Below are 47,772 nucleotides of genomic sequence, written 5' to 3' on the forward strand. Positions count from 1 at the left end.
GCGCGAGGCCGCCGGTGAGCTGGCCCACCGCCTCCATCTTCTGCGACTGGCGCAGCTTCTCCTCGGTCTGCATCAGCTCGTCGGTCCGTTCGGCCACGCGCTGCTCGAGGGTCTCGTTGAGGGCGCGCAGCGCCGCGATGGCCCGGTCGCGCTCGGCCTCGACGGCGCGGCGCTCCTCAACGTCGATGAGGACGCCGGGGAAGCTCAGCGGCGTGCCGTCCGGCGCGTGGTCCACGCGGCCGTTGGCCTCCAGCCAGTAGTACTTCCCGTCCGTCCGGCGCGTGCGGTACTGGTGGGCGTAGGCGCCTCCCCGGGCGATCGCCTCCCGGATCGCCTCGGCCAGCCCCGCCTGGTCGTCGGGGTGCACGGTCGCGACGATCTGGGCGAGCGGGATGCCCTCGCGCCCGAGCGCCGGGTCGAGGCCGAAGCTGCGCGCGAAGGCCTCGTCGACCGCGAACCGATCGGTGGGCAGGTCCCAGTGCCAGGTGCCGATGATCGCGCCGGCCGCCAGCGCGAGCTGGACGCGCTCCACGTTCTCGCGCGCGAGCGCCTCGCTGGCGCGCAGGCGCTCCTCCGCGACCCGCCGGGCGGTCACGTCGTTGAAGATGATCGCGATCTGGCGGTCGGCCGGCTCCCCGACGGGCACCGCGCGCACGTCGAACCAGCGCTTGAAGGCCTCCGCATAGCTCTCGAAATTCGCGGGCTCCCGGGTCTTGGCGACGCGCCCGTAGGTCTCGAACCAGAATCGTTCGAGGTCCGGCGCGAACTCCGTCACCCACTTGCCGCGCAGGTTGACGCCGGATTCCCGCTCGAAGGCCGGGTTGGCCTCGAGGAAGCGGTAATCGACCGGCCGGTCGTCGGCGTCGAACTTGACCTCGACGATGGCGAAGGCCGCCTCGATCGTGTCCAGGATCATCCTGAAGCGCTCCTCGCTGCGCGCCAGGGCATCGACGGCGCGCCGCTGCTCGGTGATGTCGCGCGCCACGCCCGAGAACCGGACCGGCCGGCCCCGGGCGTCGCGCTCAATCTCGCCCCGGCGGGCGATCCAGCGCAGGGCGCCGGTATCCGGCCGGCGGATGCGGTACTCGACGTCGCGGGGTGGCCGGCCGCTGCGGCGGGTCTCGGCCGTCGAGATCAAGTGCCGGTCCTCGGCGACGATCAGCCGCTCGAAATCGCCTGCCGGGTAGCTCTCTCGCACGGGCAGGCCGTAGAGACGGCAGAATTCCGGAGTGGGGTGGAGGAGGCCGTCCGCGATGCTGACGGTGAACAGGCCGACCCCGCCGGCCGCCTGCGCGCGCCGCAGGTTGGCCTCGGCCGTGCGGAGGGCTTCGCCGGCCGCGTGCTGCGCGGTGCGGTCGCGCAGGAACTTGACGTATCCCTGATGGGTTCCGGCCGGATCCTGCAGCCGCATCAGCTCGCCGGACGCCCACAAGGCCGTGCCGTCCTTGCGCAGATGCCAGCGCTCGTCGAGCGCCCGCCCCTCGCGAGCCGCCGTCAGCAGTTCTTGGGCCGGTATGCCCGCCTCCCGGTCCTCGGGCGTGAAGATCAGGTCCGTGGTGAGCCCCGCCACCTCCTCCGGCGACCAGCCGAGGATGCGCGCAGCACCCGCGTTCCAATCGACGATCCGGCCGGCGAGGTCGAGCAGGAGGATGGCGTAGTCGGTCGCGCTGTCGAACAGCGCGCGGTAGCGACCCTCGCTGACCTGCCCGGCCCGGCGCGCCTCGGCTTCGCTGGCCTGGGCCAGCCCCGCCGAGATCATGCCGGCGAACAGGCGCGCCGCCCGGAGGTCGAGCTCGGCGAACGCTCCGGCCCGGTCCGACTGGAGCTTGAGGACCCCGACCGTGTCGGATCCGCGCTTGATCGGCGCCATCACGCAGGCGCGCAGGCCCATGCGCGCGGCCAGGTCCTGGTTGACGCGGCCATCCGCCCGCACGTCGTCCAGGCGCAGGGCCTCGCCGCCGCGGAAGCAGGCGCCCGACAGGCTGCCGTCGAGCGGGACGCGCAAACCCTGCCGGTCCGTCAGGCGGCCACGGGTCGTGCGGTAGAGCAAGGTGTCGTCGTCCAGGAGTTCGATCACCCCGCCCTCGGCCTGCGGGACGGCGCGCATGGCCCCGGCCAGGAGCGCATCGAGGATGCGGTCGAGGTCGCCGCCGGCCGCCAGCACGTCGGCCTGTGTGGCGATCAGGGCGTTCTGCTGCGCGATGGTGGCCGCCTGCTCCGCCAGGGCCACGTCGCGGGCCGCGACGGCGCGGCGGATCTCCAGCTGGCTCATCACCTGCCGGGCCAGCGCCCGCAGCCCGCGGGCCTGTGAGGCGGTCAGGCCGTCCGGCCGCGGCGCGCCGTCGATCACGCACAGGCTGCCGAGCACATGGCCCTCGGGGCTGCGCAGCGGCGCGCCCGCGTAGAAGCGCAGGTGCGGATCCTCGACCACGAGGGGATTGGCCCGAGTCCGCGGATCCTGGGTCAGGTCGGGTATGACCAGCAGATCCGGTGCGGACAGGACGTGGACGCAGACCGACCGGTCGAGGTCGGTCTGGCAGTCCGGGAAACCCAGGCGGGCCTTGAACCACTGCCGACTGTCGGCAACCAGGCTGACCAGCGCCACCGGGGCGGCGCAGAGCTCGGCGGCGAGCTGGACGACGTCGTCGAATCCCTCCTCCGCCGGCGTATCGAGGATGCCGTAGGAAGCGAGGGCGTTCAGGCGTTCGGTGTCGTGGACGTCGGACAGGTCGGACGGGTGTGACATGCGGAATGGGATCTTCGACGGTTCCGGCTCATAGCGTGAAGCGAGCGGCCGCGTCAGCCTCTGCGCTCGCCCCGCGCGACCTCTCGCATCCGCCCGAAGCGCGCGGCTAACGGGGGCGACTTGCGGTTGCGGCCGCTCGCGCCTCGGCGACGAGATCGCCGAGGATCGCGAGCGCCCCGCGCGTGATCGCTGGTCCCGCCTTTGCCGGGCTACCCGCCGCGAAGGGCGGCTGCGGCGCATATTCCGCGACGAGCTGGGCCGTTCGCGCATAGTCGTCACCCCGCAGGCGGGCGGCGAGCGCGAGGGCGAAGTCGAGCCCGGCCGAGATGCCCGCCGCGGTGATCCGGTTTCGGTCGAACACCACGCGCTCATCGACCGGGACCGCGCCGAGGAGGGGCAGCACGGTGTCGCGCACGCACCAGTGCGAGGTCGCGCGGTATCCGTCGAGCAGCCCCGCGGCCCCGAGGATCAGCGAACCGGTACAGACGCCCGTGACCCAGCGCGCGCGACCCGCCCGGTCCCGCAGGAAGGCGAGCGTGGCGGCGTCGCGCATCTGGGCGGGGGTACCGTCACCGCCGGGCACGAACAGCACGTCGAGGTCGGCGGGACAGGCGGCAAAGCTCGTCGTGGCAAGCAGGCCGATGCCGGTGTCGCTCGGTACGGGGCCGGGAGTCCGGGCGACGAGATGGAGGCTGCCGGGTGCGAGGCCCGCGAGCAAGTCGTGCGGGCCGACCACGTCGAGGGCCGTCATGCCCGGATAGAGCAGCATGGCGATGCGCATCGGCCGCCCTGCGGCGAGCGGAGGGGGTGCGTCGCGGGCCTGCGCCCGACGGGGCAGAAGGCTCGCGGCCATGAGGGCGGCCGCACCGACCTCGCGGCGACTCACCATGATCGGTCTCCCTACGCCGCGACGGCGTCGAGGATGCGCGGGATCGCCGTGCGCATCCTGAAGAAGCCGCGCGTCGCGTGCGGCCAACTCGCCTCGTCCCAGGTTCGGCGCAGCCGCAGAACCCCGGCCGGCAGATTCGAGGCGCTCGGCCCGACCGGTGCCCAAGCACCAACCACCGGAAGGTCGCTGGACCAGCCGGCATCCGCCGGCATGGCCGGGCAGGCGAAGTGCGCCCCCGCTCGGGCCAGGGCGTCCGCCATCGCCGCCGCGTCGGCTGCCCGCACCGCCTCGCTCGCGCCCGGTGCGTGGGCCAGCAGCCCGCCGACGCATACGACGCGGGCGGGGTCGAGCGGCAGGCTCTCCGGGTGCAGGTCGTCGAGATGGATCAGCAAGGCGACCGAGCCGGCAGGAAGCGGGTCGGCCGGTGCCAGCGGCACTGTCGGGGCGATCTCGACCTCGCTCAGCGGGGCGGCCCGCTCATCGAGACCGACCGGATCGAAGCGGCCATCGGTGTGGCGGCGGATGTTCTCGGCACGGGCGAGGTAGTGCTTGCCACGCGTGTGCAGTCCCGCCACCCATCGCCAGGACAGGGTGTTCGAGGCCGGATCGCCATCGAGCAGGTGGCGCAGGAAGAAGTCGGCACCGAGCGCCCAGGGCAGGCGCAGGGTGAAGATCCAGATCGAGGCGAACCACATCCGCGCGTGGTTGTGCAGCCAGCCGGTCTCGACGAGTTCGCGCGCCCAGTCGTCGAAGCCCTCGATGCCCGTGCGTCCCGCCACCGCCCGCTCGTAGGCGCGGCGCAACCCGGACGCGGTGGCAAGCTGCTCCTCGCCCGCGGCGACGAGGCGGAGATAGTCGGCCCAGATCGCCGGGTGCGTCTCGAGATAGCCCTTGAAGTAGGTCCGCCAGAACACCTCCGAGATGAATTTCTCCGCGGCTCCGCCATGCGCCTCCCGGGCTCGGGCGACGATCTCCTGCTCGGTGGTCAGCCGGCGTCGCAGGTAGGGCGAGAGCGCCGATGTCGTCGTCTCCGCGTCCGGACCGGGTGCGATGTTGCGCTCGGCCGCGTAGTGTGGCCCGAGCCGGTCGGTGATGGCGGCGAGACGAGCGAGGCCGGCCTCGCGGGTCATGGGAAAGGCGCGATCCATGCCGCCCAGGTAGAGCGCTGCAGAGCCGGGCTCACGCCCTGCGACCTTGCGACCGTCCGCGGCGCATCGGCCGCGGGCTGATACCGGCAGGTCCGGACATCGACCTCGTAGGCGCAGGCCTGTCACCCGACGCGGTGCCGCAGGCAGTCGCGGTCGTGGAGGCCCCGTCGTCCGCAGGGCGTCAACGCGATTGTGATGCGGCGCCCCCGGCGATCGCGCAGAGGGCTCGCGCCGTGCGAGATTGCGAGACCAGTCCGTGTAGCGGGGCCCGGCGGACGACGACCCTGCCTGGGACGCCATCACCGATCACACGGCCGGCGGCTCGAAGGTGAAGAGCGCGATGACGCACGGCACCGTTCGGGCCGGCAAGGTCTCGGCGGAGGGCGGCGCGCGCACGCTCACCGTGAGCTACGGCAAGGACGGTGGTGCGAAGACGATCGTCGTGCCCTCGGATGCGCCGATCGTCGCCTTCGAGCCGGCCGGCAAGCAGGTGCTTGTCCCCGGCGCGAAGGTCTTCGCCGTGGTGGCCAAGGATGGCGGCAAGACCGACGGAAAGCTCGTCGCGGTGGGCAGGGACGGCTTGACGCCTCCCATGTGATCGGAGCCTCGAACGAGGCCGTTTCGGGGGGCTGGCGTTCGTCCGGACGCTCTCGCCTTCGACAGGCGCTGGGCGGCCATCGCGCCGCCCTTGCCGCCCGGACCCGCTGGCTGCGCCTGCGCCGATCGGACGGCGATCCTGAAGGGTCAGCGCATATCCGGGAGGATCGGCGGCGATGCGTCGGCGGCTCGGCGAACCGGGATCGCCCGCATCCCTGGACGGGGTTGGGAGCGGGTCGCCCGGTTCCGGGCGCGGCGCGAGAGCCCGCCCCATTCGGACGCTCTGGCCGAGCACGTCGCGGCGACTGGGCTTGTCGGCCGGCGACCCGTTCGATTTTTTAAGCATCGCCGGGACGCAAGGCTGAAACTTTCCCACCCCTGGCCTCCGTAGGGGCTCGCGACGCCCCCATAGGGCGCACCTCCAGGGAGACACCATGTCCACGACCCTTCTCCGCCTCGCTCTCGGCCTCGCTCTCGTGGCCGCCACCCCGGCTCTGGCCAAGAATCCGATGGTCGGCGGCGCGCCGATGTTCGCGAGCAAGACCATCGTCGAGAACGCGGTCAATTCGAAGGACCACACCACGCTGGTCGCCGCCGTGAAGGCCGCGGGCCTCGTCGACACGCTGTCGGGCCCCGGCCCTTTCACCGTGTTCGCGCCGACCAACGCGGCCTTCGGCAAGCTGCCGCCGGGCACGGTCGAGACGCTGGTCCAGCCGCAGAACAAGGCCCAGCTCACCGGCATCCTGACCTACCACGTGGTGCCGGGCACCTACACGTCGAAGGAGCTGATGAAGCTGGTCCGACAGGGCGGCGGCGAGGCCACGCTGAAGACCGCACAGGGCGAGCCGCTCACCGTGGCGATGGCGCGCGGCGGCAAGGGCCTGACCGTGACCGACACCAAGGGCAACACCGCCCGTGTCACCATCGCCAACGTGATGCAGTCGAACGGCGTGATCCACGTCATCAACGGCGTGCTGATGCCCTGATCCCCTCCGAGCGGGCTCCGGCAGACGTCGGAGCCCGCCTCACTCGCGCACGAGCTTGCCCGAATAGATGACCGGACCGGTCGGTACGCCGGTCGGCGAACCGCCCTTCGGCTCCACCGAGACCGCTAGGCTCATACCGTCCGCGTCCGCACGCAGGGCAGCCGGTATGGGCCGCCGGGCGACGCCCTCCGTGATGAGACCCAGGGAGCGCGGCGCGGCGCCTGCCCCCACGTACCAGAGCTCCAGGTTGCGGTCCGGCGGCGTCTCCGCGGCGAGGCTGCGGACCTGCACGGTGCCGCTGTCGAGATCGACCCGCACGATCAGAGCGGGCAGAGCGCCGCCGCGATCCACCACGGCGAGATACTGCCGCTCCGTGCCCGTGGGGCGCAGGCCGAGGGCCAGCCAGAGGGCCAGGCCGGCCGCGAGCGCGGTCGCCGCCCCCGCCGCGAGGCGCCAGTTTCGCACCTTGCGCTCCAGCCTCCGAATGCGCGCCCCACCATCGGCGGATACGGCTGCGGGCGCCTGCGCGATCCGCGCCTCGATCCCGTCCCACACGCCCGGGGCGGGTTCGACGGCCCGGGGCGCGGCCGCGAGCGGTGAGAGCCGCACCTCCCACGCTGCTACCGCTGCGCGCAGGGACGCGTCGCGCTCCAGCGCCTCGGCGAAGGCGGCGCGCTCCTCGGCGGTCAGGGTGCCGAGCACGTACTCACCCGCCGCCCCGTCCCGATCTTCGTCCCAGAAAGGCACGGCGCCCGTTCGTGTCTCGCCGCTCATGACGCCTCCAGGCAACCGCGCAGGCTGATGAGGCCACGACGCAGCCACGTCTTGATCGTATTGACCGGACGATCGTGCCGCGCCGCCAGCTCCTCGCGTGACCAGCCCTCGCAGTACGCCAGGAGGAGGCAGTCGCGTTGGCTGGGCTCGACGGCTTCGAGGCAATGCGCGAGGGCGTCTCGACGGGCGAGGTCTGCCTCGCCGTCGCGTGTGTCGGCGAGGCGCTCGAGCCAGTTCTCGTCGGCCTGTGTCAGACGCGCGGCCTTGTCCTGCCGGAGCCGATCGATCGCCTTGTGCCGGGCGATCGCACCGAGCCAGACGAGCGATGGGGCAGCCTGCGCATCATAGGTGGCTGCCCGCTGCCAGACGCGCACGAAGACCTCCTGCAGCGCATCCTCGGCCGCGCCCCGATCCCGCAGGATACGCAGGATGATCCCGAGAAGTTTCGGGGCGGTCGCGTCATAGAGTGCGCGCAGGGCTGTGCGGTCGCCCTCCGCCACGGCCCTGATCAGCCGCGCAAGATCTGCGTCGGCAGGCGCCTTCAAAGTCGGCACGGCTCCCCCACCCGCCCAGAGCGATCCCGCTTATCCTGCGGGCTCCAGCGCCTCAACCGGCACGCTACGCCCCTCTGTGCACGAACGGGAGACCCGAGTCCTGAATCTCTGTCCGGGGCCAGTCGTACGCACTGACCTCAGGTCCCGGCAGGCCGTAACGGGTGGCTACCGCGGTGTAGTCCGGTTCGTTCATGCTGTTCGGCACCGTCCGGACGTTGGAGAGGAAGCCGCCATACCGCTGGACGTGCGGGATACGTTCGGGCCGGCCAAGCAGCCCCCGAGCCGTCTCGCGATTCCGGGCGAAGGCCGCGTCGGCGGAGCGGGCCATGGTCTCGGCATTGCGCGCCTCGACCCGGGCGACAGCCTCCGCCCCATCGATCTCCACAAGCCAGAGATGCGGGTCATGCCAAGCGAAGCGAGTTGAAACCGGCGCGCTGCCGGATCCGACCGTGACCGAGTGCCGCCTACCGTCGCCCCGAGTGGAAGCGGTGACGCCAGCCCTCCTCCAGCCTGCGCTCCTCCGCGCTCTCCTCCGGGACGGGGTCCAGACGCAGCAGGATCATCGCGAAGCCGTTCGGCTGAAGATACACCTGCTCGTAGAGGGCCGGCGCGCGGAGGTCGCGCTTCACATCGATCCAGAGATCGGGAGAGGACGCGGCGATGTCGCTCGCGCTGTTCGGCCGATGCGGGCTGCCGTGATAGAGCGAGCCGGTCGAGACGGGGTCGCCGACCGCGCGGATGATCTCCGGGAAGGAGAGGCTGCGGTAGCACCGCTGCACCCGGCCTCTGCCCGTCACGACGATCGCGATCCGGGCGGGATGGTACTGTACGTAGACCCGAGCCGCCGTCTCCTTGCCGACCGCGAAGTCGCGCGCGAGCGCGAGAACGTGCTGCAGGTCGGGCTCGCGAAAGGCCGCCATCGCCCCCCGCAGCCGGTGCGGGGGCATCAGAAGCAGGGTGGCGAAGCGGTTGGCCTCGACCTCCCTTTGCTGCCGCCCGTCGCCCGCTCTGGCCGTGGTGCGCAGCATGTCCGCACTCGTGCACAGGAACCGGCCGGGTTGATCTGGGACGTGGTGCGCCATCAGGAAATGGCCGAGTTCGTGAGCGATGGTGAAGCGGCGACGCGGTTCGCCTCCGCGCTTGACGAGGATGGTGCCGTCTGACCGCTTCGCATCGGTCACGAGGCCACCCTCGAACCCGGGGGTGTCGAGATCCTCGATCTCGATGATGCCGAGGCGCGCGCACAAGTCCTGGATCGGCACGGGCACTGAGAGGTTCGGCTCGGCCTCGAAGATGCGTTTGACGAGCGCCTCCGGTGAGCGCGCGTCCGCGAGGTCCTTCCTGCTGATCGGCATTCGCGCAGCCCCTTCCGTCCCTGGACCCATCCATCAGGCCGCCACGCGCCCGCGATGCCGAGATCGGATCGTGGGGAGTCTTTGCGGGCGATGACCCGCCTTGCGTTCAGCAACGTGGTCCGGCCGACGTCCACGGCGTCTTCACCATCGCCCGGGTCCGCCAACCTGGTGTGCCGCCGCAGCGAGCACGCGCCTAACGCTTCTTACCCAACTCGGCGGCGATATCCTTCGTCATCCGGCCGACCTTCCGATGCGCTGCCGTAAGCTGGTCCTGCGTGACGCCCCATCGCTTCATCCAGAACTCGACAGCCTTGCGCTCCGACAGGTCAAGCCGGTCCTTATCGATGAAGCCACGCTTGTCCTTGAGGCCGGCCATGGGGATCCTGGTGGCTTGATGATGTGCGGTCTGGGATGGACCTGGCGGTTCCCCCGACGATGACGGTGGCGAAAGGATGCCGGGAACCGAGCTGATACGCCAAAGCGTCTAGCACGTCGGTGTCTGGATGCGTATGGCCGAGGCCACAAGCGCTAGGCCGAGCGGCCGGTCCCACGGAGCCGAGCCAGCGGCCCGAACCGATTCCCCCCACGCAATCGTCCACCGGGGTGCAGCGGCGCGCACTCCCAGCCGTCAGAACAAGTCCGCACGAGTCGTTCTTCTATAATGATAGAACGAGCGCATCATTCTGCATGAGCAAGCAGCTGCGCGAAAAACGAGCCTCAGGTGCTGCACTGCATTTGGTTTCGGCAAGCTGTCCGCTTGGAATAGGTCGGGAAGCATCGTCCATGCTTCATGATGCCGATCAAGTCAGCTGAAACCGGCGAAGCAGAGTCAGATTGCAGGAATCGCACGCTGCTTTGAAGTCCGGCAGGCGCTCCCTGGGTACAAGGGCATGATTCCAGGCGGCATTGTCGAACATCACCGCCCCGTCGTGGATCGCCATATCGGGCCGCAGGCGGAAATCCATGTAATCGACGCTGTGCAGGAACGCACCGATGGCGGCGCGCTTGGCCGGACCGACCACCTCCGCGAAGATGATAGGTCGGTCTCGCAGGATCGTGTCGCGCGCGCCCCGCAGGAACGCGTGCTCGTGCCCCTCGATGTCGACCTTGATCACCCCGATCTGATCGGTGATCCCGATGTCGTCCAGCCGTTCGACCCGCACCGCGCAGACCGAATGGGCCGGCTGGAAATCGGGCTCCAGCGACGCGCTCGTTTCGACGAGGCCGTGACCCGGGTCGGGCAGGTGGAGCGTCGCCGTTCCGGCCCTCTCGCTGAGCGCGACCTCGATCAGACGCACGCGCTCCGCCAATCCGTTGGCCAGGATGTTGCGCTTCAGAATCTCGACGACGGGCGGCAACGGTTCGAAGGCGATGATGGACCGATCGGGAGCGATCGCCCCGGCCATGACTGTGTAGACGCCCGTATTGGCTCCGACGTCGACGAAAATCCCCTCGGCACGAACCAGGGCCGCCATCATCAGCATCGGCAGGGGCGGCTCGTAGGAACCGCCGGCGATCTGCCGGGCCACGAGGTCCATGTCGTTCCGATTCTCGAGCTGAAACACGCGACCGGCGAAGCTAACCTCCACGAACGCCATGATCCCTGCTCGCCCGTCTGTGCTGCGCGTGAGGGCGACACGCGCGCCGCCGATCTCCGATCATCCTATTTGGGATCGGCTGGGGGAGCCATGGGCTCGGCCCACGAAGCTCCGCGAAGTCGGTCGCGTTCGAGGCGGGCGGCCTGCTGATAGCCCCAAAGTGTGCACTCGTCCCCTCGACGGTGCCGATCCACTGCTGCCATAGTGATCGGGTCAGGGTGTCCGATTTCTCGTAGCTCGGCGGCGTTTTGGTCAGTTTGTTTCCGACCCGTGCCCTCGCCAACCTGCGTCGTCTCGGCAGGAGCAAAGCCCGCATCGACGGCTTCGATCCGGTCTTCTACCGGCGATGCTACCCCGACCTGCACCGACTGACGAGCGACGAGGCCCTGGCCCTTCATTTCCAGCGTCATGGGTGCGTGGAGTCCCGCTTTCCGAACGCGGACGCCCTGATCGCCGCGCTGGAACGACGTCACGGCCCGCTGCCGGACGATTTCGTTCCGGTCCAGTACCGGCTCAATCATGCCGATCTGGTCGAGTTTTCTCTCCCCTGGCAACTCAAGGCCCATTACCTGCAATTCGGCCGTGCGGAGGGCCGCACCTATCGGTCGCTGGACCTGGCGCCGTACGAGCGGTCGTTCGAGCGCATGCGCGCCGCCCAGGCCCAGGATCTTGGCTGTTCTGAAGGGACACCTGCAACCGACACGTTCGCCGAACGCCTGTCGATCGCGGGCGTGCTGCCGGGGGCTTGGCTCGAATGCTTCGTCCTCCACGAATTCAACATCCTCAACGCGTCGTGGCTGGCGCGGCAGCCGGTCTCCCGAATCGATGGCCTGTGCGTGTTTCTCGAGCAGGGTATCGAGCGCCTCGCGCCGATTGCCCTCGGCAGGCGCTTCGACCCCGCGTTCTATCGCGGCCATGTCGGCGCGCGTGCGACCGCGAGCGATACAGACCTGTATCGACAGTGGCTCGGACTCGGTATTGCCGAGGGACTACCCGGCTGCGAGGGTGAGGCGCTTCTCGCGCTCCTGCGGGAGGAGGCTTTCCCGGATTGCTTCGACGAAGCAGCCTACCGGGCCAAGCTGCCACGAACCGTTGAGAAGCCCGGATCCGGGCGCTTCGCCGCGCTCGCGCAGTTCGTCACGAAGACGTTTCAGCTTCCCGCCCTTGAGAGCGTCCGTCGCCAGTGCTCCGCACGCCTTCTGGAGCAGATCGGCGAGTACCACATCCTGCGGGGCGACAACGTCATTGCCCACGACGCGCTGAACCGAGCGATCGCGGCCAAGCCGGGGATCGGGCGCTTCCATCATCGCCGCGGCGACGCGTTGCGGGCCTTGGGGCGCGCGCGCGAGGCAACCGCGGACTATCTGGTGGCCGCCGAAGCGCCGGATGCCATCGTCTGGAGCCACATTCACGCGGCAGAAGGGCTCGCGGCCGAGCGCGACGGGCTGGAGGCCGCGTTCGATCGCCTGCGACGCTCCGCGCCGCACTGGTGCGGTTCGCCGCACTGGCGCGCCGCAGGTCATCGGGTGATTGCGCGTGCCTTCGAGGCGGCGAGCGCGCGGGCGCACACGCTCTATGCGGCACATCGGCGTATCGAGGCAGATTCAGCGCTGACGGCGTGTCTGGATGAGATCGCCGCGCTGTTGCCGGTCGTCGATCCGCTGCCCGCCCCCCTGCCGCCCGCCTCGTCCGCCCGCATCGTCCTCGTCGCCAACCGGGACCTTCCGCAATGCGATCATTACCGCGTGGTCCAGAAGATCGAGCAGCTGGAGCACCTCGGCTGGCACGTTGAGGTGTTCCGCCAGGGCGAGGCAGGCCGGTGCCGTCCGGCGATCGATGCGGCATCGGCCGTGATCTTCTATCGCGTGGCAGCCCTCCCCGAGGTCGTTCACGCCATCCTGTACGCACGCGCACTCGGCGTCCCGACCCTCTACGAGATCGATGACCTGCTGTTCGAGCCCGCCTTCTACCCGGATCCGTTCGACAGCTTCGAGGGTCAGATCACCCCCGCCGAGTACGCCGGGCTGCAGTACGGCGTGCCGCTATTCCGCTACGCGATGCACCTGTGCGAGACCGGCCTCGCCTCGACGCCTGCCCTGGCGGAAGCCATGCAGCCGCTCGTGCGATCGGGCGTCTGTTACGTCCTGCGCAACGGGCTCGACAGCCGCAACGAGCCGTTCATCGCGCGCGGTCCAATGCCGGCCGCCACCGATACGGTCACGCTGTTCTACGGGTCTGGGACGAAAGCGCACAACCGGGATTTCAATGATCTCGTCGCCTCGGCTCTGATCGAGATCTTCGAGAAACATGCAGGCGTCCGGCTGGTCGTCGCCGGCTACCTCAAGCTCGATGAGCGCTTCCGGACCTATGCTCACCGGATCCACCAGCTCGGCTTCGATCCGAATGTGAGGGCCTACTGGGAGGTGCTCTCGAGCGCCGACATCAACATCGCGGTGCTCGCGATCAATCCGATGACGGATGCCAAGAGCGAGATCAAATGGCTTGAGGCGGCCATGTGCGGCCTGCCGTCGGTCGTGACGCCGACGCGCACCTACCGCGAGATGCTCGTCGACGGCGAGGATGTCCTCTTTGCCACGACCCCGGACGAGTGGGCGACGGCGCTTGGGCGCCTGATCTCGGACGCGCGCTTGCGCCGACGGATCGGCCTCGGCGCCCATGCCAAGGCGCGGAATGCCTACACCTTGAACGCCGCGAGCGCGGTCCTCGCTCAGGCTCTACCGCCGCTCCCGCCCAAGGCCCCGGTGGGTCGCAGCAGCGCTCCGGTCCAGCGCACCCGGAAGGCGGGCCGACCGCGCCTCCTCTTCGTGCACGTGTACTTCCCACCGCAGACGATCGGCGGTGCGACGCGCGTGCTGCGCGACAACGTCGATCACCTCATCGCGGTCGGAGCCGACAGATTCGAGATCGCGATCGCTGCGACCGACCTCGATGCGGAGCCGGCCTATCGGACACGGATCGACAACTACCGCGGGCTGCCTGTCTATCGGATCGCGGTCCCGGCCGAAATGCACATGGACTGGCGCCCATTCGATCCCGAAATGGAGGGACCCTTCGAGGCGCTGATCGACCGCTTCGAACCCGACTTCGTGCATTTCCACTGCGTGCAGCGCCTGACGGGGTCCGTCGTGGAAGCCGTGCGGGCGCGCGGCGTGCCCTACCTGATCACCCTGCATGACGCTTGGTGGATCTCCGACTTCCAGTTCCTGACCGATGCCGACGGCATCCTTCAGATGCCGTCCGACGACGCGCTTGCCGACGCAACGGATCGCAAGCTCAGCCCCATCAACTCGATCGCGCGGCGGCGGCGGCTCGGTCGTTTGCTGGATGGGGCGACCGCCCTCCTTGCCGTGTCGGATGCCTTCGCCGAGGTGTACCGCCGTGCAGGCCACCCACAGACGCTCGCCGTGCCGAACGGCGTGTCATCCTTTACGCCCCGGTCGCGCGTCTTCGGACGCGACGGGTGCGTGCGCCTGGGCCATGTTGGAGGCCGTACAGCGCACAAAGGCGCCTCGTTGCTGGAGGTAGCCCTGCGCACGGGTGCTTATGAGAATCTCGACCTGACCCTTGTCGATCACAGCTATCCTCCCGACTACACGAGTGCGGAGGTCTGGGGAGCAACCCCTGTCCGGATCATTGGCCGCCTGCCACAGGACCGCATCGCCGACCTCTACGCCGAACTCGATGTGCTGGTGGCGCCTTCCATTTGGCCGGAGAGTTTCGGACTCGTCACCCGCGAAGCCCGCGCCGCGGGTCTTTGGGTGGTGGCCAGCGATCGTGGCGCGATCGGCCAGGACATTCGCCAAGGCGTCGATGGCTTCCGGATCAATGTCGAGTCGCTGCAGGATCTGCGCGAGGTGCTCTCCCGGTTGAACACCGAGCCCCATCATTTCTCGCGCAGTCCGCCGGACGCTCAATCGATGCGGACGGCCTCAGACCAGGGGTCTGATTTGATTGCCCTGTACAGCGACTTGATCGCGCGTCGCGCTGGATGACGCTCCAGGCTCGGTCAAGCTCAACGGACGAGTAGCAGTTTTCACTGATGATGTCTCCATCCTACTATCCGGATATTCAATCAATTAAATGATCGAAGGCGTAAAATGCACTGATATACCTCATATCATTCAGTGAAATACAGCATAAAGGTAGAAATTTGCCTACACGGGCGAATGGCCCTGCGCTACAATCCTTTCTATCGCAAGGAACTGGACGCGGCGCATCATGAAAGGACTGTATGGAGGCGCACAAACTTGAGGCTCTGAAGAAAACGAACGCCGAACTGCTGCTCGCGCTGCGGGGCCCTCTGAGGCACGCTGAGAACCCAGGGGGCAGCCATGAGACCCCCCGAACTGGCGTACAAGTTCGGCTGGGTAGAGTGCTACAACTGCCTGCAAACCTGGGATGCGAGCGATCCACCGGTCGCCGCCGCTGTCCAGTTTGAGCGGTCACTTACCACCAGCGTGGATATCGGCGCGCCCCTCCTCTGGAGCCATGACCCGTTGGGCGGCTGAGCGAAAAGAGAATGCCGAAGAGGCCAAAAATCAAAACGCCCAATGTACACAACGACCTACAAGTCCGCTTGGCGGGCCGCGTCCGATAGTGATGATCACTACGTTTTCGCTATAGCACTATGAAATCGCTCGCCGCCCCATGTTGCGCGCGAGATCGAACGAATTGCGCAGCGTGTGGCTTTGATTGTATGGGGACCACCTCAAGTCGGACGACGCGAAATTCAACATGACTTTCGTATTTTCGATATGGCATTTCGCGTTCGCGGTTGCTGGCGTGCGAGGGTACGTGCTTTCCCATGCAGCCATGACTTTTCAAACCGCGACGCAATGCATGTTCGGACGCAGCGCGGCTTCGGCGATCGCGGCCGCGTCAGCGGCATCATTCTTCTGCCGCTTCACAAAGGGCTTCACGTAGATCGGCGGAACCAGCCGCACGTGGCGTCCAAGGCCTTGAGCGACGCGGCCCCAATAATGGCTCGTTGCGCAGGCCTCCATCGCCACGATGCAAGGCGGCTGCGCGCTCAACAGTTGGATCAGCTTCGCGCGGGACACCGTCCGGTTGAACAGAACCGCCCCGCCCCGATCCGTGCCGCAGACCTGGAAACTCCGCTTGGCCAGGTCGATCGCAAGGACATGAACATCTGGCATGTGCCCCTCCCTTGAAAGCGCCACCACGGCGCTGCCCGGACACAATACGAGCCCGCAGGAGGGGGCATCCACCCCATCAGTTCACGCCCTCCAGGCTCGGAACATCCCCTGTAACCTTACGTAAAAAAGGTGAGCCAGGACACCCACTTACCCATACATGTTATCGGCAGTGATGAGGACGGCATCCGATGCAGGATGCCGTCCTCTTTGTCTGGGGGATGGCTCAGAAATTGACCCGCAGATTGCCCTTGAGCGTGTTGCTCTGCGCATCGGAGCCGAGCACGCCGTCATAGGCGAAGCCGGCGCTGACCGCGTCGTTGAAGGCATAGCTGAGGCCCACATTGAGCGCCAGCGCATCGCGGGCGATGGGCGTGCCGGAGACCAGGAACGGGGTGGAGCCGTTCAGCCACATCACCGACGTCGTGTCCACGTCGCCGAAGGCATGCTGCCAGCCCAGCTTGAGGCTGGGGGTGAAGAGGCCGTTGCCCACCACCATGTCGGTGCTTAGCCGCGCGCCCAGGGTGGTAAGCGTGGTGCTCATGGACTGCGCCGAGCCTGAGAGTGCGGCGGCGCCGCCGGTTTCGGAGAAGGCGTCGAAGTTCTGGTTCACATAGGCCACCGCCGCGAACGGCGACACCTGAGCCGGTCCGAAAGCGAACGGACGCGAGACTTCGCCGAACACCTGGGCGGTGTTGCCGTTGTAGCTGCTACCCAGGCCGTTGGAGAAGGTGCCGAAGGCGACGTTGCGAGACGCCATAGAGCGCCAGGTCGGTGTGGCTGTTGTCGGCCTTGGAGTTGAGGCTGTCCACATGGCCATCGGACTGGCCGAAGCCGGCGGCGATGCCGAGGCGGGTGGTGTCGAACACCTTGACGTCGGCACCGGCGATGAAGCCGCTCTGGGTCCAGCCCAGGGAGGCGAGGCCGTCGCCGGAGGCATTGCCCCAGCCGCCGTAGCCGGTGGCCCACACGGCGACGTTCAGGCTCGACGAGAGCTTGGCGGTGGCCTTGTCGGGCTTGGGCCCGGTGGCGTCGTCCAGGCGCTCGTTGATGGCGGCGCGCACCTGGCGGGCGTCATCGAAGGTCTGGGCGGCGGTGGAGGCATAGACCTCGCCGGTCATCTGGCTGAGGGCGGCGGCCAATGCCGTCGGGGCCAGGCTGTAGAGGCTGTTGAACAGCCCGGCATTGGCTCCGGTCAGAGCAATGCCGGCCACCGGGCGAATGCTGTCCACCGCGCTGCCGAGCGCGCTGGCATTGGCGGTGGTGGCCAGGCCGTTGGCCGCCAGGTTGCCGTACCACAGCGGGGTGACCACCAGCGCCAGGCTGGTGGGGCCGTAGAGGGCATCGAAGCGGGTGGAGGCGGGCAGGCCGCTCGCCGGCTGGGCCAGGCCGGCGAAGGAGCCGGAGAGGCCGGCGCTGCTCTGGATCACCGTGAAGCTGGTGCCCAGCGGCGGGGTGTAGCTGTTGGTTGCGCTGCCGGTGATGCCGCGCAGGGTGGGCGCCAGGGTTCCGGCCACGGTGACTGTGCCGTTGGTGCCGGTGGTGACGAGGCGGGAATAATTGCCCGCGCCGGTTCCGGTGCCGGTGCCGTCGATGTCGGTCTGGAAGGTGGAGGTGCTGGCGAGCGTCACCGGCCCGTTGACGGTGAGGGTGCCGGGCGAGTTGCCCGGCGCCAGCCGCCCGGCCACCACCAGCGGGCCGGAGAGGGTGCCGGAGCCGCGCAGGGTGCCCGAGGTGCCGATGGCCAGCGTCGAGGAGAAGGCGCCGTTCACCGACAGCAGGCCGCCGGTGACGGTGGTGAGGCCGGTATAGGAGTTGTTGCCGGTGAGGGTGAGGGTGCCGGCACCGGCCTTGGTGAGGCTGGTGCGGCTGGCGCCATCGACGATCTGTCCGGCATAGCTGGCGGAGCTGCCGTCTGTGCCTACCGTGAGCTGGCCATTGCCAATAACGGCGGTGGCTGTGGTGCCGGTGAGCGATCCGACCGTCAGGGCGGTGCCGCCGAGATCGATGGCGCCGTTATTGCTTAGGCGGGTGATGCCTGTGGTGCTGCCGGTGAGGGCGACGGCTGCGCCGGAGGCATTGCTCACCGTTCCGGCGAGCACGCCGGCGGCCTGGACAAAGCCGGTATTGCTGAGCCCGCCGGCAATGGTGCCGGTGGTGATCAGGGTGCCGGCATTGGTGACGCCGCCGGCCAGGGTTCCTGCGTTGGTGAGGGTGGTTCCTGCCAAGGTGACGACCGGGGCGATGAGGCTCGCGGTTTCGGTAAGCTGGAGGCCGCCGCCGGCGAGGGTCGCCTGGCCGGTGAAGCTGTGGGTGGCGGTGAAAACCAGGGTTCCTGCCCCGAGCTTGGCGAGGCCGCCGGTGCCGGAAAGGGACTGGTTCAGGGTGAAGGTATTGTCCAGGCTGGCAATATCGAAGCCGCCGCCGCCGTTGCCCCAGGTGATGGCCCGGCCGGTGGTGGTGAAGCTGGTGCCGGTGACCTGGAGGATGCCGCCGTCAAAGGTAAGGCCCCCCGCCGCCGCGCCGAGGTTGGCGTCACGGGCCACCGACAGAATACCCCCAGCGAATGTGGTGCCGCCGGAATAGCTATTGGTTCCGGTGAGCGTGAGAATGCCGTCTCCGGCCTTAATCAGGCTGCCGCGGGTAGGGACATCGGCGAAAGCCGCGACGCGCGTGGTCTCCACCTGAATCTCGGTCTGCCACTCGGGGGTGAGTGTCGGATCATGGGCGGCCTTGCGGGCTGCCCATGCGGCCGCCGCTGCGTCATTCTCCTGCTTGCGCTGGATGAGGGCGTCCTCGGAGATGTTGTTGGACCAGGTATCGCGGGTGCCGGCCGGGAGGTTCGCGGCGACTGAGCCAAGAAATTGCCCTGGGCCATTCATGGCCTTATTGAGATCGATCACGCCCCAACCCCAGACGGCGTTGGGAGCATTGGGATTGGCATCCGCCACGCCGGCGACCACGTTGCGGTGATAGGCCGTGGTGAGCAGGACATCGCGGGCCTGCTGGTTGGTCATATAGGGAAATCGCTCCATGATCAGGGCCAGCGCGCCAGTGGCATGGGGCGCGGCCATGGAGGTGCCGTTCACTGTTGTGTAGCCGGTCTGCTTGTTTGGATTGATAGCCCATTCACCGAGATTCCATCGAGCGCCTGGCGCATAGGTAGGAACCGTACTGTTGATAGCGCTGCCTGGTGCGACAACGTACCAATATTTGGCGACGCCGGCTCGATTTGAATAGCTCGCGAGGACAAGATCTCCGGGATTTAGGCCGCCATTGCCCCCCTTAGCAGCTGCGCCTACGGCAAGCCAATTGCTCTCAAGATCCGGTCTGAAATAAGGTAGCGAAGATCTAACGTTTGGGTTGCTGTATCCGGTGTTTCCCGCCGCAAATACCTGAATAATATTGTATTGTTTTGTGGTCTCGGAAAGCGCGTCGACGTAGCTGAGCTTGCCAGAAAATTTAGAATAAGCTGTGCGTAAGCCTTGGATGGTGTTGTAATTGTCTCCAGTAGGCGGGCTGCCCCAAGAGGAATTAATCACACGTGCGCCGGCCGCCGCTAGGCTACCATAAGCGTTTTTGAAGTAGGCATAATCAACGTTCGTTCCGTATCGTGCCGAGTCGTTCGTTTGTGTGTTGGTGACGTAGACATTGGCATTGAACGCCACGCCTTGCATGCCGACGCCGTCTCGGGAGGCCCCGATCGTCCCTGTGACGTGTGTCCCGTGTGGATCGTTGTAGATGGGGCTGTACGTTCCCGGAGCGGTATAAGAATCACCCGCCTTGAAGAAGCTTGGTTGTGGCGACTGATTCTGCGGCTTTCCGGACCCGTCCATAAAATAGAAGCCGTCCGATCCGAAGGTCCCGGTGATGGTGAGCGGCTTGACGCGGCCATCGGCGAATTCCGGGTGGGCACTATAGACACCTGAATCAACAACACCCACCGTCACACCCAGGCCGGTGTAGCCCGCCGCATAGGCGTTGGCGGCGTGCATGGCTTCCAAGCCCCAATCGGCCTTGTATTCCGGCGTGCGCCAACTCGCGGGATCGGCGGTGGACAGACTCTGCGCCAAGGCGTTATGCGACACCGACGCGCCGAGCGCGGCCAGCCCTAGGGTCCAGACTCATAACCAGTAGCTGACGGTTGCCGCGATGCTGACTGCTGCAAGGAAGTTGATGGCGAGGCGGTCATATCGTGTGGCGATGCGCCGGAAGTCTTTCAGGCGGCAGAACATGCGCTCGATGGCGTTTCGGTCGCGGTAGAGCACGGGAGAGAAGCAGTTCTTCCAGAGCCTGTTGGAGCGGGGCGGAATGTTCGGCATGGCGCCCATGCCCTCGACCTGTCGGCGGATCGCATCGCTATCGTAGCCCTTGTCACCATGGAGGATGCGGGCACTGGACATCTGGCGCAGCAGAACCGCTCCAGCGGTGCAATCTGCGACCTGTCCGCCGGTCAGCAGGAATGCGACCGGTCGGCAGTGGCGGTCTGTCAGCGCATGGATTTTGGTCGTGCGCCCGCCCCGCGAGCGGCCGATCGCCTGACTGCTCTCCCCCCTTTTCCACCAGAAGCGGAGCGATGAGCTTTGACCGCAGAACTGTCGATCAGCACCTGGGCGGGAGGACCTCCTGCGCTGGCGAGAGCATGGAAGAGGTCTGTCCAGATCCCCTTGGCAGCCCATCGGACAAAGCGGTTGTAGAGCGTCTTGCGCGGCCCATATTCGGGCGGCGCGTCGATCCATCGGCCGCCCGATTTCAGGACATGCACGATGCCGCTGATCACCCGCCGGTCATCGACACGCGGCTTGCCGCGCGTGTCCCTGGGCAGATACGGCTCAAGCCGCGCAAACTGCGCATCCGTGAGCCAGAAACGGTCTCCGCTCATCATCAGATCCTCCACGGACTGATGAATCACAACATGCTGCGAAGGCCAATTATTTTATGGGTCCGAGCCCTAGGCCGGTGTGCCGCAGCAGCGAGGCGATAGATGTCCGCCGGCCCCTGCGATCCGTTGGGATTGATCGAACAAGCCTTTTCACGCGCATTCCACTCACCGCTTGATAGGAAACAGGATCGGCCATCCGTGACGGAGTGGACCGAATGCTCGAAATTCAGGTCAGCTTGCCGGTCACCCGCGACTTGGGCGTGGGAGGGTCTATGATGGCAGAAAGGGGACGCGACGATTGCCTTCGGCGCCAGACATGGCACATCAGTCGCGCAGGAATCTTGATGCGCACACGTGCAGCCAATCGCTCTCTTGGGTGCTTTTTTGTTGAGCTATCGCTCAGTTTGAGTGCTGGTGCCAGGGATGTGAAAGCCCTGGTCGGCGGCTGCCGGTAACATGGCATCGCCTGTCGCTCGCCGCTGGTGGAGAGCGAGCGCAGCCCAGCATGTCAGGCATTGTATCTCTATCCCTTTGTCACTCATTGGCTCGGAGAGCCATCGAGCATGGCGGCAATGGAAAAATTCGTCACCTAATTAGTCTAGGTTACGGTTCATAAAATCTGCTTGTCCAGAAAATTTAAGCAACTTTCAGAAACTATCTCTGGATATATTGGGTTGCGGTCGGATCGATATTATAATCAATTGGTGTAAGGCCTCGACACCTCACGCTAGGCCGTGTGGACGGATTGCGGTGGGTTTAGGCAGAGGGGATTCCCTTCTGCCCCTTTCGGTGATTCATAGCGGGTCGGCTTTTGGCGAGATCGACCATGCTGACGCGGATGACGGACGAGGATTGGGCGCTGGCGCTGGAGGTGTTCCGCGCCTGCCGTTCACGGCGCGGCGACAAGGGTCGCGACGATCGCAAGTTCCTCGAAGCCATGCACTATTTCACTGTGCACAACATCACCTGGCGGGCACTGCCTGCCGAGTTCGGCGCGTGGAATAGCGTCTGGAAACGGTTCTGGCGGCTACGTCAGGCCGGCGTGTTCGAGCTTTACTTCGAAACCCTGGCCTCGCTGAGCCGCACGGCCCATCTGGTCCAGATGTTCGATTCCACCGTGGTGCGCGCCCACGTCTCCGCCGCCGGAGCAAAAGGGGGCAGGACGGCCAAGCCCTCGGCCGTTCGCGCGGCGGCTTCTCCACCAAGATCCACCTCAAGAGCGACTTCGACGGCCTGCCGATCGCCTTCCACCTGACCGGCGGGGAAGCCGGCGACAGTCCGCTCTTCAAGCTGCTGCTGGATCTGGGTCCCGATGTCACGCCGCGCGCGGCGCTCGCCGACAAGGGCTATGACGCCAAGGCCAACCGGGCCATCGCCCGGGCGCGCGGCATCGCGTCCGCCATCCCTTTCAAATCCAACGCGAAGGAGCGCCCAGCCTTCTTCCCGAAGGCGCTTTACAGGGGGCGCGCCCGCATCGAGCAGTGCTTCGGAAAGCTCAAGCGCTTCAAGCGCGTCGCCCTGCGCTGCGAGAAGACCGAATGCGGCTTCGCCGCCATCGTCGCTCTCGCCTTCAGCTTCATCCTCATCCTCATCCTCATCCTCATCCTCATCCTCATCCTCATCCTCATCAAAATCCGTCCACACAACCTAATATGGCGCAGTGGCACTCCACAAACCGATTACACATGAATTGCGCAAGATGGTCAATTAATTTCCAATTCGGTGCCAATTATAAACGATAAGATATAGTATTATTATATGAAGATCTGGCCATTAATATGGCAGCGATCGGCAGTGTGTCGTGGAACTTATAGTCTATCGTGGTCAGGTATATGTTTTTTTCTCCACCGCCGCCGCGCAGAACTTGAAGTCCGGCACGCGGGTGGTGGGATCCAGTCGGTTCACCGTCAGTTCGTTCGCAGCCGCCTCGAAGAAGGACATGGCCATCCACACGACGCCCGGCCGCACCGCCCGATCGGGCATAGCGGCGAGATGCACCATCCCGCGGCGCGTGCGTACCTCCACTTCCCCTCCGACGGTCACGCCCAGCCGGGCGAGGTCGTCAGGATGCATGTGGGCCTGCGGCTCCGGGCTCAGGGCCTCCAGCACCGGCGAGCGGCGGGTCATGGTGCCCGTGTGCCAGTGTTCGCGCAGGCGGCCGGTCATCAGGATGAAGGGATAGTCGGCGTCCGTCATCTCGTCCGCACCACTCGCGTCGAGAGGCACGATGGCGGCCTTGGCCCCGCGGGGAAAATCATCGCCGAACAGGCTCTCGCCGGCGCCGGCTGGGCGCAAGGGGTAGCGCGCATGGTCGTCTTGGACCATCATCCGCCAGCTGAAGCCGGCAAGGGTGGGCAGTTCCTGCGCCATGTCCTCGAACAGGCTCTCCACAGTCAGATTTGCCCACGATAGGCCGAGGCGCGCGCCGATGTCGCGAATGATGCGCCAGTCCGGTCGCGCGCCGCCGGGCAGGGGCAGCGCCGGTGCGATGCGTTGCACCAGTCGGTCGGTATTGGTCACGGTACCCGCCCGCTCCGCCAGCGCCGCTGCGGGCAGGATCACATCGGCGAAGGCCGCGGTCTCGGTGGGGAAGATATCCTGCACCACCAGATGCTCCAGGCAGGCCAGCCCGGCGCGGGTGACGGCGAGGTCCGGGTTGGCCATGGCCGGGTTGCCACCCACCACATAGAGCCCGCGCACCGCCCCTCGACGGGCCGCATCGAACATTTCCACCACCGTGTGACCTGCCTGCGCAAGCGGCCGGTAGCCGGGGAGATAGTTGGGCAACAGGCCGGCGTCGCAGGAGCCCTGCACGTTGTTCTGCCCGCGCAGGGGATGGAGGCCCGCGCCGGGACGACCCACCTGCCCGCACACGAGAGCGAGGGCGATGACGGCCCGGATGTTGTCCGCGCCGAAGGCGTGCTGCGAGGCACCCATGCCCCAGAAGGTCATGGCCGCGCGCGTCCCGGCGAACAGGCGGGCGGCGGCCACGATGTCCTGCGCCGGAACGCCCGTGAGGCCGGCCGCCATCTCCGGCGTGAAAGGTGCGACCCGCGCGCGCAGCGCCTCGAAGCCCTCCAGCCGCCCAGAGACGAAATCCCGGTCGTGGAGCCCCTCCTCAATCACCACGCGCGTCATGGCGGAGAGCAGGGCCACATCCGTCCCCGGGGCCGTCCTGAGGTGATGGGTGGCGAACCGCGACAGGGCCTGAATGCCGGGATCCACCAGGATGAGCTTCGTCCCACGCCGAAAGGCATTCTTCATGAAGGAGGCGGCCACCGGATGGTTGCTGTCCGGGTTGCTGCCCACCATCAGCACCACCTCGGCGCAGGCGATCTCCTCGATGGGGGCGGTCACGGCGGCGAAGCCGGTGGCCTCCGCCAGCGGCGGCACCGAGGCGCACAAGCGTGTGCAGTGGTCAACATGGGGGGTGCCCAAGCCCATGCGTGCGAGTTTCTGCAGGAGATAGGCATCTTCGTTCGAACCCTTTGCCGACCCTAGCACCGCCAGAGATCCGGGGCCGTGCGCCGCGCGCAACCGGGCGAAGCCACGAGCGGCGGTGTCCAGCGCCTCGTCCCAGTCAACGGGACGGAACAGGTCCAGCACCGCGGCGCCGCGCAGGGCGAGGGCCGGATCCTTGGGCGCATCCGCCCGGCGCACCAGGGGCACGGTGAGGCGATCCGGATGCCTCAGGTAGGAAAAGCCGAAGCGGCCCTTGACACACAACCGACCGCGGTTCGCCGGGCCGTCGGCACCTTCCGCCCACGCCACCTCGTCGTCGACCATATGCAGGGTGACCCGGCAGCCGACGCTGCAGAAGGGGCAGACCGTTTCGCCCTTGGCCGTCACCGCGGTCCGTCCACCGGCCCGCTCCAGCGCCTTGGGCGCCAGCGCGCCGGTGGGGCAGAGCTGGGCGCATTCCCCGCAGGAGGCGCAGTTGCTCTCCCCCATGGCCATCCCGGCATCGAATGTCACGTGGATGCCGTCGCCTCGCCCGGCGAGGGCGATGACCCCATTCACCTGCACGTCACGGCATCCCGCCCGGCACTTGCCGCAGCGGATGCACGCCTCCGGGTCGAGGACAATGGCGGGGTGGCTGGCATCCGCGGGACGGCCTGCCGCCCGGTGGCCGAAGCGATCGGGATCGGCTCCGGTGCGCGCGACGAGATCGAGGAACGGCGTGTCGGGGTGGCGCGCCTTCGCCGCGGCGCTCATCTCGGAGGCGAGCAGGCTGACCGCGAGCCGCCGCACCCGCGCGGCGCGCGGCGTGTCGGTGCGCACGGCGAGTCCGGTCCGGACCCTGTGGCGGCAGGCAGGAACCAACTCGGCTTCGCCCTCCACCTCCACCAGGCAGGTGCGACAGCTGCCCATGGGCGCGAAGCCATCGCGCGTAGAAGCGCACAGGTGAGGTAGGTCGAGTCCGGCGGCGGTGGCCGCCTGCAGCAGGCTCTGCCCGTCCTGCGCGGCAACGGGCTGGCCGTCGATGGTGAAGTTGATGAGGCTCATGCGCTAACACCGCGGCCGGGGATGGACAGCCGCCCGAGGAAGCGGCCCGCATTGCGCCCGAGCGCGCACAGGGAGGCTTCGCCCATGACCGCTGCGAGGTCTTCGAGAAGATGCTGATCCAGCGGGCCCGGCGCAGCCAGGGCGCGCGAGGCGTGCGCGGTGCCGATGCGGCAGGGCCCACACTGGCCACAGCTCTCCCGTGCCAGATAGGCCGCCATGCGGGCGGCAATGGCGCGCGGCTCGTCTGTCGCGCCGAACACGATCGCCCCGCCCGTGCCGAGGCGCAGCCCTTCGTCCAGCAGATCGGCAAGCGGCCTGTAGCAGTCTGCGGCGCTCACCAGCGCCCCCGCCGATCCGCCGATCACCATGCCGCCGAGGGCATGGCCGTCCTGCATTCCACCGGCGATCTCCACCAGGTCGGCGAGGCGCAACAGACCGCGCATCGGCTTCGGCCCCGGTGCGCACACCCGGCCCGAGACGCTGAACAGCCGAACCTCGGGATCCAGGAGGGCCGAGGCAGGCGAGCCCAGCGTGCCGCCCCACGCTGCAGTGACGCGATAGAAGGTCTCCACGTTGTGCAGCAAGGTGGGCCGGCCGAGATAGCCGCAGGCGGTGGGAAAGGGCGGGCGCTCGACAGGGCGGGCCGGGCGTCCCTCGAGGCTCGCGATGAGCGCCGTTTCCTCGCCGCAGATGAAAGCACCACCGCTGCGCCGCAGCTCCAGGGCGAGGCCCTCCGCGAGGCCGGCCCCCGCCACCTCCATCAGCGCTTGACGCAGGATGGCGTGGATGGGGACGTAGTCGTCGCGCACGTAGAGGAACACCTGGTCCGCGCCTATCACCCGCGCGGCCACCAGGGCCGCCTCGATCACGCCGTGCGGGTCGTTCTCCAGGATGAAGCGGTCCTTGAAGATGGCAAGCTCGCCCTCGTCGCCGTTCACGATGACCACCGGCGTGCCGCCGGCAGCGATCACCTGCCGCCACTTCTCCGCCACCGGGAAGCCGACGCCCGCCCGCCCCACCGCCTGGTGCACCGACAGCCGCTCCAACATCTGCGCCGCCGCGCCGGGATCGGCCATGATGCGGCCGAGCTGCCCGTAGCCCCCTGCCGCCCGGTAGGCCGCGAAGGAGCGCGGAACGGGTTCGGGGCGGGGCCCGTCACAACGGTTGCGGCACACTCCGGCGCCGAGCGCGCCGTGCAGCAGGCCGCACACCAGATCGCCGCAGCCGTCGGCGGCATAGGGCGTGGTGGCGGCGTAGTTCACCGCCGGAAATGCGGTGGCCACCTCGTATGCCTCGGAGGGGAACAGGCGCAGGCGCTCGGCCAGCGCCAGAAGCCCGGCCTGAGAGATGCCGATCCCGCCCTTGGCGTCGCGGACCTCCAGCAGGATTTCCAGAAGCCGGCCGCGATCATCGCCGCGGGCAAGCACGGTGGCGATCGCGGCCCATTCTGCGGTGTCAGCGGGCGTCGCGGTCTCAGGAACGGGCGGCACGATACAGGTCCTCCCGCAGGCCGGGGGTGAAGGCGGCCGCCGGGCCGTCGAAGAACAGGCGCCCCTGGCGCAGGGCGATGATGCGGTCGGCGTAGCGCACGGCGAGATCCACCTGATGCAGGCTGCACAACACCGAGAAGCCGCGCTCCCGCGCCGCCCGCTGCAGGATCTGCAGCACGTTCTCGGAGGATTCCGGATCGAGGCTGGATATGGGCTCGTCGGCGAGGATCAGTTCCGCCTGCTGGGCGAAGGCGCGGGCGATGGCGACCCGCTGCTGCTGCCCGCCGGAAAGACGCTCCGCGCGCTGATAGGCTTGGTCCATGAGGCCCACGCTGTCGAGGCAGGCGAGCGCCAATTGCCGGTCCCGCGCGCGGAAGCGGCGCAGCAGCACCCGCCACAGGGGCGTCGTCGCGAGCCGGGCCGCCAGCACGTTGTCGATGGCGCTGAAGCGCTTTACCAGATTGAACTGCTGAAACACGAACCCCACCTCCCGGCGCAGCGCCTCAAGGGCAGCGGGCTTCAGGGCAGTCACCTCGGTGCCGCGGATGGTGACGCTTCCGGCATCCGGCTCCACCAGGCGGGTCAGGCAGCGGAACAGGGTGGACTTGCCGCACCCGGAGGGGCCGAGCAGCACCACGAACTGGCCGGCAGGCACGGTGCAGGAGACGCGATCCAGCACCACGCGACCGTCGAACGCCTTGCTCAGGTCGCGCACGACGATTGCGGCACCCTCCTCCTCGCCCAGGGAACGGTCGTGCGGCAGATGCGCAGGGGCGATGCTCTTCATCGGTCAACTCCCATGGGCCGCTCAGGCGCGGCTTTCGCCTTCGAAAAGGCGCGTCGGCGTGCCGGCGCGGGTGGCGGCGGTCTCGGGGCTCAGCACGAGACGGCGCAAGTGGGCGCTCAGGGTGTCGATGGCGATCACCATGGCGAGGATGACGCCCAGCACGGTGGCCAACTTAGGAAAGTCGAGCAGGTCGATGGAGTCCTTCAGCGTCTGGCCGATGCCGCCGGCACCGACGATGCCCAGCACCGTGGAGGCGCGCACGTTGAACTCCCAGATGTAGAGGGTGACGGCGACGATGTTCGGCCACACGTCCGGCAGGAGGGCGTAGCGGAACGCGCGCACCGGGCCGGCACCGGTGAGCTCCAACGCCTCCACCGGGCCGCGATCGGCCGGCTCGATCACCTCAGTGAGCAGCTTGCCGAGGGCGCCCACCATGTTGAACATGACGGCCAGCACGCCAGTGAAAGGGCCGAACCCCACCGCCGCCACGAAGATGAGGGCGAATACCAGGATCTCGGTGCCGCGCAGCACCCCGAACACCGCCCGCACCAAACGATAGACCAGAAGATTCGGCGTGGTGTTGCGCGCGGCAAGCGGCACCAGTGGGATGCACACGAGAAGGGCGCCGATGGTGCCCACCGTGGCCATGGCGAGGGTCTGGAATGCGTCGCGCAGCACCCGGTCGATATCCCGTACGTCCGGCGGAAACATCTGCTGGAACCAGGAGGCGATCTTCGGCAGCCCGTCCACGAGCTTCGCCAGGTCCACCTTCGCCGCCGCGAAGCACATCCCGAGGAACAGGGTCACGGCGAGGAAGACGAGCCCCCGCCGCAGATTGTGCCACGTTAGTAGCGACCGGGCCGGCTCGACGTAGCGTGTCTCCTCGAAGCTTGCGATGGTCATGGACGGTCTCCCCTGGCTCGGCGCGCTATGAAACGGACGCCCGGCTTCATGCCGGGCGCGACGTGGCCGGTGCCCGAAGGCACCGGCCCGCGCGGATCAGGACTTCAGCTTGCCGGTGACGCGGCCGGCTTCCTCTATGATGCCGTAATCGGCATGGGTGGCTGGCACGAAGCCGTTGTAGCCGCTGCCCATGAGCGCCTGCGCCTTGTCCTCCGGGAGGGAGACGAGAATGTCGCGGATCTTCGTCTTCAACGCCGGGTCGAAGCCCTTGGGCACACAGATTGCGTCATTGGGCAGTTCCTGGGAGGTCCAGTAGACGACCACCTTGGCCGGATCCATCTCGCCGGCCTCGATCATGCCGTTGCGGCCGCGGTCCATGTCGGAACCGAGGTCGATGAGGCCCTGCTGGATCATGGACACGTTGTTGCCGAAGGTGGCCCCCTCGCGCAGTTGGAAGAAGTCGCGCGGATCGATGCCGCTCTTCACCAGGAAGGCGTAGGGGATGAGCCAGCCGGAGGTGTTGCCCTGGTCGCTTAGGGACAGCTTCATGCCCCTGGCATCCTTTGGAAACTCCTTGATGGGGAGATCCGGCCGCCCCTCGATGATGGCGTGGTAGAACGGCTTGCCGCGATACTTGGCGGTGGCGATCACCTCGGTGCCGGCGTGCTGGTTGGCCAGCACGTAGCCCCACGGGCCGAGCCAGCCCACATCCACGTGGCCGTTGCTCATGGCCACCGAGATGGCAGCCCAGCTCTCCGGGCTGACCAACTCGTAGGTGGCGCCGAGTTCGCCCGCCAGATAGCGGAACACCGGTTCAAATTCCTTGATGGTGATGGCGGGAGTTGGCCGCAGGGGGGCGATGGCGAAGCGCAGGTGGAGCTTGCCGTCGCGCATCTGCTGGCCGTGCGCGGCACCGGAAACGAGGGGAAGCGAGAGCGCGGAGGCGGCAAGCGCCCCGAAGCGACGACGCGTGATCATGTCGACCTCATGGGTTTATGGCGTGCGCGCCGAGACGGCCCGCCGGCGGGGCTGCCGCACGATGCAACTCCGTGGGCGCCTTCTTGGCGGCAGATAGATTACATATCTCAATGAAAAATAGACAACAATTGCATTTCATTTTGATGACGCTGGCGGCGAAGAGGGCGCGCGGATGCGATTTTATCCATATGTTTCCGACACAATATGAATGAGCTCACCAACGTGCGGGAAATGCCAATTAAATATGAAGTTGCAACATACATTCGTTTAATGCATACATTCCGGTGCAAGGGATGGAGCGGCTGTGGCCGCACAAGGGCGGGGGCATGCGCATGCTGAATCTGTCTCAGGTTCAGACCTTTCTGGCGGTCATCGATGAGGGCGGCATCCAGTCGGCAGCGGAGCGCCTTGCCTGCTCGCAGCCGGCCGTCTCGCAGCAGTTGCGCAAGCTCGAGGAGTTCGTCGGCGTGCCCCTCGTGGTGCGCAACCGCAGCCGCGCGGTCCCCACCCGTGACGGCGAGTTGTTCCTGCCGAAGGCCCGCTCCCTCATAGCCAGCGCCGACCGTGCCCGCGCCGTCGTCTCCGATCGCCGCCTGGTGGTGCATGCCAGCGGCAACGTAGGAGTCTATCTTGCGCCGCGCCTCATCGCCGTGTTCGAGCGCGACCTGGATCGGCCCGGCACGGTGGACCTCGTCATCACCACCAACCGCCATGCGGTGGACGCCCTCATCGCCGGCGAGGCGGACATCGCTCTCACCGAATGGAGCGAGGACCACCCGGCCGTGGAATGGCAGGGCTGGCGCCGAGAGAAGTTGGTGGTGATTGCCGGCCCCGACCATCCGCTCGCGAAGGAGCGCTGCATTCCGCGCCAGGCACTGCTCGACCATCCCATCATCGGCGGCGAGCCCGGCACCGGCACCGGCCGGGCGCTCGCCGGCATGTTCGGGCCCGATGCTGGGCGCCTGCGCGTGGCACGCCAACTCGGCAGCACCGCCGCCGTGAAGGAGGCGGTCAAGGCCGGGCTCGGCCTTTCCGTGGTGTTCGCCTATTCCGTGGCCGAGGAGGTGAAGGCCGGCACGCTCACCATGCTGGAACTGGAGGAGGCCGACATCTTCAAGACCTTGTTCATCGGCCTCGGCCGCGAAAGCCCGCAATCCTCCATGGCCCGGCGCTTCGCCACCTTCTGCCTCGCCTCCGCTTGATCCCACTCCTGCCGCAAGAGACATCCATGGCTCGCAAGACCCTCGTCACCAACTGGGTCCACCCCGAGGTGCTAGATCTGCTTTCCACCCGCGGTGCGGTAGAGGCCAACACCACCCGCGAGCCGTGGCCGCGCGCGGAACTCCTGCGCCGCGCGCGCGACGCCGACGCCATCCTGGCCTTCATGACGGACCACGTGGATGGCGCCTTCCTCGAAGCCTGCCCGGATCTGAAGGTCGTCGCCTGCGCCCTGAAGGGAGCAGACAATTTCGACATGGAGGCGTGCCGGGCGCGCGGCGTCGACGTGACCATCGTGCCCGACCTGCTCACCGCGCCCACCGCAGAACTCGCCGTCGGCCTCATGATCGCCCTCGGCCGCAATCTGCTCGCCGGCGACCGGCTGATCCGCCAGCACCCGTTCGCCGGCTGGCGGCCGGTACTCTACGGCATGGGGCTCGATGGGGCGGAGGTGGGCATCGTGGGCATGGGTGCCGTGGGCCAGGCCATCGCCCACCGCGTGCGGCCATTCCGCTGCCGCATCTCCTATTGCGACGCGCACCCGCTTTCTCCCGCCGCGGAGGATGCGCAGGGGCTCCTGCGGCGCGATCTGGCAGAGTTGCTGGCACGCAGTGACTATCTGGTGTTGGCGCTGCCATTGAACGCGGAGTCGCGCCACCTGATCGATGCGGCGGCGATCGCGGCCATGAAGCCGGGCGCGCTCCTCATCAACCCCGCCCGCGGATCGCTGGTGGACGAGGCGGCGGTCGCCAACGCCCTAGAGGCGAACCATCTCGGCGGGTATGCGGCCGACGTGTTCGAGACGGAGGACTGGGCCCGGCCTGATCGGCCCGCCGGCGTCGAGCCGCGACTGCTCTCTCATGCCCGCACGGTTCTGACCCCCCACATTGGCTCGGCGGTCGACAGCGTGCGGCGGGACATCGCCCTCGCCGCCGCTCGCAACATCCTGCGCCATCTGGACGGATTGCAGCGGGAGCCACCTTCGCACGATCGCTCTGCCGCCTGACACGGCCCGTCGGTGGCCATCAAGCAATACCAGCGCGACAGCAGCCTTCAAAGCATCATCATGACCAATGCGGAAATTGCGATCGCATCTTCAATCACCTCTTCAGCCGGGCCTTGCGCGAGGTGCGCGAAACCTCGAGCCCGTGATGTGCGTCGCCGTTGCGCGGCGTTGCCGCGCGATGACGGGTGGCGCTGCGATATGTGATGTCTCCGCGCCGCCCGCCATCGGTCATACCCTGCCATGCCGATCCTGCGCGGTGATGGGATTCATGCCGTAGCTTCATGCTCGAACGCCTGCTTTCCCTTGTCGGCCCAGAGCGCCAACGCCTTGTCGCGTTCATCGCTTTGGAGCTTGTCGGCCGCCCAGAGCAGGGCGCCGTAGATGATGGCGCGATCATCGCAGGTCAGGTCCACGATCCCGGCTTTGACGACGAGACCGCCGAGTTCGATCAGATGCCGCGTGCGTTGGCGGCGTTCGACCTGCCAGGTTCGCATATCATGCCGCGCTCGTGCTGCCTGATGCCGGTTGCGCACCGTCCGGTTGCGGTTGAGCGCCGCCCGCGTCGCGGTCAGATGCCGATGCAGATCGCCGCGCCCGGCTTTGAAAGAACGCGGCCCCGCGCTTGGCCCACGCCTCCCTCTTTCCGGCGTCCTTGGTTTCGGCCAGCACGATCAGCGCGCCCGCCAGTTCGTCGACGGTGAGCGCGTCGGCTCCGGTCAAGATCACCAGTTCGCCGAGTTGCTGCACCTTGCGCGTTTTAAGTTCCCGCGCCTTGTCCTCCAGCGCCTTCAGTTCAGCGCCATAGTCCCGTGGTTTCCGCATCGTCGTCTCCATAAGCAATGGATGGAGCGATGATAGTTTCGTGTCGGCCGGAATGCTGTAAGGTTGCCGGGACGGCCTGGAACGGCGCGGACCGTCCCGAGAAATTCATTTCGAGGGCGCGCTTATACGTCGTTCCGACGTGCGCTTGGGAGCAGTATCTGGTCGGTCGCCATGGCGATCTACCATTTCTCCGTTCAGGTCATCGGACGCGCGGCGGGCCGCAGCGTGGTGGCTGCCGCCGCCTACCGCTCGGCCTCGCGGTTGCGCGACGACCGGCTGGGCCGCGATCAGGACTTTTCCGCCAAGCGCGGCGTCGTCCATTCCGAGGTCATGCTGCCGGAGAACGCACCGGAGGAATGGAACGACCGCGAAAAGCTTTGGAACGATGTCGAGGCGTTCGAGAAAAGGAAGGACGCCCAGCTTTGCCGCGAGGTGGAGTTCGCCCTTCCGCGTGAGATGACGGAGCGCCAAGGCGTCGAACTGGCCCGCGATTTTGCCCAAGCCGAATTTGTCGATCAGGGCATGATCGCCGATGTGAACGTGCATTGGGATATCGGCGAAGACGGAATGCCGAAACCCCATGCCCATGTCATGCTGACCATGCGCAGCGTGGACGACAACGGGTTCGGCCAGAAGGTGCGGGAGTGGAACCGCACCGAGCTGGTCGAACGTTGGCGCGAACGCTGGGCCGATCACGTCAACGAGCGTCTTGCCGAACTCGACATCGACGCGCGGATCGACCACCGCAGCCTTGAGGCGCAGGGCATCGGTCTTGAGCCGCAGACCAAGATCGGCGCACCGGCGCAGCGCATCGAGGCTACCGGGATCGAGGCCGACCGCGCCGAGGATCACCGGCGCATCGCCCGCGAGAACGGCGCGCGCATCATCCAGAACCCGAACATCGCCCTGGACGCGATCACCCAGCAGCAATCGACCTTTACACGGCGCGACATGGCGATGTTCGCGCACCGGCACAGCGATGGCATCGACCAGTTCAACGAGGTCATGGGCGCGATGCGCGGCGCGCCCGATCTTGTCGAACTCGGCAAGGACGATGTTGGGCAGGACCGCTTCACCAGCCGCGGCATGATCGAGGCCGAACAGCGCCTGCATCGCGCCACCGCGATGATGGCCGAGCGCGAACGCCATGAGGTGAATGACAGGGGCCGAGAAGCCGCGTTGGCGCGCGCGGCGGATCGCGGGCTGACCCTTTCCGGCGAGCAGACCGAGGCGCTGGCGCATGTCACGGACGGGCGCGACCTTGGGATTGTCGTCGGCTATGCCGGGACGGGGAAGAGCGCGATGCTGGGTGTGGCGCGCGAAGCCTGGGAAGCGGCGGGCTATGAGGTTCGCGGCGCGGCGCTCTCCGGCATCGCCGCCGAGAGTCTGGAAGGCGGATCGGGCATCGCCTCGCGCACCATCGCCAGCCTGGAGCATCGCTGGTCGCAGGGCCGCGACATGCTCACCAGCCGCGACGTGCTTGTCATCGACGAGGCCGGGATGGTCGGCACGCGGCAGTTGGAGCGCGTGCTGTCCCATGCCGCCGAGGCCGGCGCGAAGGTGGTGCTGGTCGGCGATCCGGAACAGCTTCAATCCATCGAGGCGGGCGCGGCGTTCCGCTCGATCCACGAACGCCACGGCGGCGCGGAGATCAGCGAGGTTCGCCGCCAGCATGAGGACTGGCAGCGTGAGGCGACCCGCGACCTCGCCAGCGGCCGGACGGGCGAAGCCCTGAACGCCTACCGCGCCCGCGACATGGTGCATGAGGCTGGAACGCGGGAAGAAGCGCGGCGTGACCTGATCGACCGCTGGGACCGTGACCGGCAGGCCAGCCCAGACGCAACCCGTATCATCCTCACCCACACCAATGCTGACGTGCGGGAATTGAACGAGGCGGCCCGCGAACGGGTGCGCGATGCAGGCGAGCTTGGCGCGGATGTGCATATCGCCGCCGAACGCGGCGTGCGGAATTTCGCCACCGGCGACCGCATTATGTTCCTGCAAAACGAGCGCAGCCTTGGCGTGAAGAACGGCACGCTCGGCACCATTGAGCAGGTCAGCGGGCAGAGCATGACCGTCCGCGCCGACGATGGGCGCAATGTCACGTTCGACCTGAAGGGCTACAACAAGATCGACCACGGCTATGCCGCCACGATCCACAAGGCGCAGGGCATGACCGTGGACCGCGCCCATGTGCTGGCGACGCCCGGCATGGACCGCCATGGCAGCTATGTCGCCCTGTCAAGACACCGCGACGGCATGGACCTGCATTACGGCCACGACGACTTCGCCAGCCGGGACCGGCTTATCAACACCCTGTCGCGCGACCGCGCCAAGGACATGGCAGCGGATTACCAGCGGATCGACCCGGCCCAGGATTACGCCGAGCGGCGCGGCATCACCTTCCGCGAGCACGTCGAGCGTGTTGTGGAGATCGCCCGCCGAGTTCCCGAGAAGGTGCGCGGCATCTTCGACGACTTGCGCCTGCCCGCCGCAGACGGACAGGGGCCGGAAAGGAAGGTGGAGGAAGACCCGGAGGCGGCGTTACGCCGGGCGCGTGGGCGGGCGCTCGTCCGTCATGCCCGCGCCGTCGATGCGATCTTCGCGGCGCAGGATCAGGGCGGCGAGGCCAGACCTGATCAGGTCAGGGAATTGCAGGAGGCGCGCCAGCGGTTCGAGGAGGTGCGCCCCCACGGCTCGCATGACGCCGAAGCGGCCTACAAGAAAAACCCGCAGCTTGCGGCGGAGGCGGCGTCAGGTGACGCCCGGCGCGCGATCCACGCCCTGCAACTGGAAACCGAGTTGCGCACCGATCCCGGCCTGCGAGCCGACCGTTTCGTGGAGCGCTGGCAGAAACTCCACCGGGCCAGCGACCAACGCTATGCGGCGGGCGACTATGCAGGTCACAGGGCGGCGCGGGCGGCGATGGGGAACATGGCGCAGAGCCTCGAACGCGACCCGCAGATGGAATCCCTGCTCGCCAACCGCAAACGCGAACTCGGCATCTCATTCGATTCGGGAATGGGCGTCGCCCGTGACCTCACCCTCACGTTCGGGCTTGGCCGGGGCCGGGGTCTCGGGCTGTAAACCGTCCTATTTACCGCCCCCTCTGCGCCACGGCCCTACGACGGCTAAATCCCTATTGCACAACAATAAACCCTTGCCTTTGCCTCTCCTGGCAGTCCCACGAAAAGCCAGCAGGAGGCAGCCCAGCCATGCGCCAGCCAGATCGTATCATCCGCATGAACACCGTCCGCGACCGCACCGGCCTGTCCCGGTCCACCATCTACCGCAAGATCGCCGAGGGTACGTTCCCGCCCCAGATCAAGATCAGCATCAACGGCGCGGGCTGGCGGGAATCCGACATCGACCGTTGGGTCGCCAACCCCGTGGCGTGGCGGCCCGGAAGCGGGCGCGGCCGCGATGGCGTCTGATCGCGGAGCGCGCTCCCGCGCCCGGCGCGTCAGGCCGCCCACAGCGTCGGAGCAGCTTGAGGCGCTGCTGGGATACCATGTTCCCATGGGCCGACCGCCCAAACACGACCTGTCCATCTGGACCGTCACCGACGATTGGCCGCGCCCCGTTCCGGTCACAGAGGCTGAGATCGAGGTGTTCGAGCAATGGTTCGGCGACCTGTTCGATGAACTATTCTGTTCCGGCGGCTGATGCTTCAGGCGTCGAAATCGACGTTGAAATCTGCCCTCCGACAGACTACTTGTAGTCACAAGTGTCTACATATGTGAGGGCGCAACATGCTGACCATCAACCTCAGAGACGCCAAGGCTGGATTTTCGAGCCTGGTCGATGAAGCCGTCAAAGGAGAAATCGTGACCATCACCCGTCATGGCAAACCCGTTGCGGCCCTGGTCTCGGTTGAGGCGGCGGAGATCGCGCGCAAAGCGCTCGAACGTAAACGGGCGGGCCTTGTCAGTTATCTCAGGACGTTCCCAGGCGGAGAGTTCCCGCGCAACCGCAAACCATCGCGGGATGTCGAGCTTTGAGCGGCTTCCTTCTCGACACCAACGTCGTCTCCATGCTCGCGCCGTCGAAGGCGGAAGCATCCACTGACTTCCTCACCTGGCTGGACCGTATGGACGCCGATGGTCGGCTATTTCTGTCGGTCGTTTCTATCCACGAGATCGAGAAGGGAATCGCGCTCCTCGACCACAAGGGGGCGACGACGAAAGCCGCGAGCCTGCAAGCATGGCTCAGTGGTCTCGTCTCCACATACGATGACAAGATCATTGGCTTCGACGCGCAGGCCGCCGCAATCGGCGGGCGGCTGGAGGCGAAGGCGCTTGCGGCCGGTCACGACCCCGGAATGGCCGATGCCGTGATTGCCGGTATCGCCGCAGCGCATGAACTCGTCATCGTCACCCGAAACACGAAGCATTTCCTTCCGTTCGGCGTCGCCGTGTTGTCGCCTGACGAGGCGGCTGCACAAGGAGGCCCGGCATGACCGCTTCCACAATCCCTCTGCGTGCCGCCCTTTATCTTCGGGTTTCGACGGCGCGGCAGGCCGAGCATGACGTTTCCATCCCCGACCAGAAGCGGCAGGGCGAAGCCTACTGCGCCTCACGCGGCTATCAGCTTGTCGAAACCTATGTGGAGCCAGGCGCATCCGCCACCAACGACCGCCGCCCCGAGTTCCAGCGCATGATCGAGGCGGGGACCAGCAAGCCCGCGCCATTCGATGTCGTCGTAGTCCATTCGTTCAGCCGCTTCTTCCGCGATCACTTCGAACTGGAGTTCTATGTCCGCAAGCTGGCGAAGAACGGCGTCAAGCTGGTTTCGATCACTCAGGAAATGGGGGACGACCCCATGCACGTCATGATGCGCCAGATCATGGCTTTGTTCGATGAATACCAGTCGAAGGAAAACGCCAAGCACGTCATGCGCGCCTTAAAGGAGAACGCCCGGCAAGGCTTCTGGAACGGCGCGCTCCCACCTATCGGCTACCGGGTTGTCGCCGCCGAGCAGCGCGGGGCCAAGGTCAAGAAGAAGCTCGAAATCGATCCGCTGCACGCCGACACGGTACGGCTGATCTATCGGCTTGCGCTGGAAGGTGACGGCACCACCGGCCAGATGGGCGTCAAGAACATCGTCTCCTATCTCAACAGCCGCCGCATCTTCACCCGCGACGGCGGGCGCTGGGGCATCGGTCAGGTTCACCGCATCCTGACCCGTCGCACCTATATGGGCGAGCATGAGTTCAACAAGCGCAGCAAGACCAAGGAACTGAAACCCGTCAGCGAGATCGTCACGGTTCCGGTGCCGCCGATCATCGACCGCGAGACGTTCGACACCGTGCAGGCGCTCTTGAAGGCCCGCAACCCCAAGCTCATCCCTTCCGCCGTTATCAGCGGCCCGACCATGCTCACCGGCCTGATCCACTGCGCCAAGTGCGGCGGCGCCATGACCATCCGCACCGGCAAGGGCGGGCGTTATCGTTACTATGCCTGCTCCATGAAGGCGCGGCAGGGACCGACCGCCTGCGAGGGCATGGCTGTGCCGATGGACAAGCTGGACAATCTTGTCGCCGATCACCTTGAAAGCCAGCTTCTCCAGCCCGAGCGGTTGGAAGCCATCCTCGCCAGTGTTCTCGACCGCAGGCAGGAGCAATCCCAGCGCCGCCGCGAGCACATCGCCGAACTGAACAAGCGTGCTACCGAATCGGAACTGCGCCTGAAACGCCTCTACGATGCCATTGAGGCGGGCGTGGCCGACATCGACGATCCGGCGCTCAAGGACCGCATCGACGGCCTCAAGGCCATCCGCGATCAGGCCAAGGCCGACGCCGAGCGCGCCCAGGCCATGCTCGACAGCTCCGGCTCCAAGGCCGTCACCCCGCAAATGGTCCGCACCTTCGCCAAGACAGCCCGCCAGCGCATCCGCCTCGAAGGCGGCGGCTACCGCCGCGACCACCTGCGCGCGCTAGCCCAGCGTGTCGAGGTCGCGGACGGCGAGGTTCGGATCATGGGATCGAAGACCCAGCTGCTTCAGGCGCTGGTGTCGGGCGGCGGCGTAAGCGCAGTGCCCACTCAGGGACTGAAGTGGCGGAAGGGGTGGGATTCGAACCCACGGTGGAGTTGCCCCCACGGCGGTTTTCAAGACCGCTGCCTTAAACCGCTCGGCCACCCTTCCACAGGGGCTCGGGCCCTGTCGGCGCGCTCTGCGCGGCGAGCCGTTCGTGTCTAGGGTGTTCGTGCGCTCAGCGTCAACCGGGTCGCGACCGGAAGCGTCAGCAGCGCAGGCGCAGCAGCGCATCGAGCGGCAGGTCCGTCCCGAAGACGAGGGCGCGCCAGGCGGGCGCCGACGCCAGCACGAGACCGAGGATCAGGAGAAGCCACGCGAGCGCCGGCATCCGGGGCCGGTCCGCGCGTTCGCCAGGAGGCGCGGGGTCCGTCATCAGGCGGGCGCCGGGCGGCCGCGCCGGGCGGTCAGCCACGTGCCCGCGGCGACCATCGCGAGGCCCCAGGCGAGAAAGCCGAGATCCCAGACGAGCCAGCGGTCCCGGGGGGCCAGCTCGTTGACGTGGTGCACGCCCAGGATCTGGTGATCGATCAGCCCCTCGACGAGGTTGAACAGGCCCCAGCCGACGAGGACGGCGCCGGCGAAGCGCGGGGTCGACCACGTCACGTGCGGCAGGCGGGCGGCGCGCCAGAACAGGAACAGGCCGAGCACGACGAACACGTAGGTGGCCGAGTGGAAGAGGCCGTCCCACAGCGTGTTCAGGCGGATGTTGTCGATCGTGTCGGCGGGGTACCAGCTGCTCAGCATGTGATGCCATTGCAGCACCTGATGCAGCACGATCCCGTCGAAGAACCCGCCGAGGCCCAGCCCGAACAGAAGGCCGGCGCCGAGCGGGAACGGGATCGGCCGCGCCCGCTCGGCCATCCGCTCAATGCGACCGGTCGGAGCGGTCGGGCGCGTGGCCCTGGCCGCTGTGGCGGTGGTGCCGGTCGCGCTCGCCCCCACCCCCGGAGACGTGCGAGCGGGTGTCGTTCGTCGGAGAGCCGGGCGTCGGCCCGGAGCGCTCCTCGGCGCGGGGCTTCGACGCGTCCTGGTGGCTGCTGCCCGGACCGCCCTGGTGGCGGTCGGCCGCAGGCGTCTTGCTCGATGTGCTCATCGGTCCTGCTGATATCCCTGGTTGGTGGTGTTGACCTTCGTGTTGCCGGCCTGCCCGACCTTGTCGGGGTCGCGCGTCTGGCCGGCTCCCTTCGGGCCGGTTTCGGTCGGCGCCGCGGCGGCGCTGCCGGGGCCTTTGTCGGAGCGGTTCGCGGGCGGAACGGGGGGCGGTTTCGTAGTCATCGGATCTCCGCTGTCTCGGGTCTGGACGGCGCGCCGGGCGCCGGGTCCCGGATGGGACGAGTCTCGGGCGGCGGGCCGGGATCGTTCGATGAGCCAACGCCGGGCCGGAAGTCGGGTTCATCGCGGCTCGAACGTTTCCGCACGACCAGATCCGTCCGGCCCTCAAGACCAAGCCAAGATTATCCACGCCGACGACCTGTCGAATCCGCCGCTCGCGATCCTGGATCCTGGCAGAATGTTCCGGGACGGCGGCCGGATAAATTCGCAGCGGCTCCGCTTGCTCTGTCGGCCCGCGCGGCCATCTTCGTTCGCCTGATGTCGCCGGTCCGGCGGCGCGACGAAGAACGGAGGACGATCATGGCGAACGCCAGCAAGAACAGCATCGGCCCGGGCGCCCAGGGCAAGCAGTCCGGCACCGGCGCGATGACCGACCTGCCGGAGGGAATCCTCCCCGAGAACATGGTGTTGAGCAACCGCGACAAGAGCCGCCACGGCGACGAGCGCGGCCTGGACGGCAAGCACGTGCAGACCGAGCAGTACCAGGACCACGCGGGCAACCGCCTGGACGCGCCGGGAGCCGAGGGGCCCGGCGAGAGGCTGGGCGCCGCCGAGCGTACAGCCGGCGGCCGCCCGGGCAACACCAGCGGGCTCGCCGAGCCGATGACCGATCTCTCCGGCGACGAGAGCAGCCTGAAGCGGCGCCAGCACGGCTGAGCGCCGCCGCGGCGCGCGACGCGGAACAAACGGCCGTGCCGCGCGCCTGATCAGGACGACAGGAGCGGCGACCCCGGACCGGGATCCGGGCGCCCGGAGGACAGGACCGCATGGACATCTGGCAGCGCATCGAGAACGATCACGCGAACATCGCGCAGCTGATCCACGAGACGCCGAACGCGCTGAACGGTCCGGGCGTGGTGCGCAGCCGCGAACGGCTGCTCGGCGACCTGATCGATGCGCTCGACCGGCACGGTGCGGCGCTCGCGGCCGGACTCTACCCGCCGCTGCGACGCGAGGCGCGCACCGCGCGGCTGGTGGACGAACTCGCGCACGAGCAGGCCGCCTTCATGCGCGACCTCCGGGCGCTCGCGCGGCGCCGCGGCGGCTCCGGGTGGCTCAACCGCTTCGAGGACGTGACCTACGCGGTCGATCAGTGCCTGCACCGCCACGTGCACGAGCTGGTGCCCGCGGCCCGCGCCCTGCTCTCGGCGGAGGCGGCCGAGCGGGCAGGCCACGCCTACGTCCGGGCCAAGATCCAGGCCTTGCGCGGCGACGGCGCGCTCCTGGGTGGCGCCCTTGGCGGCGGCGCGGCGACGGGGGCCGCGGTCGCCGCGGTCGCCGGCCTCGCCCTGCTCGCATGGCGGCTCGCCGGCTCGCGGCGGCGGTCGGCGGGCGGCGACCGGTCCGAGGGCGGTAACGCAGGTCGGCAGACCCGCCCGGTCGGCGTCGGCTCTGGTCGGCCCGGCCCGGACCGGGGGACGCGGTCGGCTTCGGGCGAGCGGCGCGGCGGTGAAGAGCTCCGCGCGCGCCAGGAACGCCTCCTCGACGAGGCGATCGAGGAAACCTTTCCGGCGAGCGACCCGATCGCGCCGAAGAGGATCACGCGGTAGCGCGCCCGGCACGGGACGGCGACGTTCTTTCTACAGGACGCGCGAGGGAGGCAAGTTTCGTCTCCCTCGCGGGGGCCTGGAAGAACGTTCTTCCGGAGGCCGACACAAGACAGGGACGCGGGCACCGTCCCGCGCCGCGGTGGCGATGGTGGACAGCAGGATCGCCTCCCCGTCCCGGCCCGCCGGACGGGTTGACTTCGTTCTGTAAAACGAACACCTGATGGGCTTCAGCCCCGGTCGCGTTCCGCGCACCGGCTCTCTGGAGGCCATCGTGACCGATCTGCGCGCCCACCGTCCCGCCGCGCCCGCCCGCCGGATGCGCCGCCTCGCCTGCGCGCTGGCGCTCGCCGTCCTGGTGCCGTCCGGCGCCGCGCGGGCGCAGTCCGAGCTTCTCAACGTCTCGTACGACCCGACGCGCGAACTCTACCGCGACGTGAACGCGGCCTTCGCCGAGGAGTGGAAGGCCAAGACCGGCGAGACCCTGACGGTCCGTGCCTCGCACGGCGGCTCGGGCTCGCAGGCCCGCACGGTGATCGACGGCGTGCCGGCCGACGTTGTGACGCTCGGCATCCCCTCCGACATCGACGCGATCGCCCGGATCTCGAAGAAGATCGATCCGAACTGGCGCAGCAAGCTGCCGAACGAGGGCCTGCCCTATACCTCGACGGTGGTCTTCCTCGTCCGCAAGGGCAACCCGAAGGCCGTGAAGGACTGGTCGGACCTCGCCAAGCCCGACGTCAAGGTGATCACCCCGAACCCGAAGACATCGGCGGGCGGGCGCTGGAACTTCCTGGCCGCCTGGGGCTACGCCTACGAGCGCGAGGGCAAGGACACCGAGAAGGCCAACGCCTTCGTGGGCCAGCTCTACAAGAACGTGCCGGTGCTCGACACGGGCGCGCGCGGCTCGACCGTCACCTTCGCCCAGCGGGGCTTGGGCGACGTGCTGCCGACCTGGGAGAACGAGGCCTTCCTGGTGCTGCAGGAATTCGGCGCCGACAAGTTCGACATCGTGGTGCCGCCGACCTCGATCTACGCCGAGCCGCCGGTCGCGATCGTCGATGCCAACGTCGATTCCAAGGGCACCCGCCGCCAAGCCGAGGCCTACCTGCAGTTCCTCTACGGCGACCGGGCGCAGGCGATCTTCGCCAAGCACCGCTACCGGCCGCTCAAGCTCGAGGCCGCCGACCCGAAGGACCTCGCCTTCCTCCCCGAGGTGAAGCTGTTCAAGATCGAGGACATCCAGGGCAGCTGGGACGATATCCAGAAGCGGAACTTCGACAACGGCGGCCTGTTCGATCAGCTCAGCAAGGCCGGCCGCTGACCGCCCCATGACCGCATCGACCAAACCGCGCTGGCGCTTCCGCCGGCCGAGCGTGCTCCCGGGCTTCGGGATCACCTTCGGCTACACCATCCTGTGCCTCTCGCTTGTGGTGCTGATCCCGCTCGGCGCGCTGGTGGTGCGCGCCTCCGGGCTCGGCCTCTCCGGCATCCTGGAGGTCGCCGCCGACCCGCGGGTGGCGAGCGCGCTGAAGATCAGCTTCGGCGTCTCGCTGCTCGCCGCCCTCACGGCCTCGGTGTTCGGCTTCCTGGTGGCCTGGGTGCTGACCCGCTACCGCTTCCCCGGCCGCCGGATCGTGGACGCGGTGGTGGACCTGCCCTTCGCGCTGCCGACCGCTGTCGCGGGCATCGCCCTCGCCCAGGTCTACGCGCCGAACGGCGTGATAGGGGCGCAGCTGGAGCGGATCGGCATCAAGGCGGCCTACACGCCGGTCGGCATCTTCATCGCCATGGTGTTCATCGGCCTGCCCTTCGCGGTGCGCACCGTGCAGCCGTTGATCGCCGAGATCGACAAGGAGGTCGAGGAGGCCTCCGCCACGCTCGGCGCCAGCCGCCGGGCGACGCTCTGGAAGGTGGTGCTGCCGCCCCTCATCCCGGCGGTGCTGACCGGCTTCGCGCTCGCCTTCGCCCGGGGCGTCGGCGAGTACGGCTCGATCATCTTCATCGCCGGCAACCTTCCTTACGTCTCCGAGATCGCGCCGCTGCTCATCGTGATCAAGCTCTCGGAATACGACTACGCGGGGGCGGCGGCCATCGCCACGATCATGCTCGGGATCTCGTTCCTGACGCTGCTTGCCATCAACCTGATCCAAGCCTGGAGCCGCCGGAGGTTCGGCTATGTCTGAGACCGCCGCCACGACCTTCGCGGCCCTGCCCGCCAAGCCCGACACGCCGCGCAGCGCCGTCACCGAGGGGCGCGCGGTGCGCTGGACCCTGATCGCCGTCGCGATCGTGTTCCTGGCGCTCTTCCTCGTGGTGCCGCTGGCGACGGTCTTCGTCCAGGCACTCTCGAAGGGATGGGAGACCTACCTCGCCACCTTCCGGGAGCCCGACGCGCTCGCGGCTGTGCGGCTCACCCTGATCGTCGCCGCCATCGCGGTGCCGTTCAACCTCGTCTTCGGCATCGCGGCCTCTTGGGCGATCGCCAAGTTCGAGTTCCCGGGCAAGAGCCTGCTCGTCACGCTGATCGACCTGCCCTTCTCGGTCTCGCCGGTGGTCTCGGGGCTGATCTACGTGCTGGTCTTCAGCGCGCAGGGGGTGTTCGGCGCCTTCTTCGTGCAGCACGGGATCCAGGTGCTGTTCGCGCTGCCCGGCATCGTGCTGGCGACGATCTTCGTCACCTTCCCGTTCGTGGCGCGCGAGCTGATCCCCCTGATGCAGGAGCAGGGCACCGCCGAGGAGGAGGCCGCGCTGACGCTCGGCGCCTCCGGGCTCTGGGCCTTCCTCACCGTCACGCTCCCCAACATCCGCTGGGGCCTCCTGTACAGCGTGCTCCTCTGCAATGCCCGGGCGATGGGCGAGTTCGGCGCGGTCTCGGTCGTGTCGGGCCACATCCGCGGCCTCACCAACACGATCCCGCTCCACGTGGAGATCCTCTACAATGAGTACAACTTCGTCGCGGCCTTCGCCGTCGCCTCTCTCCTCGCCGGCCTCGCCCTTGTCACGCTCCTCATCAAATCCGTCCTCGAGTGGCGCTACGCGGGCGAGCTCGCCGCCGGCGGGCGTCATTAGCGGCCGCCCCTCGACGGCGATCCGGGTCGAGGGCCTGTCGAAGACCTTCGACACGGCCGCGGTGCTGCACGATTTCGACCTCGACGTGCGGGCGGGCGAACTGCTCGGCCTTCTCGGCCCCTCGGGCTCGGGCAAGACGACGCTGTTGCGCATCATCGCCGGGCTGGACTTCCCCGACCGCGGCCGCGTGCTCTTCGGCGGCGACGACGCCACCGGCCTGCCCGTGCAGAAGCGGGCGGTGGGCTTCGTCTTCCAGCACTACGCCCTGTTCAAGCACATGAGCGTGGCCGACAACATCGCGTACGGGTTGAATGCGAGGAAGCGCGCCGACCGCCCCGACAAGGCCGAGATCAAGCGCCGGGTCGGCGACCTGCTCGACCTGATCAAGCTCTCGGGGTTCGCCGACCGCTACCCCTCACAGCTCTCGGGCGGCCAGCGCCAGCGCGTGGCCTTGGCCCGCGCGCTCGCCGTCGAGCCGCGGGTCCTGCTCCTCGACGAGCCCTTCGGGGCGCTCGACGCGCAGGTGCGCAAGGACCTGCGCCGCTGGCTGCGCGAGATCCACGACCGCACCGGGCAGACCACGATCTTCGTGACCCACGACCAGGACGAGGCGCTGGAACTCTCCGACCGGGTCGCCGTGCTGGACCGGGGCCGCCTCGAGCAGGTCGGCACGCCCGACGAGGTGCAGGACAACCCGGCCTCAGCCACGGTGCTGAGGTTCCTGGGCGACGCCGTCGAGGTCGAGGCGATCGCCGAGAGCGGGCAGGTGCGGGTCGACGGTCGCCCGGTGCCGGGCGTCGTGTCGCCCGCCGGCCTGATCGGCCCGGTGAAGCTCTACGTGCGGCCCTGGCAGTTCCAGCTGACCGAACCCTCCGCCGCGCATCTGCGCGGCACCGTGCGGGCCTCGCACCGCAGCCAGGGGCGGCAACGCATCGAGGTCGAGCGCGGCGAAGGCCGCCCGCTGCTCGTCGAGGATTTCGACGGCGAGCGCTACGCGGCCGGCCACCCGGTGGGCCTGCGCATCGTCGGCGGCTACGTCTTCGCCTGACATCGCGACGTACCCCCTCCCCCGCGGAGGGGGGAGGGAAAATCGCGCGCCCTACCCTGCCCCTGCCCGTCGCGCCGCCACGGCGTCGGCGAGCAGGCACAGAATCTCGAAGGCGAGCTGCCCGCCGGCCAGCGCCGTCACCCCGGACGGATCGAGCGGCGGGGCCACCTCCACCAGATCCGCACCGACGAGGTCGAGGCCGCGGAGCGCCCGCACGAGGTAGAGCGCCTCCCGCGCCGTGAAGCCGCCGATCTCCGGCGTGCCGGTGCCGGGCGCGTAGGCCGGGTCCAGCGCGTCGATGTCGAAGCTGAGATAGGCTGGCCCCGCCCCCACGATCGCCCGCGCCTCGGCGACGATCTCCGGCAGGCCGCGGGCCACCGCCTCCTCCATCGTGACGATGCGGATCCCTTGCCCGCAGGCCCAGTCGCGCTCGTCGGCCGCGTCCATGCTGCCCCGGATGCCGATCTGCACGCAGCGGCGCGGATCGAGCACGCCCGCCTCCACCGCTCGCCGAAACGGCGTGCCGTGGGTGAGCCGGGTACCGTCGTACTGCACGTCGTCGGTATCGCTGTGAGCGTCGATGTGGACGAGCCCGAGCGGGCGTCCCTGCCCGAGCGCCCGGAGGATCGGGTACGTGACGAGGTGGTCGCCGCCGACCGCGAGGGGCACGATGCCCTGCCCGCGCAGGTCCGCGAAGAACGCCTCGATGCGCCGGCAGGTCGCGGCGGCGTCGATCGGGTTCACCGGCACGTCGCCGAGGTCGGCGCAGGCCGCGAGCGCGTAGGGCGCGATGCCGCTGGCGTGGTTGACCATGCGGGTGCCGGTGGAGGCCTCGCGCACGCCCCGTGGCCCGAGCCGGGCACCGGGCCGGTTGGTTGTCGCGCCGTCGAACGGGATGCCGACAAGCCCGATCTCCACCCCCTCCGCCGAATCGGGCGCCCGGACGGGGAGCCGCATGAAGCTCGCCAACCCGGCGAATCGCGGCGTCTCCATGCCGGAGGCCGGCCGGAAGCGGGCGATGCGCGCGGCGTCGGCCTCGCTGACGCTGTGGTGCATGGGGGGCTCCGCCTCGGCGTTTTCCGCTGATGGACCAGTATCATCCGGGCGCGGCCGGGCGGGATCAACCCGCGGCGCCGCCGGCACCCCGCGTTGACGCCCGGGCCGGGCCTGTCTATAGAGCGCGCTCTGCCGGAGCGGGCGTTCGCACGCTGCGGCTTCGCTTATTGCCTGTACAACCTGCACGCGTTGACCGACCCCCGGTACCACCGGCCCGTCGGTATCGCCCGACGAGACGAGGATGCCCATGGCCAACACCACGTCGGCCAAGAAGATGACCCGCAAGATCGCCAAGCGCACGGCGATCAACCGCTCCCGCCGGTCCCGCATGCGGACCTTCATCCGCAAGGTCGAGGAGGCTATCGCCGCCGGCGATTCCACCGTCGCCGCCGACGTCCTGCGCACCGCGCAGCCGGAGATCATGCGCGCTGCCCAGAAGGGCATCGTTCACAAGAACACCGCCTCCCGCAAGGTCTCGCGCCTCGCGGCCCGCGTGAAGGCCCTCTCGGCGGCCCCCGCCGCCGCCTGAGGCGCAAGCGGATCCATCGCGATCGAGATTGAGCCCGGCCCTCGCGCCGGGCTTTTTCGTGCGCGCCGTCCAGCCCGTAGCCCTCCCTCCTCTGCGGGGGAGGGAGAGCGCGGCGGCTCGGACGCCTACCACGTGAGCGGCCATGCCCCGACGCCCCTCGGGCGGCGCCACGATAGCCCCCCCCCGCACACCCTTCGTTTACCCTGCCGTCGATTGATCCGCCGCGCCCGCCGCCGGCGCCGCATCTGCACGGCGGCGTCAGGCCCGCACGCCGCGAAGATCCCGCCCGTCGATTTCCGTGGAAGACCAAGACGATAGCGGTCACCGAACCGCCCGCGCGCACATATCCGGCTGCCCTGGCGGCGCTGTCCCCGCAAGTCCCACTGTTAAAACCCGGGTAGGTCTTTGTTGATAGCGTCCGAGCATCGACGAATGTCGGCGGCGGAGGCCTTGACTCTCCCCGTTATCTGCGCCCTGCCCGTATTCGCGGGGCTCCAAGCGTAGTGTTGCGTACGTCCCGCCGGCGGTCCTCCGTCCTCGGGGCGAGGAGAGCGATTGATGCGTGTCGACGGAAACGTTGCAGGCGACGACGGGAACGGCCGGAACGGCTCCGGCGACTCCGAGATCTCGGCCGCCTGGGCCCGGGTGAAGCGCCGCCTGCGGGCGGAACTCGGCGAGGACGTCTACGCGAGCTGGTTCGCCCGGCTCGAGCTGGAGGCGGTCGATGGCGGCACCGCCC

43 protein-coding genes, 1 tRNA gene and 1 pseudogene are annotated in these 47,772 nt (G+C 68.0%); 19 read left to right on the forward strand and 26 right to left on the reverse strand.

Going from position 1 to position 47,772, the window contains the following annotated elements:
* From AX737_RS37700 to AX737_RS02915, 3 genes are all read right to left on the reverse strand, one after another.
* A partial coding sequence (locus tag AX737_RS37700) for a PAS domain S-box protein (RefSeq protein ID WP_348626797.1) occupies positions 1–2,746 on the reverse strand: 2,746 nt, incomplete at its 3' end.
* Positions 2,747–2,852: 106 nt separating this feature from the next.
* Entirely contained in the window at positions 2,853–3,635 is a 783-nt protein-coding gene (locus tag AX737_RS02910) for a DJ-1/PfpI family protein (protein WP_082772840.1), read from the reverse strand.
* A gap of 11 nt (positions 3,636–3,646) precedes the next feature.
* Positions 3,647–4,765, reverse strand: coding sequence for an FAD-binding domain-containing protein (locus AX737_RS02915; RefSeq protein WP_082772841.1), 1,119 nt, complete (start codon positions 4,763–4,765; stop codon positions 3,647–3,649).
* 358 nt (positions 4,766–5,123) lie between these two features.
* Between AX737_RS02915 and AX737_RS02920 the strand changes: the two genes are divergently transcribed.
* Positions 5,124–5,381 carry a hypothetical protein gene (locus AX737_RS02920; RefSeq protein ID WP_066918881.1) on the forward strand — a complete coding sequence of 86 codons (258 nt, stop codon included), beginning with the start codon at positions 5,124–5,126 and terminating at the stop codon, positions 5,379–5,381.
* 433 nt (positions 5,382–5,814) lie between these two features.
* A complete protein-coding gene (locus AX737_RS02925; RefSeq protein ID WP_066918883.1) occupies positions 5,815–6,366 on the forward strand; it encodes a fasciclin domain-containing protein in 552 nt (183 codons plus the stop codon).
* Between the two features lie 39 nt (positions 6,367–6,405).
* Here the strand turns inward: AX737_RS02925 and AX737_RS02930 are convergent, their stop codons facing one another.
* The 5 genes from AX737_RS02930 to AX737_RS02955 all read right to left on the reverse strand — a co-directional run bounded on the left by AX737_RS02930 (position 6,406) and on the right by AX737_RS02955 (position 10,647).
* Positions 6,406–7,140: an anti-sigma factor gene (locus AX737_RS02930; protein ID WP_066918885.1), complete on the reverse strand. Its 735-nt coding sequence runs from the start codon at positions 7,138–7,140 to the stop codon at positions 6,406–6,408.
* On the reverse strand, positions 7,137–7,694 hold the full coding sequence (locus tag AX737_RS02935) for a sigma-70 family RNA polymerase sigma factor (RefSeq protein ID WP_082772842.1): 558 nt from the start codon (positions 7,692–7,694) through the stop codon (positions 7,137–7,139). The genes AX737_RS02930 and AX737_RS02935 overlap by 4 nt, the downstream gene beginning before the upstream one ends.
* 464 nt (positions 7,695–8,158) lie before the next feature.
* Complete coding sequence (locus tag AX737_RS02945) at positions 8,159–9,049, reverse strand: ImmA/IrrE family metallo-endopeptidase (protein ID WP_066918891.1); 891 nt, start codon at positions 9,047–9,049, stop codon at positions 8,159–8,161.
* Positions 9,050–9,242: 193 nt separating this feature from the next.
* The gene (locus tag AX737_RS02950; RefSeq protein ID WP_003600567.1) at positions 9,243–9,425 is read right to left on the reverse strand and encodes a DUF3606 domain-containing protein; all 183 of its coding nucleotides are present in this window, start codon (positions 9,423–9,425) and stop codon (positions 9,243–9,245) included.
* A gap of 424 nt (positions 9,426–9,849) precedes the next feature.
* On the reverse strand, positions 9,850–10,647 hold the full coding sequence (locus AX737_RS02955) for an FkbM family methyltransferase (RefSeq protein ID WP_066918893.1): 798 nt from the start codon (positions 10,645–10,647) through the stop codon (positions 9,850–9,852).
* 248 nt (positions 10,648–10,895) lie between these two features.
* On the opposite strand from AX737_RS02955, the gene AX737_RS02960 reads away from it, so the two are divergent.
* Complete coding sequence (locus tag AX737_RS02960) at positions 10,896–14,660, forward strand: glycosyltransferase (RefSeq protein WP_066918895.1); 3,765 nt, start codon at positions 10,896–10,898, stop codon at positions 14,658–14,660.
* Between the two features lie 828 nt (positions 14,661–15,488).
* Here the strand turns inward: AX737_RS02960 and AX737_RS02965 are convergent.
* From AX737_RS02965 to AX737_RS03010, 10 genes are all read right to left on the reverse strand, one after another.
* Complete coding sequence (locus AX737_RS02965) at positions 15,489–15,824, reverse strand: IS110 family transposase (RefSeq protein ID WP_063112051.1); 336 nt, start codon at positions 15,822–15,824, stop codon at positions 15,489–15,491.
* A 223-nt stretch (positions 15,825–16,047) separates the two neighbouring features.
* A complete protein-coding gene (locus AX737_RS02970; RefSeq protein WP_063112050.1) occupies positions 16,048–16,581 on the reverse strand; it encodes an autotransporter outer membrane beta-barrel domain-containing protein in 534 nt (177 codons plus the stop codon).
* The gene (locus AX737_RS02975) at positions 16,532–19,894 is read right to left on the reverse strand and encodes an autotransporter serine protease (protein ID WP_133866437.1); all 3,363 of its coding nucleotides are present in this window, start codon (positions 19,892–19,894) and stop codon (positions 16,532–16,534) included. The genes AX737_RS02970 and AX737_RS02975 overlap by 50 nt, the downstream gene beginning before the upstream one ends.
* A gap of 51 nt (positions 19,895–19,945) precedes the next feature.
* Positions 19,946–20,703 (reverse strand): IS5 family transposase gene (locus AX737_RS31755; protein ID WP_133866454.1). Its coding sequence is split into 2 segments (ribosomal slippage): positions 19,946–20,367 and positions 20,367–20,703, totalling 759 coding nucleotides; the frame shifts between segments, so codons are not numbered across the junction.
* Positions 20,704–21,756: 1,053 nt separating this feature from the next.
* Positions 21,757–22,347: a hypothetical protein gene (locus tag AX737_RS35305; RefSeq protein ID WP_229644489.1), complete on the reverse strand. Its 591-nt coding sequence runs from the start codon at positions 22,345–22,347 to the stop codon at positions 21,757–21,759.
* A gap of 180 nt (positions 22,348–22,527) precedes the next feature.
* Entirely contained in the window at positions 22,528–25,209 is a 2,682-nt protein-coding gene (locus AX737_RS02990) for a molybdopterin-dependent oxidoreductase (RefSeq protein ID WP_063112045.1), read from the reverse strand.
* Complete coding sequence (locus AX737_RS02995) at positions 25,206–26,699, reverse strand: NADH-ubiquinone oxidoreductase-F iron-sulfur binding region domain-containing protein (protein ID WP_063112044.1); 1,494 nt, start codon at positions 26,697–26,699, stop codon at positions 25,206–25,208. The genes AX737_RS02990 and AX737_RS02995 overlap by 4 nt, the downstream gene beginning before the upstream one ends.
* Positions 26,683–27,486, reverse strand: a complete 804-nt coding sequence (gene phnC, locus AX737_RS03000) for a phosphonate ABC transporter ATP-binding protein (RefSeq protein ID WP_082772846.1) — start codon at positions 27,484–27,486, stop codon at positions 26,683–26,685. The genes AX737_RS02995 and phnC overlap by 17 nt, the downstream gene beginning before the upstream one ends.
* 21 nt (positions 27,487–27,507) lie before the next feature.
* Complete coding sequence (gene phnE / locus AX737_RS03005) at positions 27,508–28,389, reverse strand: phosphonate ABC transporter, permease protein PhnE (protein WP_063112043.1); 882 nt, start codon at positions 28,387–28,389, stop codon at positions 27,508–27,510.
* A 96-nt stretch (positions 28,390–28,485) separates the two neighbouring features.
* Positions 28,486–29,367, reverse strand: coding sequence for a phosphate/phosphite/phosphonate ABC transporter substrate-binding protein (locus AX737_RS03010; protein ID WP_082772847.1), 882 nt, complete (start codon positions 29,365–29,367; stop codon positions 28,486–28,488).
* Positions 29,368–29,660: 293 nt separating this feature from the next.
* Here AX737_RS03010 and AX737_RS03015 point away from each other — a divergent pair, with 293 nt between their 5' ends.
* Positions 29,661–30,569, forward strand: coding sequence for a LysR family transcriptional regulator (locus AX737_RS03015; RefSeq protein WP_066918897.1), 909 nt, complete (start codon positions 29,661–29,663; stop codon positions 30,567–30,569).
* Positions 30,570–30,595: 26 nt separating this feature from the next.
* Complete coding sequence (locus AX737_RS03020; RefSeq protein WP_063112041.1) at positions 30,596–31,591, forward strand: phosphonate dehydrogenase; 996 nt, start codon at positions 30,596–30,598, stop codon at positions 31,589–31,591.
* A 266-nt stretch (positions 31,592–31,857) separates the two neighbouring features.
* Here the strand turns inward: AX737_RS03020 and AX737_RS03025 are convergent, their stop codons facing one another.
* On the reverse strand, positions 31,858–32,085 hold the full coding sequence (locus tag AX737_RS03025) for a conjugal transfer protein TraD (protein WP_063112040.1): 228 nt from the start codon (positions 32,083–32,085) through the stop codon (positions 31,858–31,860).
* A 1-nt stretch (position 32,086) separates the two neighbouring features.
* Entirely contained in the window at positions 32,087–32,413 is a 327-nt protein-coding gene (locus AX737_RS03030) for a conjugal transfer protein TraD (RefSeq protein WP_197430434.1), read from the reverse strand.
* 171 nt (positions 32,414–32,584) lie between these two features.
* Here AX737_RS03030 and traA point away from each other — a divergent pair, with 171 nt between their 5' ends.
* The 6 genes and pseudogenes from traA to AX737_RS03055 all read left to right on the forward strand — a co-directional run.
* Positions 32,585–35,500 carry a Ti-type conjugative transfer relaxase TraA gene (gene traA, locus AX737_RS03035; RefSeq protein ID WP_063112038.1) on the forward strand — a complete coding sequence of 972 codons (2,916 nt, stop codon included), beginning with the start codon at positions 32,585–32,587 and terminating at the stop codon, positions 35,498–35,500.
* Positions 35,501–35,628: 128 nt separating this feature from the next.
* Complete coding sequence (locus AX737_RS03040; RefSeq protein ID WP_063112037.1) at positions 35,629–35,847, forward strand: AlpA family phage regulatory protein; 219 nt, start codon at positions 35,629–35,631, stop codon at positions 35,845–35,847.
* An 85-nt stretch (positions 35,848–35,932) separates the two neighbouring features.
* Positions 35,933–36,079 (forward strand): hypothetical protein, encoded by a 147-nt coding sequence (locus tag AX737_RS35310; RefSeq protein WP_229644492.1) that lies wholly within the window; start codon positions 35,933–35,935, stop codon positions 36,077–36,079.
* 86 nt (positions 36,080–36,165) lie between these two features.
* Entirely contained in the window at positions 36,166–36,414 is a 249-nt protein-coding gene (locus AX737_RS31770; protein WP_082772848.1) for a type II toxin-antitoxin system Phd/YefM family antitoxin, read from the forward strand.
* The gene (locus AX737_RS03050) at positions 36,411–36,872 is read left to right on the forward strand and encodes a type II toxin-antitoxin system VapC family toxin (protein WP_063112035.1); all 462 of its coding nucleotides are present in this window, start codon (positions 36,411–36,413) and stop codon (positions 36,870–36,872) included. The genes AX737_RS31770 and AX737_RS03050 overlap by 4 nt, the downstream gene beginning before the upstream one ends.
* A pseudogene (locus AX737_RS03055) lies at positions 36,869–38,497 on the forward strand (recombinase family protein); the annotation flags it as partial. The gene AX737_RS03050 and the pseudogene AX737_RS03055, both read left to right, overlap by 4 nt.
* Here AX737_RS03055 and AX737_RS03060 read toward each other — a convergent pair.
* The 5 genes from AX737_RS03060 to AX737_RS03080 form a co-directional block, all read right to left on the reverse strand.
* Positions 38,468–38,557, reverse strand: a tRNA-Ser gene (locus AX737_RS03060). The pseudogene AX737_RS03055 and the gene AX737_RS03060 overlap by 30 nt on opposite strands.
* A gap of 97 nt (positions 38,558–38,654) precedes the next feature.
* Positions 38,655–38,777, reverse strand: a complete 123-nt coding sequence (locus tag AX737_RS36730; RefSeq protein WP_280949053.1) for a hypothetical protein — start codon at positions 38,775–38,777, stop codon at positions 38,655–38,657.
* Between the two features lie 44 nt (positions 38,778–38,821).
* Positions 38,822–39,310 carry a DUF2243 domain-containing protein gene (locus AX737_RS03070; RefSeq protein ID WP_066918900.1) on the reverse strand — a complete coding sequence of 163 codons (489 nt, stop codon included), beginning with the start codon at positions 39,308–39,310 and terminating at the stop codon, positions 38,822–38,824.
* A 4-nt stretch (positions 39,311–39,314) separates the two neighbouring features.
* A complete protein-coding gene (locus AX737_RS03075) occupies positions 39,315–39,542 on the reverse strand; it encodes a hypothetical protein (RefSeq protein ID WP_066918902.1) in 228 nt (75 codons plus the stop codon).
* Complete coding sequence (locus tag AX737_RS03080; protein WP_066918904.1) at positions 39,539–39,724, reverse strand: hypothetical protein; 186 nt, start codon at positions 39,722–39,724, stop codon at positions 39,539–39,541. Before AX737_RS03080 ends, AX737_RS03075 begins: the two co-directional genes overlap by 4 nt.
* Before the next feature lie 357 nt (positions 39,725–40,081).
* Here AX737_RS03080 and AX737_RS03085 point away from each other — a divergent pair, with 357 nt between their 5' ends.
* From AX737_RS03085 to AX737_RS03110, 6 genes are all read left to right on the forward strand, one after another.
* A complete protein-coding gene (locus AX737_RS03085) occupies positions 40,082–40,438 on the forward strand; it encodes a hypothetical protein (protein WP_066918906.1) in 357 nt (118 codons plus the stop codon).
* Between the two features lie 110 nt (positions 40,439–40,548).
* Positions 40,549–41,331, forward strand: coding sequence for a hemerythrin domain-containing protein (locus tag AX737_RS03090; protein ID WP_082772849.1), 783 nt, complete (start codon positions 40,549–40,551; stop codon positions 41,329–41,331).
* 316 nt (positions 41,332–41,647) lie between these two features.
* The gene (locus AX737_RS03095) at positions 41,648–42,652 is read left to right on the forward strand and encodes a sulfate ABC transporter substrate-binding protein (protein ID WP_066918920.1); all 1,005 of its coding nucleotides are present in this window, start codon (positions 41,648–41,650) and stop codon (positions 42,650–42,652) included.
* A 7-nt stretch (positions 42,653–42,659) separates the two neighbouring features.
* On the forward strand, positions 42,660–43,514 hold the full coding sequence (gene cysT, locus AX737_RS03100; protein ID WP_066918908.1) for a sulfate ABC transporter permease subunit CysT: 855 nt from the start codon (positions 42,660–42,662) through the stop codon (positions 43,512–43,514).
* On the forward strand, positions 43,507–44,400 hold the full coding sequence (cysW, locus tag AX737_RS03105; protein WP_066918910.1) for a sulfate ABC transporter permease subunit CysW: 894 nt from the start codon (positions 43,507–43,509) through the stop codon (positions 44,398–44,400). Before cysT ends, cysW begins: the two co-directional genes overlap by 8 nt.
* Before the next feature lie 19 nt (positions 44,401–44,419).
* A complete protein-coding gene (locus AX737_RS03110) occupies positions 44,420–45,448 on the forward strand; it encodes a sulfate/molybdate ABC transporter ATP-binding protein (protein ID WP_280949055.1) in 1,029 nt (342 codons plus the stop codon).
* A gap of 51 nt (positions 45,449–45,499) precedes the next feature.
* Here the strand turns inward: AX737_RS03110 and speB are convergent, their stop codons facing one another.
* Positions 45,500–46,504 carry an agmatinase gene (gene speB / locus AX737_RS03115; protein ID WP_066918914.1) on the reverse strand — a complete coding sequence of 335 codons (1,005 nt, stop codon included), beginning with the start codon at positions 46,502–46,504 and terminating at the stop codon, positions 45,500–45,502.
* A 247-nt stretch (positions 46,505–46,751) separates the two neighbouring features.
* On the opposite strand from speB, the gene rpsT reads away from it, so the two are divergent.
* Both rpsT and AX737_RS03125 read left to right on the forward strand, forming a co-directional pair.
* Positions 46,752–47,033 (forward strand): 30S ribosomal protein S20, encoded by a 282-nt coding sequence (rpsT, locus tag AX737_RS03120; protein ID WP_066918916.1) that lies wholly within the window; start codon positions 46,752–46,754, stop codon positions 47,031–47,033.
* Between the two features lie 558 nt (positions 47,034–47,591).
* The coding region (locus tag AX737_RS03125) for a DnaA N-terminal domain-containing protein (RefSeq protein WP_280949054.1) at positions 47,592–47,772 on the forward strand (181 nt) is incomplete at its 3' end.

The organism is Methylobacterium sp. CCH5-D2 (assembly GCF_001556475.1).
GTDB lineage: Bacteria > Pseudomonadota > Alphaproteobacteria > Rhizobiales > Beijerinckiaceae > Methylobacterium > Methylobacterium hispanicum.

Excerpts from the sequence above, each read along its gene's own strand:
- AX737_RS02910 (WP_082772840.1), bottom strand. The coding sequence starts at position 3,635 with ATGGTGAGTCGCCGCGAGGTCGGTGCGGCCGCCCTCATGGCCGCGAGC.
- AX737_RS02915 (WP_082772841.1), bottom strand. The coding sequence starts at position 4,765 with ATGACCCGCGAGGCCGGCCTCGCTCGTCTCGCCGCCATCACCGACCGG.
- AX737_RS02920 (WP_066918881.1), top strand. The coding sequence starts at position 5,124 with ATGACGCACGGCACCGTTCGGGCCGGCAAGGTCTCGGCGGAGGGCGGC.
- AX737_RS02925 (WP_066918883.1), top strand. The coding sequence starts at position 5,815 with ATGTCCACGACCCTTCTCCGCCTCGCTCTCGGCCTCGCTCTCGTGGCC.
- AX737_RS02930 (WP_066918885.1), bottom strand. The coding sequence starts at position 7,140 with ATGAGCGGCGAGACACGAACGGGCGCCGTGCCTTTCTGGGACGAAGAT.
- AX737_RS02945 (WP_066918891.1), bottom strand. The coding sequence starts at position 9,049 with ATGCCGATCAGCAGGAAGGACCTCGCGGACGCGCGCTCACCGGAGGCG.
- AX737_RS02950 (WP_003600567.1), bottom strand. The coding sequence starts at position 9,425 with ATGGCCGGCCTCAAGGACAAGCGTGGCTTCATCGATAAGGACCGGCTT.
- AX737_RS02955 (WP_066918893.1), bottom strand. The coding sequence starts at position 10,647 with ATGGCGTTCGTGGAGGTTAGCTTCGCCGGTCGCGTGTTTCAGCTCGAG.
- AX737_RS02965 (WP_063112051.1), bottom strand. The coding sequence starts at position 15,824 with ATGCCAGATGTTCATGTCCTTGCGATCGACCTGGCCAAGCGGAGTTTC.
- AX737_RS02970 (WP_063112050.1), bottom strand. The coding sequence starts at position 16,581 with ATGGCGTCTCGCAACGTCGCCTTCGGCACCTTCTCCAACGGCCTGGGT.
- AX737_RS02990 (WP_063112045.1), bottom strand. The coding sequence starts at position 25,209 with ATGAGCCTCATCAACTTCACCATCGACGGCCAGCCCGTTGCCGCGCAG.
- phnC (WP_082772846.1), bottom strand. The coding sequence starts at position 27,486 with ATGAAGAGCATCGCCCCTGCGCATCTGCCGCACGACCGTTCCCTGGGC.
- phnE (WP_063112043.1), bottom strand. The coding sequence starts at position 28,389 with ATGACCATCGCAAGCTTCGAGGAGACACGCTACGTCGAGCCGGCCCGG.
- AX737_RS03010 (WP_082772847.1), bottom strand. The coding sequence starts at position 29,367 with ATGATCACGCGTCGTCGCTTCGGGGCGCTTGCCGCCTCCGCGCTCTCG.
- AX737_RS03015 (WP_066918897.1), top strand. The coding sequence starts at position 29,661 with ATGGAGCGGCTGTGGCCGCACAAGGGCGGGGGCATGCGCATGCTGAAT.
- AX737_RS03020 (WP_063112041.1), top strand. The coding sequence starts at position 30,596 with ATGGCTCGCAAGACCCTCGTCACCAACTGGGTCCACCCCGAGGTGCTA.
- AX737_RS03025 (WP_063112040.1), bottom strand. The coding sequence starts at position 32,085 with ATGCGAACCTGGCAGGTCGAACGCCGCCAACGCACGCGGCATCTGATC.
- AX737_RS03030 (WP_197430434.1), bottom strand. The coding sequence starts at position 32,413 with ATGCGGAAACCACGGGACTATGGCGCTGAACTGAAGGCGCTGGAGGAC.
- traA (WP_063112038.1), top strand. The coding sequence starts at position 32,585 with ATGGCGATCTACCATTTCTCCGTTCAGGTCATCGGACGCGCGGCGGGC.
- AX737_RS03040 (WP_063112037.1), top strand. The coding sequence starts at position 35,629 with ATGCGCCAGCCAGATCGTATCATCCGCATGAACACCGTCCGCGACCGC.
- AX737_RS35310 (WP_229644492.1), top strand. The coding sequence starts at position 35,933 with ATGGGCCGACCGCCCAAACACGACCTGTCCATCTGGACCGTCACCGAC.
- AX737_RS31770 (WP_082772848.1), top strand. The coding sequence starts at position 36,166 with ATGCTGACCATCAACCTCAGAGACGCCAAGGCTGGATTTTCGAGCCTG.
- AX737_RS36730 (WP_280949053.1), bottom strand. The coding sequence starts at position 38,777 with ATGCCGGCGCTCGCGTGGCTTCTCCTGATCCTCGGTCTCGTGCTGGCG.
- AX737_RS03070 (WP_066918900.1), bottom strand. The coding sequence starts at position 39,310 with ATGGCCGAGCGGGCGCGGCCGATCCCGTTCCCGCTCGGCGCCGGCCTT.
- AX737_RS03075 (WP_066918902.1), bottom strand. The coding sequence starts at position 39,542 with ATGAGCACATCGAGCAAGACGCCTGCGGCCGACCGCCACCAGGGCGGT.
- AX737_RS03080 (WP_066918904.1), bottom strand. The coding sequence starts at position 39,724 with ATGACTACGAAACCGCCCCCCGTTCCGCCCGCGAACCGCTCCGACAAA.
- AX737_RS03085 (WP_066918906.1), top strand. The coding sequence starts at position 40,082 with ATGGCGAACGCCAGCAAGAACAGCATCGGCCCGGGCGCCCAGGGCAAG.
- AX737_RS03090 (WP_082772849.1), top strand. The coding sequence starts at position 40,549 with ATGGACATCTGGCAGCGCATCGAGAACGATCACGCGAACATCGCGCAG.
- AX737_RS03095 (WP_066918920.1), top strand. The coding sequence starts at position 41,648 with ATGCGCCGCCTCGCCTGCGCGCTGGCGCTCGCCGTCCTGGTGCCGTCC.
- cysT (WP_066918908.1), top strand. The coding sequence starts at position 42,660 with ATGACCGCATCGACCAAACCGCGCTGGCGCTTCCGCCGGCCGAGCGTG.
- cysW (WP_066918910.1), top strand. The coding sequence starts at position 43,507 with ATGTCTGAGACCGCCGCCACGACCTTCGCGGCCCTGCCCGCCAAGCCC.
- speB (WP_066918914.1), bottom strand. The coding sequence starts at position 46,504 with ATGCACCACAGCGTCAGCGAGGCCGACGCCGCGCGCATCGCCCGCTTC.
- rpsT (WP_066918916.1), top strand. The coding sequence starts at position 46,752 with ATGGCCAACACCACGTCGGCCAAGAAGATGACCCGCAAGATCGCCAAG.